33 protein-coding genes (1 of these 33 running past the window's edge) are annotated in these 41,918 nt (G+C 33.5%); 14 read left to right on the top strand and 19 right to left on the bottom strand.

Annotated elements, in window-relative coordinates; all coding sequences use genetic code 11:
• The 13 genes from RB618_RS12865 to RB618_RS12925 all read right to left on the bottom strand — a co-directional run.
• Nucleotides 1–1,520, bottom strand: partial view of an ATP-binding cassette domain-containing protein gene (locus tag RB618_RS12865; RefSeq protein WP_308069090.1) — the 5' portion only. 136 nt of this gene lie to the left of the window's left edge; the window shows 1,520 of its 1,656 coding nt (coding positions 1–1,520); its start codon is at nt 1,518–1,520; its stop codon lies off the left edge, out of view.
• Between the two features lie 101 nt (nt 1,521–1,621).
• Nucleotides 1,622–1,918, bottom strand: a complete 297-nt coding sequence (locus RB618_RS12870; protein WP_308069091.1) for a hypothetical protein — start codon at nt 1,916–1,918, stop codon at nt 1,622–1,624.
• A gap of 639 nt (nt 1,919–2,557) precedes the next feature.
• The gene (locus RB618_RS12875) at nt 2,558–4,603 is read right to left on the bottom strand and encodes a cytochrome c biogenesis protein CcdA (protein WP_308069092.1); all 2,046 of its coding nucleotides are present in this window, start codon (nt 4,601–4,603) and stop codon (nt 2,558–2,560) included.
• Nucleotides 4,604–4,746: 143 nt separating this feature from the next.
• Nucleotides 4,747–7,563 carry an insulinase family protein gene (locus RB618_RS12880; protein WP_308069093.1) on the bottom strand — a complete coding sequence of 939 codons (2,817 nt, stop codon included), beginning with the start codon at nt 7,561–7,563 and terminating at the stop codon, nt 4,747–4,749.
• An 11-nt stretch (nt 7,564–7,574) separates the two neighbouring features.
• Nucleotides 7,575–8,957 (bottom strand): TlpA disulfide reductase family protein, encoded by a 1,383-nt coding sequence (locus RB618_RS12885; protein ID WP_308069094.1) that lies wholly within the window; start codon nt 8,955–8,957, stop codon nt 7,575–7,577.
• Between the two features lie 27 nt (nt 8,958–8,984).
• Entirely contained in the window at nt 8,985–10,457 is a 1,473-nt protein-coding gene (locus RB618_RS12890) for a retropepsin-like aspartic protease (RefSeq protein WP_308069095.1), read from the bottom strand.
• 6 nt (nt 10,458–10,463) lie between these two features.
• Complete coding sequence (locus tag RB618_RS12895) at nt 10,464–11,333, bottom strand: thioredoxin fold domain-containing protein (protein WP_308069096.1); 870 nt, start codon at nt 11,331–11,333, stop codon at nt 10,464–10,466.
• 73 nt (nt 11,334–11,406) lie between these two features.
• Nucleotides 11,407–12,909 (bottom strand): PKD-like family lipoprotein, encoded by a 1,503-nt coding sequence (locus tag RB618_RS12900; protein WP_308069097.1) that lies wholly within the window; start codon nt 12,907–12,909, stop codon nt 11,407–11,409.
• A 34-nt stretch (nt 12,910–12,943) separates the two neighbouring features.
• Nucleotides 12,944–13,726, bottom strand: a complete 783-nt coding sequence (locus tag RB618_RS12905) for a DUF4843 domain-containing protein (RefSeq protein WP_308069098.1) — start codon at nt 13,724–13,726, stop codon at nt 12,944–12,946.
• 12 nt (nt 13,727–13,738) lie between these two features.
• Nucleotides 13,739–15,187 (bottom strand): RagB/SusD family nutrient uptake outer membrane protein, encoded by a 1,449-nt coding sequence (locus RB618_RS12910; protein ID WP_308069100.1) that lies wholly within the window; start codon nt 15,185–15,187, stop codon nt 13,739–13,741.
• A gap of 10 nt (nt 15,188–15,197) precedes the next feature.
• Nucleotides 15,198–18,518, bottom strand: coding sequence for a SusC/RagA family TonB-linked outer membrane protein (locus RB618_RS12915; protein WP_308069101.1), 3,321 nt, complete (start codon nt 18,516–18,518; stop codon nt 15,198–15,200).
• A 173-nt stretch (nt 18,519–18,691) separates the two neighbouring features.
• The gene (locus RB618_RS12920; RefSeq protein ID WP_308069102.1) at nt 18,692–19,840 is read right to left on the bottom strand and encodes a FecR domain-containing protein; all 1,149 of its coding nucleotides are present in this window, start codon (nt 19,838–19,840) and stop codon (nt 18,692–18,694) included.
• Between the two features lie 157 nt (nt 19,841–19,997).
• Nucleotides 19,998–20,591 (bottom strand): RNA polymerase sigma-70 factor, encoded by a 594-nt coding sequence (locus RB618_RS12925; protein ID WP_308069103.1) that lies wholly within the window; start codon nt 20,589–20,591, stop codon nt 19,998–20,000.
• A 449-nt stretch (nt 20,592–21,040) separates the two neighbouring features.
• Here RB618_RS12925 and RB618_RS12930 point away from each other — a divergent pair, with 449 nt between their 5' ends.
• Complete coding sequence (locus RB618_RS12930) at nt 21,041–21,433, top strand: DUF4345 domain-containing protein (RefSeq protein WP_308069104.1); 393 nt, start codon at nt 21,041–21,043, stop codon at nt 21,431–21,433.
• 125 nt (nt 21,434–21,558) lie between these two features.
• Here RB618_RS12930 and RB618_RS12935 read toward each other — a convergent pair whose 3' ends face one another.
• Both RB618_RS12935 and RB618_RS12940 read right to left on the bottom strand, forming a co-directional pair.
• Nucleotides 21,559–22,134 carry a Crp/Fnr family transcriptional regulator gene (locus RB618_RS12935; RefSeq protein ID WP_308069105.1) on the bottom strand — a complete coding sequence of 192 codons (576 nt, stop codon included), beginning with the start codon at nt 22,132–22,134 and terminating at the stop codon, nt 21,559–21,561.
• 72 nt (nt 22,135–22,206) lie between these two features.
• Nucleotides 22,207–22,800, bottom strand: a complete 594-nt coding sequence (locus tag RB618_RS12940; RefSeq protein WP_308069106.1) for a murein L,D-transpeptidase catalytic domain-containing protein — start codon at nt 22,798–22,800, stop codon at nt 22,207–22,209.
• Between the two features lie 202 nt (nt 22,801–23,002).
• On the opposite strand from RB618_RS12940, the gene RB618_RS12945 reads away from it, so the two are divergent.
• Entirely contained in the window at nt 23,003–24,415 is a 1,413-nt protein-coding gene (locus tag RB618_RS12945) for a PLP-dependent aminotransferase family protein (RefSeq protein WP_308069123.1), read from the top strand.
• Nucleotides 24,416–24,571: 156 nt separating this feature from the next.
• On the opposite strand, the gene RB618_RS12950 is transcribed toward RB618_RS12945, so the two are convergent.
• Entirely contained in the window at nt 24,572–24,835 is a 264-nt protein-coding gene (locus RB618_RS12950; RefSeq protein ID WP_308069107.1) for a DUF2024 family protein, read from the bottom strand.
• 161 nt (nt 24,836–24,996) lie between these two features.
• On the opposite strand from RB618_RS12950, the gene RB618_RS12955 reads away from it, so the two are divergent.
• Both RB618_RS12955 and RB618_RS12960 read left to right on the top strand, forming a co-directional pair.
• Nucleotides 24,997–25,728 carry a YggS family pyridoxal phosphate-dependent enzyme gene (locus RB618_RS12955; protein WP_308069108.1) on the top strand — a complete coding sequence of 244 codons (732 nt, stop codon included), beginning with the start codon at nt 24,997–24,999 and terminating at the stop codon, nt 25,726–25,728.
• A gap of 29 nt (nt 25,729–25,757) precedes the next feature.
• On the top strand, nt 25,758–26,471 hold the full coding sequence (locus RB618_RS12960) for an ATP-binding protein (protein WP_308069109.1): 714 nt from the start codon (nt 25,758–25,760) through the stop codon (nt 26,469–26,471).
• Nucleotides 26,472–26,755: 284 nt separating this feature from the next.
• On the opposite strand, the gene RB618_RS12965 is transcribed toward RB618_RS12960, so the two are convergent.
• On the bottom strand, nt 26,756–28,201 hold the full coding sequence (locus RB618_RS12965) for a glycosyltransferase (RefSeq protein ID WP_308069110.1): 1,446 nt from the start codon (nt 28,199–28,201) through the stop codon (nt 26,756–26,758).
• Nucleotides 28,202–28,726: 525 nt separating this feature from the next.
• Here RB618_RS12965 and RB618_RS12970 point away from each other — a divergent pair.
• Nucleotides 28,727–29,173, top strand: a complete 447-nt coding sequence (locus RB618_RS12970) for a response regulator (RefSeq protein WP_308069111.1) — start codon at nt 28,727–28,729, stop codon at nt 29,171–29,173.
• Between the two features lie 12 nt (nt 29,174–29,185).
• Nucleotides 29,186–33,205, top strand: a complete 4,020-nt coding sequence (locus RB618_RS12975) for a PAS domain S-box protein (protein ID WP_308069112.1) — start codon at nt 29,186–29,188, stop codon at nt 33,203–33,205.
• A gap of 105 nt (nt 33,206–33,310) precedes the next feature.
• On the opposite strand, the gene RB618_RS12980 is transcribed toward RB618_RS12975, so the two are convergent.
• On the bottom strand, nt 33,311–33,727 hold the full coding sequence (locus RB618_RS12980; protein WP_308069113.1) for a lipocalin family protein: 417 nt from the start codon (nt 33,725–33,727) through the stop codon (nt 33,311–33,313).
• 113 nt (nt 33,728–33,840) lie between these two features.
• Nucleotides 33,841–34,842, bottom strand: coding sequence for a hypothetical protein (locus tag RB618_RS12985; protein WP_308069114.1), 1,002 nt, complete (start codon nt 34,840–34,842; stop codon nt 33,841–33,843).
• Nucleotides 34,843–35,193: 351 nt separating this feature from the next.
• Between RB618_RS12985 and RB618_RS12990 the strand changes: the two genes are divergently transcribed.
• From RB618_RS12990 to RB618_RS13025, 8 genes are all read left to right on the top strand, one after another.
• On the top strand, nt 35,194–35,382 hold the full coding sequence (locus RB618_RS12990; protein ID WP_308069115.1) for a hypothetical protein: 189 nt from the start codon (nt 35,194–35,196) through the stop codon (nt 35,380–35,382).
• Between the two features lie 65 nt (nt 35,383–35,447).
• Nucleotides 35,448–37,142: an ATP-binding protein gene (locus RB618_RS12995; RefSeq protein WP_308069116.1), complete on the top strand. Its 1,695-nt coding sequence runs from the start codon at nt 35,448–35,450 to the stop codon at nt 37,140–37,142.
• A 6-nt stretch (nt 37,143–37,148) separates the two neighbouring features.
• The gene (locus RB618_RS13000; protein ID WP_308069117.1) at nt 37,149–37,817 is read left to right on the top strand and encodes a response regulator; all 669 of its coding nucleotides are present in this window, start codon (nt 37,149–37,151) and stop codon (nt 37,815–37,817) included.
• A gap of 139 nt (nt 37,818–37,956) precedes the next feature.
• The gene (locus tag RB618_RS13005; protein ID WP_308069118.1) at nt 37,957–39,024 is read left to right on the top strand and encodes a type I restriction endonuclease; all 1,068 of its coding nucleotides are present in this window, start codon (nt 37,957–37,959) and stop codon (nt 39,022–39,024) included.
• A 76-nt stretch (nt 39,025–39,100) separates the two neighbouring features.
• Nucleotides 39,101–39,466, top strand: coding sequence for a DUF4359 domain-containing protein (locus RB618_RS13010; protein WP_308069119.1), 366 nt, complete (start codon nt 39,101–39,103; stop codon nt 39,464–39,466).
• A gap of 37 nt (nt 39,467–39,503) precedes the next feature.
• On the top strand, nt 39,504–39,917 hold the full coding sequence (locus RB618_RS13015; RefSeq protein WP_308069120.1) for a hypothetical protein: 414 nt from the start codon (nt 39,504–39,506) through the stop codon (nt 39,915–39,917).
• 9 nt (nt 39,918–39,926) lie between these two features.
• The gene (locus RB618_RS13020; RefSeq protein ID WP_308069121.1) at nt 39,927–40,136 is read left to right on the top strand and encodes a hypothetical protein; all 210 of its coding nucleotides are present in this window, start codon (nt 39,927–39,929) and stop codon (nt 40,134–40,136) included.
• Nucleotides 40,137–40,345: 209 nt separating this feature from the next.
• A complete protein-coding gene (locus tag RB618_RS13025; protein WP_308069122.1) occupies nt 40,346–41,698 on the top strand; it encodes a GH1 family beta-glucosidase in 1,353 nt (450 codons plus the stop codon).
• The last annotated feature ends 220 nt before the right edge of the window (nt 41,699–41,918 follow it).

Raw genomic sequence — 41,918 nt, forward strand, 5'->3', positions numbered from 1 at the left:
TTACTCGAAGTAATTTCGTCCATTTTATCAACTGGGTCTTCCAAGAATAAGATATTTGGTTTACCTACAATACTTCTTGCCAAAAGAATCTTTTGAACATCAGAAGCAGAAAGTTCACGACCGCCGGGATGGATTTGATTCTCCAGTCCGTTCTCAAAAGTTTTAATGTACGGCGTTAGTCCAACATTATCTAAAGCCCATTTTAAATCATCACTATTTAGTTTTTCATTTCCAAAAACAATATTCTCGCGAATGGTTCCTGCAAAAAGTGTATCCCCTTGCAAAAGTGTTCCCGCCTGCGCTCTATACGTATCTTCGTTAAGGCGGTTCATATAATTATCCGTCACATACATAGCGCCGCTTTCAGGTTCTAAAACACCCGAAAGAAGTCGCAGCAAGGTACTTTTTCCTGCACCATTCGTTCCTGTAAGAATGATTTTCTCTCCCTGAGAGATTTTCAAATTAATATTCTTAAGGGATTTTTTATTGTGTTCTGGATAATTGTAACTGATACTTTCGGTTTCGATATTAATTCCTTTTTCTGTTTTGTCAGAAGTCTGCGGAATGCACGAAATTTCCATATCGGTCACCTGGCCAATTTTTTCGACAGAAGTCAATACATCATAGAAAGACTCCAACCCGAAGATGATTTTTTCTACCGAATTGATCAATAATACAATTACAATTTCAGCTGCTACGAACTGCCCTATGTTCATTTGGTGGTGAATTACCAGAAAACCACCGATCGATAATAAGGCAGCAGTAACAATTACTTTAAAAATAGTAAGCTGAATGTATTGTTTCTTCATTACCTGAAAGTGTTTTTCGCGGTAATTGACATAGCTAGTTACATAGCCGTCATTTCTTTCCAAAGCATATTCAAAAGCTCCTTTCCTGCGGAAACTTTCTCTATTTCTAGCAATTTCCTGAAGCCAAGCTGCAACTTTATATTTAAATTTTGATTCGTTCAAACTGGTTTCTAAACCGTCTTTGTACGAAAATTTAAAAATGACATATAAAATGACAATAAAAAGGAGTCCGATTACCATAAAGAAAGAATGGTAAAGCACCAATAAAATGATTCCGAGACCGACCTGAAGAAAAGCTGTACAGAAATCTAATAGAAGTTTAGCCGTTCCTTTTTGTACCATCAAAGTATCAAAAAAGCGATTTGCTTTTTCGGGAGCGTACTCCGAGTACATTTCTTTAAATTTAATCAAGGGCATTCTGTAGGCAAATTCAAATGAAGAACGAACAAAAATTCGCTGCTGCAAATTCTCTACAATACGCAGCTGCAAAATGTTCAGCACTCCTCCAAAACCAACGCCAACCGTCACTAGAAACACAAGAACGATCCACGAAACGCTCAGCTGTCCGCTTTGAATAAAATTAATAATAGCCTGAATTCCCAAAGGCAGAGAAAGATTTACTATCCCTGCAAACGCAGCATAGAAGATAATTTGATACACATCGCGCTTATCTAGCTGCAATAAGTTGTAAAATCGTTTGAATGGTGTCATGAATTTAAGTATAAATACAAGATTATTACATAGAATAAATATACGGCAAAAACCGCATTAATGGATTAAGATTTTCACCCTAATCCTTAAAAAACAAGTATTTATGAATTCAACCGAGGAGGCGGTATATCTATTTTCCCATGAAAACCAAACGAGAAGATTGTATTATCAATATACTTTTTCCCTTCAGATTCTTTTAAAAAATAAAAATTAGGCATCAGTGATTCTGATGAAACTAAATATTCCATTAAAGGAATTCCTTTAGCCAATTTAGCCGTTTTAGTATCTTTTGTTTTGTAGTCTTCCAATTCTTCTGGAACTCCATCACATTTAAAGATTTTTTTCAAGAAGTTGCAAGTAATGCCTTTTACGGTATAAGTTTCTGCGTTATCACTCAAGATTCTCCCAACACTATTAGAAATGTTTAAACTGCTAATTAGAAAATAGCCGACTAGTAACGCCTGAAGGCATTTACATAAAAAGCTATTTTTAATTTTGTTCAACATACTCTAAAAAAGGCTGAAAGTTTAACTAAATCACATTATTTTGATTCAAAATCCCAGTGATTTAAGGCGTTTATTTAATTTTTTCTGAGCGCGCAAGTTAGAGCCAATTTTTTTCTGGAACATTAAAATAACATTAGAATTTAGAATCATTCAAAACTTTAAAATTATATTAACAAGGCATTCTTACAGGGTTATCGGAATTATGTAAAGACCAATGGCAATTCTATTTTCCACAGATGAAATGTTCCTAGCGGAACATGGAAATATGCAAAAAAGCGGTTATCACATTTCGTGATAACCGCTTTTTTGCCTTACGCCAAGGAATCATTCCGTAGGAATCTTTCGTCGGTAGAAAAAGATAAAGAGCAATTACGTTTACGTTCCGTAGGAACATTTGATATAGCGGATTGCAAAAAATAACGTAAAATTCAAACGTTCCTACGGAATGTTAAATAACGATCATAATATATTTTCTACCGATAAAATGTTCCTACGGAACATAAAAATATAAAATAGAGGTGAAAATTATGATTACGAACTTTTCTCAAAATTAGAAACCCCTTTTTTAAGCCAATTCAAATATTCTTCAATATCTGGATTATAAGCCGATGTTTCGTTGAGTGTTTCTCCGTTATGATCAACTAGAACATAAAATGGCTGTGCATTGGTTTTGTAAGTCAGCGTCTGGAATTCGCTCCATTTCTGTCCTATATATTTTAATTTTTTCCCTGTTATCTGAGAAGTGACCTGCTCGCTCGGATTCAGTTCTCTTTTGTCATCTACATAAAGCGAAATTAAAACTAAATCGCCTTTTAAGATTTTCTGAACCTTTTCGTCAGACCAAACATTGTCTTCCATTTTACGGCAGTTTACACAAGCGTGACCAGTAAAGTCAATCATAACTGGTTTTCCGATCTTTTTAGCATATTGCATTCCCAAATCATAATCGGTAAAAGCCATTATGTTATGTGGGCCAAGCTCTGCTCCATCTGGCAGATTTTGCGTTACTTCTTTTGAAGAAGCATTATTTAATCCGTTTGGAATTTCGCTGTAATGCATTGGCGGCGGAAAACCACTGATCATTTTAAGAGGCGCGCCCCAAATACCTGGAATCAGATAAATGGTAAAAGCCAAAACCAAAACGCCCAGTCCTAATCTTCCAACGCTAATATTCGAAACTGGGCTATCATGCGGCAACTGAATTTTTCCGAACAAATAAAAAGCCAGCGTTCCAAAAATGGCAATCCAAATCGCTAGAAAAGTTTCTCTTTCCAGCCAATGCAATTGCAGAACCAAATCGGCATTAGAAAGGAATTTAAACGCCAAAGCCATTTCTAAAAATCCTAAAAATACTTTAACCGAATTTAGCCATCCGCCCGATTTTGGAAGCGAATTCAGCCAACCTGGAAAAGCGGCAAATAAGGTGAATGGCAAAGCCAAGGCCAAAGAAAAACCAAACATCCCGACAAAAGGCGCAATTCCGCCTCGCGAAGCCGCTTCTACCAGTAAAGTTCCGACAATTGGTCCCGTACAAGAAAAAGAAACAATTGCCAAAGCCAAAGCCATAAACAATATTCCGACAATTCCTCCTCTATCAGCTTGCGAATCAACTTTGTTTGCCCATGCATTTGGAAGCATGATTTCGAAAGCGCCCAAAAATGAAAACGCAAAAATCATTAAAAGCACAAAAAAAATCAGATTAAACCAAACGTTTGTAGAAAGTGCATTGAGCGAATCTGCTCCAAAAGCCCAAGTTACAACGGCTCCCAAAAAGATATAAATGGCAATAATGGCAATTCCGTAAAAAACGGCTTTTCTTATTCCTTGCGATTTAGTTTTACTTTGTTTGGTAAAAAAACTCACCGTCATCGGAATCATCGGAAAAACGCAAGGTGTTAGCAATGCTGCAAATCCAGAGAAAAACGACAATAAAAAAATCGTCCATAAACTTCTAGATTCGGTTTTAGGTTCTCTTTTTTGGATTTCTTTTTGAGGTATTTTTACAGTTTCAGCAGGAACAATTTCTTCTGTTTTTTCTTTTATTTCAGTAACCGAAGAATCTATTGCTTCTGTTTTTGTTTCTTCTTTTACAGCAGCTTCTATTAATGTTTTCGCTTTCGCGGAAGGGCTAATAGCAAACTCCAATTCGTCTGAACTAGGCGGAAGACAATTTTCATCATTACAAACCATAAATTCAACCTCAGCAATGATTTTAAAAGGTTTGGACGAAAGTATCTTAACACGCTGTCTAAAAGTGGTTTCTTTTTCAAAAAACTTAATCTGCATTTTAAAAACAGGATCGTTAACCGTTTTTCCTTTTTCTTCTTTTACAGCATCGGTTATCTGAAAATCTGCGCTTTTTATAAAATTAAAATGAGTTGGAATCGGTCCTCCGTCTGAAACTTCCTGACTGTATAAATGCCAGCCCGATTCTATAATGGCTTTTGCCTGCAATTCGTATTCAGTATCAGAAATTTTCTCGACACTGGTTTTCCATTTTATGGGATTGTATATCTGAGCCTTTACGAATATGGAAAACAGCAGGAAAAAGCCCAGTAAAAAAATATTCTTTTTCATGGGTAAAAATCTTTAAAAAGAGGGTTGAATAGCAAAAAACAACCCTCTAAGTAATCCGCTATACAAACTAAATTGCTTACTAATTCAAAATAACTATTTGATAGGGAAATACAAATTAAACTCTAGTAAATAAAGGGGTCAGATTATTTTAATGGTTTGAAAACGACTTCCATAGAATCAGCTTTATCTAAAAATGAATTAGCAAATTCTTTAATGTCTTTTGCAGTGATGCTTTTTACAATATCAACATAAGTTGCTGGGTCATTCATATCGTAAGCATTCTCAAAATAATTATAAATCAAGTTCATGCTATAACTATTGAAATTTTTGCTGTCTTCTCTCGATTTTAAATAGTTAGTTCTTGTTTTCTCAATGTCTTCAGCAGCGATTTCTCCTTTCTTGATTTTATCAATTTCCTGATACACAATTGGCAGTAAATGTTCTACTTTATCAGCATCGCAATCAAAATTGATCTGAAGGTTTGCTTTAGAAATTGGAAGTTTATCAATGCTCCCTTTTACTTGCGCGCCGTAAGTTCCGCCTTCTTTTTCACGAAGACTTTCAGTATAACGCAAAGTCAGCACATCGCTTAAATAGGAAACCAAGATTCTGTTTCTTTGAGAAAAAGCAACATCTTTTAAAAAGGCAATTCGAACAGAACTTTTTGGCGTTTCCATTTTAATGAAAACATCTCGATCAATTTTATTTGATGTCCATTTCGGAATATCTGTTTTAAATTTTTCTTTACGTTTAATTCCGTTTATACTTGCAATATACTTTTCTAACAAAGGTTTTAAAACTTCTGGCGTAACATCTCCAACAATATAAAATTCGAAGTTTGAAACATCTGCAAAACGATCCTGATAGAAAGCTTTCATTTTATCAAAAGATAAACCGTCGATATATTTTTGATTAAATGGCTGTACTCTCGGGTTGTTTTTTCCATAAACCACAACAGATAAACTATCATCCATTTTTGCATTGATATCATTTGCTCTGTTTTTAAGCGAATTTTCTAGTCTTTGCTTTAACAGTGCATACATCTGATTGTCAAATCTTGGCTGCACAAAACGTAAATGAACCAACTGCATCATCGTTTCGATATCTTTTACATTTGCAGCACCCGAAACGGTTTCTTTAAGCGAGCTGATACTTACAGAAGAATTGGCAATTTTTCCTTTTAAAACTTTATCTAAATCAACATTCGAAAGTTCGCCAACTCCAGACATCATGGCCAAAGTTGTCGTACGTCCAATTGACGGAAGATCTTGCGGTTCGTACAATGAAGTTCCGCCAAAACTTTCGGCTTTAAGCTCGACTTCTTTTTTGTTTTTATCGGCAAATTTATAGTGCACTTTTACGCCGTTGCTCAATACAAAAGTGGTAGCATTGATTGCCGTTTCTTTTTTCTCTGAAACAATTTTTCCTGAATTGATTTTCAGATTTCCTAAAAGTGTTTTTCCTTCAAAAGTATCCACATAAGGCTGTAACGAAGCATCATTTTCAGCTTTCTGAATAATATCAAAAGCTTTTTCCTTCGTTAAGTTATTTTCGCTTTCTACACCTGTAACCGCTACAACGCGATTTTGCGCCGTATATAACTTACTGATTTGTTCTTGAAGAATTTTGGTATCTAGATTTTTCAAAATGCTTTTAACCATTTCAAATTCTGCTTTAGGATCGGCAATAACTTCATGATCTAGATAATCATCTTTTACCATTCCGATAACATCTTTATGCGAAATCTCATTTAGCTTTTCTAAGTAATTTTCGTAACCCGAAATGTTTTCTGCAACAGCCCTTTCGATTTCTCCTTTAGAAAAACCAAATTTATACGCACGAACCCATTCGTTCATTACCATTGCAAAAGCTTCGGCTTGTTTTTCTGGCTTTGGAGAAACATTCAAAATCCAAATATCATTTAAACGAGTATAGTTTTGATATCCAATTGAAGCACTTTTAAATGGGCATTCTTGTTTCTGCGCCAGTTCTGCCAAACGATTATTTAGGATAGAAAAAGCAAGGCTTCTTTGAGTAGATTTTTCTAATTCAGCATAAGTATTTGTTGATTTTTCAGCTGTATGACGAATCATAAAACTAATGTTTGAAGCTGAAATTTCTTTGTCTAAAGCCAATTTAAAAGTTGGTTCTACTCTTTCTGGAATCGCGATTTCAAAACGCTTTTTAGGATTTACTGGTGTCGGAATATCCGCAAAAAGTTTTTTGATTTTTGCTTCAATTTCATCTGCATTGATATCTCCTACAATTGCGATCGCCTGCAAGTCTGGACGATACCAATCTTTATAAAAATCTTTTAAAACTTGATATTTGAAGTTCTTTACAATGTCCATATCACCAATTGGCATGCGGTCTGCATAAAGCGAATTGTTGTAATAATACGGCGCTAACTGATTGTAAATTCTAGCTCTTGCATTTTGTCTCGTACGCCATTCTTCGGTAATTACACCACGTTCAGCATCTATTTCTTCATTTGTAAGTGATAAAAAATTAGACCAATCGTGCAAAACCAATAAACAAGTATCAATAACTCCACCATCTTTTGACGGAATATTGTCTAGGTTGTAAACCGTTTCGTCTGTGCTTGTATATGCATTGATATTTCTCCCGAAAACAGCTCCTTGTTTTTGAAGCGTATTCAAGATTCCTTTCCCTTCAAAATGTTTCGTTCCGTTAAACGCCATGTGTTCCAAGAAATGCGCCAGACCTTTCTGCTGGTCGTTTTCTAAAATTGAACCAACGTTTTGAATGATATAATAACTCGCCGTATTTTTATTGACATCTGTCGGATAAATATAATACGTCATTCCGTTTGGCAGCACTCCTTTTTTTATTTTCTGGTTGACTGCAATTGGATCTGTTGCTTTAAAGTTTTGCGCTTGCGCGAAAGTTAAACTTCCGATAAAAAGCAGTAAAACTGATATTTTTTTGCTGTATTTCATAAAGCTATTAATTAACCTTTCAATAATTTGTCCAGTTGTTCTCTCAACTCTGGATTTGACGGACGAAGTGCATCTGCATTGATAATGTTTCCTTTTGGATCAAACAATAAAAATCTCGGAATTGCATTTACATCATAGTTTTTAGCTACATCAGAACTAAAATCTTTATCAGCCATTAACTGAATTCCTTTTAATTGTTCTTTGGTAACGTAATCTTTCCATTTTTGAGCATCTTTTGGTTTATCTAACGAAAGACTTACAAAAACAATATTTTTTCCGTGATAATCTTCTTCGATTTTTTTCATGTGAGGAATCTCAGCTTTACATGGTCCGCACCAAGTTGCCCATAAATCGATGTACACAAATTTACCTTTAAAATCTGAAAAGGAAACCGGTTTATTGTTAATGTCATTGTATGTAAAATCTAAACCTTTCTGCCCTACACTTTTATGAAGCACTTTTTCATATTCTAATAAAAATGCTTTGCTCGCATCAGAAATCATAAAAGGTTTAATGCTTGGCGCAACTTTTTCGTATTCTTCAATTTTCATTTTAGAAGTTGCAACTTCTTCACGAAGATAGGCATCTTTTAAAGCTGGATCTGTAATATGAGTAATTGCTTCTGTTAAATCTAAACGTTTTGGTTTCTCACCACCATTAATGGTTACATAGAAAAAATAATTGGTCATCAAAGAAACTCCATTTGCTAATTTCAACAAATCTGGATCTGTAAATTTCTTGTCTGTCATCCAGGTTTTGATTACCGCTGGGCGGTCGTCTTTGTCTGGGAATGCGGTTCTTGGCATTCTGAAAAAAGTGTACGTTAGTTCTTCTACATCTGTTGCAACAGCTAATTTTAATAATTTATTGAAACTAGCATCTTTTGTTTTAATCGATTTTGAAAATTCATCTGCTTTAGCAAGACCTTTATCAATAAATGGATAAAATTGCACATACGTGATATTTTCACCCAAACGGGCAAAAGGAGCAAACTCATTGTAGATTTCGTTTGCTTTTTGTACCAAAGCATTTTGTCCAATATTTTTTCCGCTTAAAACATAACTTGTTTGATTTACCGCCAAATTAATGTCCAATTTAGGTTCCAGATACAAACGAATTAATTGTTTTCTGCTTTTAAATTGCCCGTAATCTACATAATAAAAGCCAGCAGCTGAAACTGGTGTCATAAAGCCGAATTCCCCCAGCGAATTAACTTTTGCGGTAGCAGCAACGACTGGCTTTCCATCTTCAACATTGTAAAGTGTAACTTCTTTTGCTTTGAAATCTGGAATTGAAATTGTTCCTCTAATTACTGCATATTCTGAAAGATTTGCAGCAAAACTCATTTGAACCATGATGAAGGTAAAAATGAAATAAAAAATGTGTTTTTTCATTGTTTCTTTGTTTTTTGGTTGATAGTTTTAAATTGAAATTCTCATGGATTGATCTCCTTGTTCTATAATAAAATCTTTGCTTTCTTTAGTTTCTTTCAGCTTTTTAAGAATTTCAGGATTCAATAAATCCTTGGTCTCAAAATCATTGATTTGTGTGACTTTTGCGCCAATTTTTACTTTTTTCAAATCTTCATTCTCCTGATCTATAATTCTTTTTACCAAAAGATTCTGATTTTCGTCAAACTCCAAAATGAGTCCGCTTAAATAAAAAGAAGACGCTTTTTTGAAATTTTTGTTTGGTTCTAGATAAACCGTTTTATCCAATAAATTGATTGTAAAATTGAAACGTCTTATTAAGTCGATTCCGAGAGAACCATCGGCAAAAGCCCAGTTTTTATTTGCTTCGTCATATTCCTGCAAAGCAATTGTTACGTTTGGAAAATTGTTTCCGTTTAAACCGACATTTGGAATAGCGCCACCAACAATTCCCGTTTGTTTCCCTAAACTGAAATTGACCGATTTATATTCGGTTTTTAAACTTGCTTCGAGATTATTTTTATGGTTGAAAGGTCCGTAAGCTATAAGATCGTAACCTGCTCCAGTATCAAAAGTGAAACTGCCATCGACTGTTTTTTTATCTTCAAAGGTCAGATTCATTTTTACTACCGGAAGTCCCGATTTATAATCAAAAACTAATGGCTTCGCTTTTCCCCAATACTTAAAATTTCCGAAATTGTACAAGTCAATTGTCATCGTGTCAAAATTCACCGATGTGATAAAATTCCTCAACAAGTTTGCACCAAACAATCCGTCGTAAACGCCATGTTTTGGAAAAATAACCAAACCTTGATTTTTCAGAACTTGATCGCCAATATAAATGGTATTATCTGCAGAATAATCCACTTGCTGACTTCCGCCAACTACAGATGCCGATTTACTTTTGGTAACGACAACTCCAGCTTTGTAAGCGCTGTCGGGGTTGAGCGCCATTCCGTCGGCACCCGTATCAAAAAGCATTAAAAATTCGCGGTCGCCTTTGTTGAGTTTTATTTTAATGGCGATTCCGTTTTCGATAATTTGAAACGGAATGCTTGCTATTTCTTTTACTTGCGCATGTCGGTCAACTCTGTATAAAGAATCAAAAAAAGTCACGTACAGCATTTTATTTTCTGAGTTGAAAACAATTTGAGACGGCTTTTTTTCTTTTCCATTAAAACAGAAATCTACCAAGACAAAAATTTCATTTTTAATCGCGACAGATTTTCCAATCTGAATTGAGTCTAAAGCTGGAAATGCTTTAAAAATACTATTCAGATAAAATTCGTTCGAAGAAGCATCTCCAACGCCAACGGTAAATTGCGGCGCTAGAAGATCCTTAATTTCATTATAATTTTTATTCTGAAAAGCTTTTTCGAAAGTTTTAATAGATTTCTGAATGCTGTTTTGAGCCTGAATCGTACAGCCAAAAATGAATATTAAAAAGAATAGTATCTTTCTCATATCGAATTACTTTTGTGCTGTATTTGGTTTCACTACAACTTTTTCTACTCCAAAATCTTTCAATAAAATACCCGAATATTTTGCAAATTCTTCAGGCGTATAAAGTTCTTTGGAGTCATTTACCAATTCTGTAAATCCTTTTAAATCGTTCTTTTTTTCAAACTCTTTTTTCTTACGCTGTAAAATACCGAATACATGAGTTGTCACATTCCATGTTCCGTAATCTTTTGCTAATTTTTTACTTGCTAAAAGAAATGGATCATCGTATTGTTTACCAACTCTTAAACCTGTAATAATTACAAAAGAAATTTCATCAGAAGCATCTTTAGATTTTAAATACGTATCGATAACATCAAATTGAACATTTCTTTTTCCGTTTAAATACGCTTCTTTGTAAAAATCAGGATAATCTTTTTCTTGAATTTCTGGGCTATACTTTTTGAAATTTCCTTTTTTGGCAGCTTCTTTTGCATTTTGAAGCAGTACAGTAAATTGCTCTACATTATGAAAACCGCCTGCAATGTCAATTATTTTTCCATCGGCATTCATCAATAAAAAAGTTGGAAATCCTGTAACGCCATATTTCATGCATAGCTTTTTACCGATTTCTTCTTTCAAAATATCCGATTTGAAAGTGACAAAATCAGCATTTAAAACTGCAGCAACTTTTGGATCTGGAAATACTTCTTTGTCCATTTGTGCGCATGGCATACAGCCTGTAAAATACAAATCGACAAAGATCAATTTTTTCTCTGTTTGTGCTTGTTTTTTAGCTTGTTCCCAACTTTCTTGAGTGGATTGCGCTTGTACTTTTAAGGCAATAGACGGACAGGCAAGCAGCAGAACTGCGCTTGCAATTTTAAAAAAACGTTTCATAAAATGTGGTTTTTAGAAACCGAATGAAGAATGAATTTTACACTTCATTCGGTTTTGTTTTTAGGTTTTATAATTATCTAACTCGATACGTAACATCAACAATTTTGCATAAGCCTGAATAACTGTTAGCAAGAATCAAATCTCCATTTACAGGTGGTACTGTATACAATTCTAATTTTCCTGTTGTGCTGTAAGACCCCACAATAAGTTTGTTGACAATTTCTTTTTTCCCTCTCCTGTTGAAACCTATATAAGTAATTTCGTCAGCTCCTTTATCCAACATCAATTTTGCAGATTGCGTTCCGCTATCATATTCATACAATTTGTTTCCTACAGTATAAAATAAATAACCAGTGTCTGGACTTACGGCAAATTTTGTTGCTTTATCAAAATCTGGTGCATTTAGAATTTCTTTATAATACGTTTGTGCTAAAGTTGGTGAAAAACGAAGCAAGTGATATTTTCCTGTTGTAAGATTTTTTAGCACAGCAAAACTTTCCCCTTGATTATAATCGGAACTCGTCATATACACCAAATCACAATTAGTTTTATTCCAATCTAAAACAGTTGAAGAACCTACAAGCGGCGGCATTGCGGAACAAGAACCTTTTGAGTCATTAAAACGTAAAAAACGATGTAAATCTCGATCAAAAAATACTGGATTATACGGTGACGATACGACACTTTCTGCTATAAAAGGTGCTGCGTAAAAGCTTTTGGGTTCTGTTTCCACTTTATTTTGCGGCAGCCCATATCTAACTTGCGTTGCTCTATTATAATAATAAATATTTCCATTGCTGTAAAGAAAGTTTTGACTTCCTAAACCAACGGCTTTCATAAAATCGACACCAAAATTATTTGGAAGCGCACCGCCAATTGTTTCATAAGCTATATTCTGGGTTGGAACCCAGCCGAAAGAATCAGGATCAAGTCTTGCCGTTCCAGATTCTGATGCCGTAACGTAAATACCATATGTAGGAGAAGTAGTTGGCACTGCCGATCCAAAACAATCTACATCTACTGCTTTTCCTTCTAGTTTTAATGCTGATCCAGAATAAGCTAAAACATCGTTTATGATACGAATACTTGCTCCTCCAGGAATTAGAGACACCATATCTAAACGTGCTTTTCCGTCTACATCACCAACAATCATCCAGCCTTCGTAAATAGAAGAAACTACATTTAAGGTAAAAGGTTTTTGCTGCCATCTTACACCTGTTACTTTATCTTTTATAAAATAATAAACGGTATATTTTGCAGGTGGCAACTTTACAACATCATCATAATCTTTTGTTGTTGCTATAATTGTTCTAGATTCTGATGCTATTTTACTTGGGTTAACTGCTACCCATTCATATTCATAGCGATCTGGATTGCTGCCATCATCCATCGTTGGATTTAAATCTGGTTTTATTAGGAACGGGTCGCCATTATAAATTATATATTCTTCTTCAATTCCTTTAACATTTAATTCATTTATAGCATTATAATCATAAGTCCCTTCATCGCTTACGCAGCCCCAGTTTAGAAACAGCAGTAAGAAAAGGGCAAATTCTATCTTTATATTTTTAAACATGATAGTATATTTTTAAATTAAATAATTGATTTAATTAAGGAAAAAGCATTTCGGTGCCATTTTCTTCATAAACTGTATTTCCAGATGCTTTTTGTTCTGCCAAATAACGTTTCATGAAATTTTGATAGTACTGCATCTCTGGAATTGATAAACCTACAGCTGATGATGATGGTGCCTGGTTAAAAATTATCGGATCTAAATTCATCAGATCACACATCAAGAAAAATTTCTTTGCTGAAAATGTCCCTAAAAAACTTACCACCCAACCCTTTGGCTGTGATAATAAATCATCAAACGTTAATTCAAATTGAATAAAGCTCATTGTTTTCTTTGTCAAAACGTTGATAACTTTAGTTTGCATTTCGGTTTTAAAAAATTCATTTCCTTCTAAGTTAAAAACTAGAGAAAATGCATTTTTTTTCATATCGGGAGTTCTCTTAACTAACACTCTAATGGTATCAACTACTTTTCCCGCCGGAATAATTATTTTATCTGGTATTGTAAAATGGGTATCCTTTATTGCTGTACTTGATGGATCTATTGCAATTTTTACTTCTCGGTCAACATTACTCGCTTTTCCTTGAACTGCAATAGGAATTTTAAACAAACGTTCAGTAATAACAGGATTGTCTAAACTAAAACTTAGACCAATACTATCTGTTAATACTTTTGCTCCATTTAGGGAAACATAAGAAACCACTGCTGGAGAAAAATAGATATTATCTTTGCCGCTGTAGGTTTCTATTTCTTCTTTAGTGCAAGATGAAAATCCTGTAATAATAAGAAGCGTAATACTTAAAATCAATATTTTTTTCATGCTATACCTTTTTTAGTTTTGAAAATTAGTTTCAGATTCTGGCAATGGCACAATGTATTGCAAAGCCCCCATAGAAACATTTCCTGATGCCGCCGAACCATTCGGAATTGCTGTAGTATTGTTTCTTTTGTAATAGAAAAAAAGTTGCCCTTCACCGATAAATTCTTTTCGGTATTCTTTGGTAATTTCTGTCGCCAATACAGCATTTGCAGCCAGATTGGTTAAGCCTCGATTGAATCGAAGAGTATTTAAGTAAGCTACTCCGTCGGCAGGAACTGCAGCCGTTTCTGCAGCGATCAGATACATTTCTGAAAGCTTAAACATCGGAATCTGTAAACGAAATGCCCTCGTTTTATCTGATACATCTTCATACTTGAAAAATGTTTTCTGAGTTTTTCCTCCAACAATTGGAATTTTCCAACTTGGCAGGCTTCTGTAATCATTATCATTAGATTCAAAAACTGCATTTATTCTATTTAATAAAGGAGCATAGATTTTGGTATCTTCTAAATTTGAATCGTATAAATCTCGTTGTTTGTTATATAAAGTATAATCGCTTACTGAAAAAAAGTTTTCTGACGAAAAAGTACGATCAGGATTAGATGCATTTGTTGCGTCTAAAAAAGTAGTCCATGGAAAAAAGGTTGTGTTTTTGGTAAAGGTGATTACTTCATTTGCAACCGCAGAAGCACCAGCTTTATCACCCGAATATAAAAGAACGCGCGCTTTTAAACATTTTACAGCCAAATAATTCATTCGTTGTCCGCGATTTTGAGAATAATATGGATTAGCATCAAATGCCGTCGAAGCATTATATTTTCCATTCGTAAGTATTGGATCATTTGCTAATAAAGTCAGGGCTGCATCAAGATCTGCAATTATTTTAGCGATTACGTCTTTAGCAGGCAAAAGCGGATTGGTGCTTGTTACAAATGAATCGTAATACGGAATTGATGGATCTGCAGGAGCAACTTTATAAATTGGTCCATACAATCGAAGCATATCAAAATGAATCATCGCACGAATTGCAGTTGCCTCTCCTTTTAACAAATCAGCTTTTTCAATAGAGATAACTTCTGAATGCTCAGTAATGCTTTCCATAAATTTATTGACAGTTAAAATCGTCGTAAAAGCACTTTGCCAAATAGCACTGAATGTTGCTTTGGGAGAATTTTCAGCGTAAGCATAAATTGACATTTTATTTTTAATATGAGATCCTGACATATTATACTGCTGTCCTAAAATCTCTACAGCATCCATAGTAAGCTGTCTCCCATATAAATTACTTCCAGCCAACTGAAGATAGATTCCATTATGTGCATTTAGAATTCCAGCTTCGGAACTATACGTTTGATCTTCTAAAATTTTGTCTTGTGGCACTACATCCAAAAAGTCACTGCAGCTTGCTATGGTTAGCGATGCAAACAAAAGGAATGTAATTTTATATAAATACTTATTCATAATTTCTTTATTAAAATGATAAATTAAGACTCAAAGAATATATTCTTGAAAAAGGATAATCTATACCTCGTTCTGCTTTAATGGTTGAAACACGGAAGAATTCGTTTGCTAAAGCATTAAAACCTAAAGCTGTAAGTCCAGCTCTTTTTAACCAAACTTTATCCGTTACACGATATCCTAATCGAATAGATTCTCCAGAGATATAATCATCTTTCTGAATGAATCTTGAAGAAATAGGTGTCGAATTTGTCATACTAATTGCCTTAAACTGTGCAATCTGTCCTGGTGTAGTCCAGCGATCTGTAAAAGCTCTAGCGTCTTGGTTATCAAAAATATTCTCTTTCGAAATGTTTTCAACTTTGTCATACAATGCACTATTAAATCGTTCAGCGCCAAAACTGTATCGTACAAATAGTCCAAAACTAAAACCTTTGTAACTTAAATTTGTTGAAACAACTCCTGTTGCCGTTTCTCTAGAATTTCCCATTACTACCTCGTCTTTTTTGTCAAGAATAAAAGTAGTCTGACCATTTTTCTTTAAGAAAACTTCCTTTCCTGTTGCTGGGTCAATTCCTAATGAAGGCACGGCCCAAAGATCATTACTACTGGCGCCATCATAATATCTTGTCAAGCTGGTTGTTTTCTGAGCAGCATCATTTAAAGAAGATAATGCGTTACCAAAACCACCTAGTTCATTATCTCCTGTAGTTCCCATTAAGCCAATTCCCCAGATAAAATTTCTGTTCAAATCATAGATGAAATTGTAGTTCATTTTTAATTCTAATCCTTGTGTTGTCAAATAACCAACATTCAAAGGATAATTATTAACTCCTGAAGAAGCTGCAAGATTAATGGCTACAATCTGTGGAGAAGTTTTACGTTTGTAAGCTCCCAAAGTCATTGTAAATCTATTTCTAAACATTGCCAGATCTAGTCCTAAAGACAAATCTTTGGTTCTTTGCGCTTCTAAATCTGGATTTGAAATTTGAGAAATGGATAATCCTGGTCCAAAAACATTAGTATTTGGGTTATAAGCGTATACATCATAAGAAGCAAAACCTACCAAATTCTGGTTTCCAGTTTGTCCGATATTGGCACGTATTTTAAAAATATTGACAATATTTTCATTCATTTTAAACTCATTATTCAAATTCCATCCAAAACCAACTCCCCAATAAGGTGAATATTTTTTGTTAGTTCCAAAGTTGGTTGCTCCCGAAATTGTCTGCGTAAAATCGAATAAAAATCGGCGGTCGTAAGCGTAATTAATTTGGTTTGTCAAGTCGACATTTCGAATTAATTCAGTAAAAATTTCTGGTTTACCATTTGGTTCATACCCAAAAGCAAATGAAGGATTTCCAGGAACACCAAGAGGGAAACCTCTTAAAAATGATTCATAAGAATTGTTTTTTGTCTCTGAAGCCGACGCTCTAATGGTGTAATTGAAAGAATGAACACTTTTAAAAACATTCGAATAAGTAGCCCCAAGATTAGCGTTCCATTTATCTGTAATGGCTTCATATCGGCTATAAGTTCCTTTTTCTGTTGCAATATTATTGACAAAACGAGTGTCATCTGGAGAAACAAAAACGGTATTGTAATTATTCAATCTTGAAACCGATAAAGCTCCTGTTGCCTTAATATGCGAACTGACGTCATAATTAATAGCAAAATTATTTGTAAAATTAAAATCGCTTCCCTTATCATAACTTGGCAAAAAGACATTGTAAAGCGGATTTGGAGCGTGATTTACAACAACAGACTGGTTTGCTGGAATTGGCAGTGAAGTTCCGTCTAGATAACGGGTTATTACTCCATTCTCATTATATTTTGGATAATATGGACTTGCTTTTGCCCAAATATCAAATGTTCCGTATGGAGATTCCTGATTTGTTCCTCCCGAAATAAAAAATTGATTGTTAAGGCTAAATTTACTTTTTCTATAAGTCAAAGTGGTATTATATCCCCAAGTATCATGCTCAGAACCTTTCATTGTTCCCGTCAACGTTTTGTAGTTTCCGGCAATATTGAATCTAAATTCATCAGAACCTCCTCCAAAATTCAAACTATGCCCAGAAGTAATTCCCATCTGAATTGGTTCATTCAGCCAATACGTATTTACCCCACGTCTTACTGCGGCCAAACGTCTGTTGTATTCTTGATCCCATTTGTATTGTGTTGCTGCCGAAGCACCATCGCCTGCATAATAAGCATTGGATAATCTTTCAAATTCTAATTTTTGCTCTGCATTCATTAAGTTGTACACGCTCAAATCAGCCAATTCATACGATGAATTGTACACATAATTAAACTGCAATTTTCCTGGAATAGGTTTGTTGGTTTCGATAACTACCACACCATTTGCAGAACGAGAACCGTACAATGCAGTCGAGGCAGCATCTTTTAATAAAGTGATACTGGCAATTCTATTAATATCTAAATCGACAACCTGCTGTAAAGTAGTTGGAAATCCGTCCAAAATAAACAAAGGCTGATTTGGATCATCTCTAAACTGACTGTCAACCTGATTGGCTGTTAAACTCGTCTGTCCTCTCACCTCGATTGTTGGCAGAATATTTGGGTTTGAACCTGCTATATTATTATTAACAACAATGAAAGACGGATCTAATGATTTTAAAGCCTGAACTGCATTTTGCGTAGAAATCTGTCTTAATTCTTCTCCCTTAAAAATAGTTACAGCACCAGTTATCAATTCTTTTTTACGAACTGTAACCCCTGTATTTACAACAACTCCTTCAAGCTCTTTTCGTTCTTCCTGAAGTTTTATATTGATTATTTTTCTATTATTAACCTCAATAATTTGTGCACGATGTCCGATATAAGTAAAGAGAATTTGTCCATCATCTGGAGCTGTAATGGTATATTTACCATCAAAATCAGTTTGAGTGGCAGAACCTGTGCCTTTTACTTTGATGTTTACACCTGGAATAGGCTCTCCCTTATCATTGGTAACCGTTCCTTTAATTTCGATTATTTTAGACTGAACGACAACTTTCTCAGCTTTTCGTTCTTTTACAATAATCGTATTTCCAGCAGAAAAGCTAAAATCAAAATCTTTATCAGAAAAACTGGCTTCCAATAAATCATTCACTTTAATTTTTCCCTTTTTTAAATGTACTTTAGGTAATTTTTTAAATAAATCTTCCTGATAAATAAAAGTATAGTTGGTCTGTTTTTTAATAATGTCAAAAACTTCGTCAACAGATACTGTTTTATCAGCTGTAATTACAACTTTCGTGTTTTGTGAAAATAGATTTACGGGAGAAAAACCAAAAATTGTAGTACAAAACAAGAAGATAAAAGTTCTCATAATGTTAATAATTAGCCGCTTTCTAAAATAGAAATAGGCACTGGTTAATTTAAATTTCATAAATTTACATGTTAATTGGTTGGTTGGTTAATAAAACTGACTTACTGGTTGATACACAGAAAGGGATAAAGCGCAGTACGGTGAGAGGTCTAAACTTTAATCCCTTTTCTTTTTTATTTGATTATAATCTTATTGTCTTTTTTCTCATAGGCATTAATAAAATTAATATTCTTGATCGTGGTTAATATGTCTTCTAATTTCTGATTCTTATTTAAAACCCCATTAAACTTAACATTGCCAAGCGCTGGATCTGCAAATACAATATCAACATCGTACCATCTTGATAATACTCTCGCAATATCTTTTAAAGGCATTCCTTTAAACACAAATAATCCTTTTCTCCAAGAAATTTCATTGTAAACGTCTACTTCAGAAACACTAATATTTCCGTTATATTCTGTTATTTTAGACTGTTGGCTCGGAGTCAGAATTTGCTTTTTAGCGGCATTGCTCACAGCAACAACTCCTTCTACCAAAGTGGTATAAATTGCAGGTTCGTCTCTGTAAGCCTTAATATTAAATTCGGTTCCTATAACCTCAACATTCTGCTCTTGGGTTTTCACTTTAAATCTTGAACCTTTATGTTTGGTGCTTGGCGATACTTCAAAATAAGCTTCTCCATAAACCAATTCCACTTGTCTGGTTTGACCGTCAACAAAAGCAACCGGATATTTTAATTGCGATTCAGAATTCAGCCAGACTTTGGTGCTGTCCGCCAGCTGTACAAAAAACTGTCCGCCTCTCGGAATCGTTAAAAGGTTGTTGGCGATTGCCGCAGATTTTCCATTCGAATTGTAAACCAATTTTTCTCCGTTACTCGAAGCATTTCCTTTTGTATATGATTTTCCTTTTTCTAATGCAATTACAGAACCGTCTTCTAGAGTCAGAGTCGCTTTATCACTTCCGATTAAGATTTCTTTATGCGCGACTTGCGGAGTTTCAATTTTAAGCGGATTTGTTTTGCTTATTATTAATGAAATAGAAATCAGTAATAATAACGACGCCGCCATAGCAGTAAGTTTAAAAGCTGTTTTGGTATAGAATGGCTGAATTGATATTATTGGAGTTTCTTCAGATTGAATGGCGTTTTGAAGACGGGTTCTCATTTTGAGTTCAAGTTCATCTTTAGATCCCAAAGTTTCGTCCCAATCCTTATCGGTTTGGAAACTTTCGTAATAATTCAATAATTTATTATTCTCCTCGAGATTGGTATCACCGGAAAGATATCTATTTAGTAACAGTAAGAAATCCTCTTTTTTCATTTTTTATTGTATTATTTCGGGAGTATATGAGATAAGTAACCAAAAAGGAATATACCCCCTAGTCCAAATGGTATTTTTTTTTGTTTTTTTTTGAAAAAGAATTAAAAAAGAAGAAAAACCACACATCATCAACCCAACCACTGCATTTTTAATTTCGCTAAAAGATATTTTTTGAAAGCCATAAAATCATTGCCATGCTCATGCTTTCGCCCATAGAAGAACGAATCGTATGCAATGCTTTTGTAATATGGTTTTCGACTGTTTTTGTAGAAATATTAAGTCGTTCGGCAATTTCTTTATGGCTCAATTGTTCCTCGCGACTCAGTTTATAAACAGCTTGACATTTTTCCGGAAGCGATTCAATTATTAAATTCAGCTGTTGCATCAATTCGTCGTGCATTAACTGCGTCTCTGGAGTTGTAGACAAGAAACGTTTTTCTAAATCATCAAAAAGTTCAACGTGAACTTTGTCTTTATTTTTTCTCAAATGATTAAAAACCTGATATCTCGCACAGGCATACATATACCCTTTTAACGAAATATGAATTTCGATTTTTTCGCGGTTATGCCAAATGTTCATAAAAATATCCTGAATGATATCTTCGCACAATTCTTTGTCTTTAATGACATTGTAAGCAGACATAAAAAGAGCCTGCCAAAATTTATTATACAATTCTGTCAATGCCAATTCATCGCCGTCGCGAAGACGATCGATTAAAATCTGATCCTGATTTAAGATGGAATTTGGCAATGATGGCAGTTTATGGAGATTGAATAATTCGCAACAAACTTAATAAATTCCGTCAATAATCCTAATTTGTTCTCAACAACACCCTTTTATCTTTGCAATAAACCTTAATTCTACAAATGGCATAACTTTGTGTATTTTTCAATTCTAACTATCAAACTACTTTATTTTTTAAGCTTAAGCGAGATTCGTGATTAAAATAAAATGAATTTTTTAAAATATTAGATTTAAATCACTGTTGCGTTAAAATTGTATTTTTATTAAATTTCAAAAAAATGACGTAGCCAATTTCCTTAAATCTAAAATTGAGTTTTTTTCAAGCTTTATTTTTTAACTCAAAATTTCTTAATTAAAAAAAATGCTGTTTCTGATTTCTTATCTTAAGTCAAGGTCATAACTTTTTCATAGCCATTACATTTGAGAATTATTAACCTAAAACTCTAATTGAATTTATGAAATCATCAATCTATCTCAAAGTATTACTTTTTATTGTCGGACTTATTGGTTTTTCAATTGGTATTGCGTTACTATTTTTTCCAATAACTTTTGAAGCTTCCGCTGGCATTTATCTTAATAGAAATGATTTTAGTTTATTAAGCGAAATCCGTTCTTCGGGCGGAACGCTAATTGCTTTTGGAACTGTAATTGTCTGGGGAGCGTTCAAGCCTTCGTCTACAAAAATTTCTCTGCAAACGGCAATTTTACTGTATTTCGCTTACGGATTTTCAAGATTGTATGCCATAGTTATAGACGGAATTCCGAGTCCCACAATTTTAAATGCGGCGATTTCCGAAATTACAATCGGAATTATTTGTACTGGATTTTATTTTAAGTATAAAATTTAGAAACGGATAAAACGGATTCGCTATTGCGAAGACACGGATAAAAAACTTATTTTTAAAATCTGCGTTTTCGCAATAGCGAATCCGTTTTATCAGCGTTCAATTGCAACATCCATTTTAAAAAAAACTTATCTCTGTACTACTCTTTTCCTAATCCTGCTCAATGATTCGGGCGTAATGCTCAAATAACTAGCAATATGAACCAGCGGTATTCGGTTTAAAAAATTAGGATTTGATTTCATAAATTTCAGATAACGTTCTTCGGGATTGTAATTATTTAGCAAAGCAATATACCGTTCTGCTTTTCGATAATCTGAAACCATGATTAGTGAAGTTATATGCTCTAAAATTGGACTTTTTAACTGCATTTCCAATTCTTTCTCCCGAGTACCGCTTACTAAAATGGTATCTTCTAAACATTGAATATTAAATTCAGATGGCTTTCCATCTAAGTAACTCGAATAAATTACCATTGGCATTTCTTCGATAAAAAAGCCAGAAGTTTTTTCGGCATCATCAATCATGCTGAATTGCCTCAAACAGCCTTTTAATACCAAATAACATTTATCACTCACCTGCCCTTCTGTAACTACAAAATCGCCTTTTTTAAAGAATTCGATTGTTGTATTTTCTATAATTAGATCAATATCTGACGGCTTAAACCTGTTGAATTGTTCTAAAAATTTTCGAAGCAGATCGTTCATGATTTCTCTCTTTATAATAGATGTGTTTTACATCTTTTCTTTTATATAAAAATAGAAAAACATTCTTTCTGATTAATAATAAATGTTCAGGATAATATTCTGCTTTGAACTGTCAATTATTTTTTCAAGTCTTTTAAAAAACACTTCGCTTACCATAGGACAACCTTGGCTAAGAGAAATATAATGATCCTGTTCATCTTCTGGGACTGCAGAATAAGAATGCAGCACAATCATTCTTTTAATCGCATTATTATTGGTTTGATCCAATCCTTTTAAAACATATGCTTTTCCAAACATTCCTTTATATGATTTTCCAATAGAATAACGTCCTAGAGATGTACACTTCGAATTGGGTTCATTGCTAAATTTCAACTCTCCTTTTATGCCTGTTTCAGAACCTGCTCCATTCGCGACTAAACCTTCATCAATTACTGTATTGCTTTCTAAATCATAAACAAAGAATCTGTTTTTACCCGATTTAATTTTCATATCGATAAAAAATGCGATTTTAGAATTATAAACGCCTAAAGCGCTCATTTTTTTTACATTTTCAATTTGTTGATTAAAACGTTCTGCATCTGAATCGTTTATCGTATTTTCTTCTTTTGGTTTTGGGTTTCCAAAAACAAATGTGGTTATTAGGAATATTATATTTACTATTTTCATAAAGCCTTCATTTTAAAACATTAAAAATCAATTATTTGACAATGCAAAATTAAAATGAGTGTTCAGAAAAAATGTTTCGTAAAAGCCTAAAAAACAACAAAATAAGATTTTTTTTTCAGTACAAATACTATCGTTTTTTCGTTAAAAAAAATTAATTTTGGACTATTCAATAAACTCAATTTATCCGCAACAAACAGTCCAGATGCTTCGACCATGGCCATTAGAAATTCAACTTGATAAAAAATCAGATAAAACCATTTACCTGCAAATTGCCGATGCTGTAATTGATGCTATAAAGACTGGAAAACTTGTTAGCGGAAATGCGCTTCCTGGAAGCAGACAGCTTGCCGAATTGTTGAAAGTAAATCGAAATACAGTTGTTGAAGCTTTGGACGTTTTAACTGCCGAAGGCTGGCTCATAACGATTGATCGAAAAGGGACGTTTATAGCAGATTTACTACCAACCATCAATCATTCATCAGAAAATAAAATAGATCCGAAAATTGTTATTGAAGAATCTAAAAGCTTTTTAGTTTTTGATGATGGACTTCCCGATAGCCGGCTGGCGCCAATGAATGATTTGGCAAGAGCGTATCGCGAATTGTTCAGCCGAAAATCGCGCTGGCAGATTATGGGTTATAGCAGTGAATTGGGAAATCTGGAGTTTAGAAAATCAATTGCTCAAATGCTGAATTTCAAACGAGGCATGAGTATTTCTCACGATCAAATCTGTATTACCCGCGGAAGCCAAATGGCTATGTATCTTGCTTCGCACTGTATTTTAAAATCGGGAAATTTTGTTTTGGTCGAAAATCCGGGTTACAAACCTGCTTGGGAAACTTTTGAAAATGCGGGTGCAACGTTACTTCCTGTAAATGTTAATTCGGACGGATTGGATATCGATCAAGTCGAGAAATATCTTCAGAAATATTCAAATATAAAAGCGATTTATGTTACGCCTCATCACCAGTTTCCAACCACAGTAACGCTTTCTCTAAAAAAGAGATTAAAACTGATTGAACTTTCTAATCAATATAATTTTACCATTATTGAAGACGATTACGATAATGAGTTTCATTTTGGACAGCGCCCAATACTTCCGATTTCTAGTTACTCGACTTTAAAAAACTATATTTATATTGGCACCTTCAGCAAAATTGTTGCGCCTGCTCTGCGTATTGGATATCTCGCCAGTTCTTATGAAAATATTCAGAAGATTGGAAATCATAGAAAGATAATCGATGTTCAGGGCGATAATATTATGGAAGAAGCGATTTTGAACCTCATCAACGAAGGCAAAATAAAACGCCATCTTAAAAAAGCTAATTTGATTTACAAAAGTAAAAGGGATTATTTTGAAAGCTTGCTAAATCAATATCTTCAAGATAAAATCACTTTTACAAAACCTGAAGGCGGACTTGCTTTTTGGATTGTTCCAAAAAAAGAAATTGATGTTCTTGAGATTTTCGAAAAACTAAAATTGCAAGGAATTCAGATCATGAGTCCAAGCCGATTTAGTTTTGATGAAACCATTAAAGGTTTTCGTCTGGGTTATGCTTCTCTTTCAGAAAAACAAATGGAAGAAGGAATTAGAGTGCTTGCTAAACTTTTATAATTTTTTTTTAAACACATAGAAACATAGTTTTGTTACTGTTGAAAGGCGTTTCACTTATATTAAAACACATAGTCTATGTGTTAAATGATGAGTCATTTTTTTTAAATCTTTTTCAAACAAATATATTAATCTATGTTTCTATGTGTTTAAATTAATCTAATTACAGTTTTCCATTTCAATAATAGAAAACCCATTTGCCCGAATCTGATTTTCAACCTCAATCGGCGCTTTATCAATATGGCAAAAACGACATTCTTTAGAAGACAAAGCCTGCCCTTCTTGCGCTACACTTTTCAGGTATTTTTTACCGTATTCATATACTTGTTCTGCATCATTAACATTTTCATCCACCAAAATATCAAAGTGCATAATTTTTCCGTCTTTGCGGGTTACATAAGTATCCCAAACTGCTATTTTCATTTCTTTATTTTTTTAAGGTTATAAGCTACTAAGCCGCTAAGGGACTAAGTTTTATGATGCAAATTTACATTGGATTTAAAAGTTAGAAATCATCCAGTTTTTTCATTTTTTGAAATATACTGGTCCAGCAGAATTTTGCCGTTTATGTATAGCTTTGCAATATGGAAAACGATATAATTTTTAATTTAATTAAAGTGCGTCAGCGTATTGAAAATGCCTGTAAAATTGCTGGAAGAAATTCTGATGAAGTTCAGCTTTTATTGGCGACCAAAACGGTGTCGGCAGAAAAAATTCGAATCGCAATTGAAGGTGGCGAAACTTTAATGGGAGAAAACAAAATGCAGGAATTACGGGATAAAAATGATGTTTTGAAAAATCTTCCAATTGAACGCCATTTTATTGGACATCTTCAAACCAATAAAGTAAAAGATGTCTTGAAATATGTGACTTGTATTCAATCGTTGGACCGAATAAATCTTGCTGACGAATTGCATAAACAGCTTCAAAATCAAAACAGAAAATTGGATGTTTTTGTGCAAGTCAATACTTCTTACGAAGAAAGCAAATTTGGGTTACCACCAGAAGACGTTTTATCTTTCATTAAAAAAATAAAAACTTATGACACCTTGAATATTAAGGGTTTAATGACTATTGGTTTATTGGATGTGGAAAAAGAAAAAATGATTCCGTCTCTCCGGCTTTTAAGAACGATTCGCGATGAAATTTATTCAGAAGGAATTGAAGGTTTACAAGATTTAAAACTTTCTATGGGAATGTCTCAGGATTTGGAACTTGCCATTGCCGAAGGTTCGAATATGGTACGAGTTGGCACTTCGATATTTGGAAATCGCTTTTTAGGAAAAGAAATCTGGAACGAAAACATTGCAGAATAAAACTTAATTTTGCAGTAAATAATGAGCGAATGAACCTGAATGATCTTACCGTAATTGATACTGAAAAAATTGCTTTAGACGATTTGTTTTTTAGTGATGAAAATAAAGCTGCTTTGCTTCAGATTATCAAAGAACATCAATATATCGAGGAATTAAAAAAATACAATCTTAAAGTTGACAATAAGATTTTACTGCATGGAAGTTCTGGCTGCGGTAAAACGACAACGGCAAAAGCGATTGCTAATACTTTAGATAAAAAAATTATCATTGTAAACCTTAGTACAGTTATCGATTCTAGAATTGGTGAAACTTCTAAGAATTTAAAAGCAATTTTTGATAAAGCAATCAGAGAAAGGGCGGTTTTATTTTTGGATGAATTTGACCAGATTGGAAAAAGCCGAGACAGCGACGATAAAGATGTAGGCGAAATGAGACGTTTGGTAAACACCATTATTCAGCTCTTTGATTATTTCCCTTCTGACAGTTTATTGATTTGTGCCACCAATCATTACGAAATAATTGATAGTGCTTTATTGAGAAGATTTCAGCTTCGTTTGAAATATGAAATGCCTTCAGAAAAACAGTTGAATATTTACTATGATAAAATTTTAAGCAATTTTCCAGAGCATTTTCAAAATATAGAAAGACGTTATGCCATTTCTTATGCTGAAGCTTTAGATTACATCAATACGACCATGAAAAAGCAAATTATTGCTGCTTTGGATTTAAATAAAAATGTATAAAATTCTACGCAATTTCGCGTTTCATTTATTTGTTCTATAGGAACATTTCATTGGTAGAAATTTAGATCGACACCATTGTTTTACGTTCCGTAGGAACGTTTGATTTTATTTTTTCACCAACGAAACGTTCCTACGGAACGTATAATCGCAATATAATTTTTAATTCTACTACCTACCAGACATTCCTACGGAATGAATGGCATTTAATTAAAAAACCCGCTGCAAAATTTTGCAACGGGTAATTCTTGGGTGGAGTTTTATATATAGAGTGAAAGTGTACTTGTTTATAAGCCTCTTGTCAACCAGCCTTTTTTGTTGGCTGTCGCAATAGCATAAGGCGCAATCCAGAATAAACTGAAAGTATAAAAAACACTGTAAGAATAAGCCCAGAAAGATTCTGAAAGCGTATATCTCTTTGCATAAAATGCCATTGAGAAAGTTGAAAAAATTAAGATTGCCATTAATGTTGAACTTAAAAACAATACTGGATGAACAGCAATAAAATAAAACATAAACAATATAAACGGATAGGTCATTGCAATTTTAAAGAACTGGTTTAAGAATAACATTCTCGCTCCAAATTTTGATTCTTTTCTAAAATCTGTAAAAACATATTTCGCCATCATAAGATTCTCACGAACGTTACTTCTCGCCCATCTAATGAACATTTTGTACAATCCTTTGTATTCTTCAGGAACGTTTGTCAATACTACAGCATTTCTTTGAAATTTAACTTCAAAACCTTGTTTCAAGATCATATTAGTCAAAGCTCGGTCTTCTCCAATATCTGATGGTTCGCCCATAAAAGTCTGGTTAATCCACTCTGGAAGACAGTTAAATACAGCATCTCTTTTGTAAGCTGCCAAAGCGCCTGGCGTACATAATACAGAACCCAACTCGCTTTCTACAGAACGCTGAAATTCGAAACTCATTACAAAACTTACGTTCAGCATTTTTGGCAAAATTGCTTTTTTATTGTTCAAAACCTGAACGTTTCCTGCAACAGCACCACATTTTTTGTTTACTACAAACGGACTTACTAAGTTTCTTAAGGTATCTTTTTTTACAATAGAATCGCTGTCTACTGTTACAAAGATTTCTCCCGTTCCTAATTTAAATCCTCTGTATAATGCTTGGCGTTTTCCCTGATTTTTTGGCTGCTGAAAAATCGTAACACGATCTCCCAATTTTGCTTTTGCTTCCTGCATCCAGTACCAAGTATCATCTTTACTTCCATCGTCAATTGCTAAAAGCTGTAATTTTTCTGCTGGATAATCGCTGTCTGCAAGACTCAATAAAGTGTCCCAAACTAATTTTCCTTCATTATAAGCTGGAACGATAATCGTACAAGTTGGCAATAAATCGTCTGAAACAGATGGCACTGCTTTATATCTTAAATACAGATAAGAACTATACAAGAAAACACCTGCCTGATAAAAGAATAAAATGGTAGTTATGATTAAGAACGGTAACCCCCAAGTCGAAGCAATTCTTTCAAAATGAAATTTTTCAAAATCATCTTGCAATAGAAATACTACTCCTACGCCTGCAAGTAGTAATAAAAAAGTTCCGATAAGAACCGCTAATCCAAACGGACTTGTTGGTCTTTCTACATGTATTTTTTGTGATTTTTGTTTCGTTCCAAAAAAAGAACCGTTTATTGTTTTTTCGCTAATCGCTGAACTGCTGTTCGCGTAAAATTGTTCTGAGATAATTGTTTCGCTTTCCATGCTTATACTCCTTTTTTAATTTGCTTAATGTGGCTTTTAGTAAAAATCTTTTCTTTTCTAATTATTTGCGACTCATAATAGAGAAACAATAAAAAACAAACACATCAAAGATTTTGACATTAACACATTTTGCAAGCGGCGTGCCAACACGATTTTAAACTGGTATAGAGCATTTTAGAAAAAAAGCATAAAAATATAGTGTGTAATTATTTTACACTTTTTGGATACGGTATACACTAAAATTGTAGAAATTGGATTTGAAAAAGCGAGATTTTAAACGGCTTCAGAGCGTTTTTACTTTTCCTTTTTTGAAAAAGAAACGAAGTTTCAAAATAATTTTCTGACGAAAAAAAGTAAGAATAAATAAAACGTAATTATTAAAATAAAATTGCTCAAGAAAAAGCAAATAGATCCAAAACCACTTTTTTTTAGACTTTTAAAAAACATTCTTCACAAAAAATCAAGAAATCTTACCGAAAAAAGTTAAATTTATCCAAGCAAACTTAAAATAAGGAGATTAAAAAAATGAGTAAAGAGCATTACTATCTTTTACTTGCTGACGATGATGAAGACGATTGTCTTTTCTTTAAAGAAGCTCTCGACGAAATAGCTGTCAGCGCCGATCTTTTAACGGTTCATGATGGCGTACAATTAATGGATTATTTACAAAGTAATATTTCTGATCTTCCAGAAGTTCTTTTTTTGGATTTAAATATGCCTCTCAAAAATGGCATAGAATGTTTGGATGAAATAAAAGATAACGAAAAACTAAAAAACCTGCCTATAATCATTTTCTCTACTTCGCTCGATAGTGAAATAGTAAATAAACTTTATCAAAAAGGCGCTTCTTATTATATTCGAAAACCAGGTGATTTTTCTAAGCTTAAAAACGTAATCGAAAAAGCACTGACAATTGCATCAGAAAACAACTTTAGACAGCCCGAAAGAGCCAATTTCATACTGCAACCTTAATCTGCTTTGGAAATGAACCGCAAAAAAAAGGAACATTATTTTCTTTCCGAAGGTGGAGAAATGGGAGAATTAATTCGTTCTGCAGATTGGAGCAAAACCTCTTTGGGTAATCCCGAAAAATGGCCGCAAAGTTTGAAAACAATGACCGCAATGATGCTCGGCAATCCGTTTGGAATGTACATTGCGTGGGGAAAAAATTATACTCAACTCTATAATGATGCTTTTCGTCCTATTCTTGGCGCATCTAAACATCCAGAAGCTTTAGGCGGAAGTTCTAGAGATACATTTGCTGAAATTTGGGATACCATCGGACCAATGTTTGCCGATGTTATGAAAGGACATGCTGTAAGTTTTCCTGATTTTAAAGTTCCGCTGCATCGAAACGGTTATACAGAAGATTGTTTTTTTGATTTTTCCTATAGCCCCATAAAAATAGAAGACGGTTCTATTGGCGGAATTTTGGTTACGGTTATCGAAACTACCGAAAAGAAAATTGTTGCAGATGCTTTACAGGAAAGCAATGCACGATTTATCAATAATATTATGCAAGCTCCTGTTGCCATGTGCATTTTTAGAGGTGAAAATCACGTTGTTGAAATTGCCAACGAACAAATGCTTCGACTTTGGAACGCAAAAGCAGAAAACATAATTAACAAACCTATTTTTGAGGTTCTTCCTAAATTAAAAAAACAAGGACTTGACGAAATTCTGCAAAGCGTTTTTATCTCTGGAAAAAAAGTCGTTACAGAAGAACTTTTTGTTCCTTTAAATAGAAATGGTCAAACCGAAAACACTTATATTAATTTTGTTTACGAAGCTTTAAGAGAAACAGACGGCACTATTTCTGGCGTTGCCGCAATTGCCACAGAAGTTACTGCACAAGTCTTGGCTCGTACAAAAGTAGAAGAAAGCGAGCAAAAAATAAGACAGCTGGTTGAAAATGCCCCATTTCCAATTGCGGTTTACGTGGGAAAAGAAATGCGTATTGAACTCGCTAATGAATCGATCATAAAAATCTGGGGAAAAGGTCCAGATGTAATTGGAAAAACCTATAGAGAAATTCTCCCTGAGCTACAAAATCAATCGGTGTTTGAACAGGTTGAATCGGTTTTTAATACAGGGCAATCCTTTCACTCCCGAAATTCCCGTATTGATATTGTAATCGATAATATATTGCAATCGTTTTATTTCAATTATAGTTTTACACCTTTGTACGATCTGAATGGAAAAATTTACGGCGTAATGAATACCGCTGTAGAAATTACAGACTTATATTTGGCCAAACAGAAAATCGAAGAAAGCGACAAGCGATTTCGTGATACGGTAAGACAAGCTCCCGTTGGAATTACGATTCTTCGCGGACCAGAATATGTCGTTGAAATGGCAAACGAGGCTTATCTCAAACTGGTTGCTAGAGAAGAAGACACTTTTGTTGGAAAGCCTTTATATGATTCATTGCCAGAAGTAAAAGAAAGTGTTAGCGCTTTACTAGACGGCGTTTTAAATACAGGAATTCCTTTTCATGGAATTGAAGTTCCCATCCCTTTAAATCGATATGGAAAAATAGAAACTTCTTATTTTGATTTTCTGTATCATCCTTTGAAAGAAGAAAACGGAACTATTTCTGGAATCTTAGTAACCGTTACCGAAGTAAGCGAAAAAGTTGAAGCTCGAAAGAAAATTGAACTGAATGAAGACCGACTTAAAATTGTTGTTGAAGCCAGCGAATTGGGAACTTGGGAACTGAATGTAAAAACACGTATTCCGACCTATTCTAAAAGATATCTTGAAATTATTGGCGGGTACACCGATGATATAATGCTTACTCACGAAGAACTATTAGCGCATCTTCATCCTGATGATTTATATATTAGAAATAAAGGTTTTAAAGAAGCTTTAAATTCAGGTTTTTTAAATTACGAAGTTCGCGTAATCTGGAAAGATCAATCTATACATTGGATTGAAGGAAAAGGAAAAGTTTTTTATGATGAAAACCATGAACCTGAAAAACTTATTGGAACGATTCGAGATATTACCGAAGAGAAAAAATACCAGCAGAAAATTGAAGAAAGCGAAAAGAAACTTCGTAATCTTATTATGCAGTCGCCCGTTCCGAAAGCTATTTTACGAGGAAATGATTTTGTGATTGAAATGGCCAATTTTGTGCTTTTGAATAATATCTGGAAGAAAGAAGAATCTGAAGTCCAAGGAAAAAAAATATTAGAAATATTTCCGGAACTTAAAAAACAGAAATATTCTAGTTTACTAAAGAAAGTTTACGAATCTGGAAATGTACATGCTGAATCTGAATCTCTACTTTTTATTGGCAATGAAAAAGCAGGCAATCAATTCTATGTAGATTTTGAATTTGCACCGCTCCGCGAAAGCGATAATTCGATTTCTGGAATTAGAATGACACTTATTGATGTGACAGAAAAAGTTGAAGCTAGAAAAAAAATAGAAGAGAGCGAAAAAAGATTCCGACTGCTTACCGAAAGTATTCCGCAATTGATATGGGAAACTGATGCCGATGGAAATGCTCTTTTCACTTCTGGAAGATGGCTTGAATATACTGGAATCGAACCAGGAGTTGAAGGTTCATGGCAAAAGATGATTCACCCCGACGATTTTGATGAAAATATAAAAATTTGGCAGCATGCGCTTGCAACAGGAGAAATGTATCGTTGCGATGTAAGAATGCGCAGAAAAGATGGCTCGTACAGATGGCATACGGTAATAGGCGAACCTGTTTTGGGACTCGACAATAAAATTGTAAAATGGGTTGGCGCCTTTACCGATATCCATACCGAAAAAGCCTTTACACACGAACTTGAACAACAGGTTACAGCTAGAACTAGAGAATTAATCCAAATCAACGAATCGCTCAGAAAAAGTGAAGAACGTTATCATTTAATGGTCGAAGAAGTTCAAGAATATTCCATTCTCTACCTAAATCCAAATGGCATTGTAGAAAACTGGAATGTTGGAGCTGAAAAAATTAAAGGCTATAAAGCAGAAGAAATTATCGGAAAATATTTTGCTGTTTTTTATACCGATGAAGATCAGAAGAATAAATTGCCCGAAAAACTTTTGACACTAGCAAGAGAAAAAGGAAAAGTAATTCATGAAGGCTGGCGAGCGCGTAAAGACGGAAGTTTATTCTGGGCAAGTGTGGTTATTACAGCCGTACATAATAAAAAAGGTGAAATTATCGGTTTTTCAAAAGTTACACATGACTTAACCGAAAAGAAAAAAGCCGATGATAAATTGAAAATGAATGCACTCGAGCTAGAACAGAAAAACAATGAGCTGGAAGAAATGAACAAAGAACTCCAGTCATTTGCTTATATCTCAAGTCATGATTTGCAGGAACCGCTTAGAAAAATACAAACTTTTGCTTCTCAGATTATTGAGAAAGAAGCGGAAAATTTATCAGAAAACGGAAAAGATAAATTCAAAAGAATGCAGAATGCCGCACAGCGAATGCAAACTTTAATCAATGATTTGTTGGCTTATTCGAGAACAAATGTTCAGGAACGTATTTTCATAAAAACAGATCTTGCCCAAATTATAAATGAAGTAAAAGAATATTTAACTGAAGAACTAAATCAAAAAAGTGCCCTAATTGAAATTGAACAAAGTGTTGAAGTTGATATTATTCCGTTTCAATTCAAGCAATTACTGTATAATCTCATCAGTAATTCGTTAAAATTCTCAAATCCTGATATTCCAATTGTAATTAAAATTAGAAGTAAAATTGCGCTAGGAAAAGATTTAAAAAATGAAAAACTGATTCCTGCTAAAAAATATTGTCATATAGAAGTTTCAGATAACGGAATTGGTTTTGAAGCACAGTACAACAAAAAAATATTCGAAGTTTTCCAGCGTCTTCACGGCAGAGATCGTTACAACGGAACTGGAATCGGACTGGCGATTGTAAAAAAAATTATCGAAAACCACAACGGAATTATCACCGCTTCGGGTATTCAGAACCAAGGAGCTTCTTTTGATATATATATTCCTGTAGAATAAGTTTTTTGGAAATTCCAATTTCTAAATTTCAAACTCCAAATTCATAAAAAAAACGGAAACTGCAAATAAGCGGTTTCCGTTTTTCCTTTTCAAAGGAAATTGATATTATCTAGTATAAACTGTAATTACACCAGTTGTTTTATCCTTAATTTTTAGTTCTTTGTTAGTAAGATTCATGATATCACTAGTCGAACTTATGTTTCCAACAGTAAGAGTTAAATCGTTATGAGATCTTACATAAGTACCTGTAGTCTCTGTTAAGGCACAATTACTTCCATCATAATCACCAATAACTGCGGCATTACTTAATCTTAAATCTAAATAATCTCTATTACATCCTGGCGCATTTTGTGGCGCATCAACTAATACTTCTTGTCCATTAACAATTGTTCCTGTCTGGCTTAGATTATACTTCCCTTGAATTGGAACTATTGTTTCTCCTTCATTATCGTCGTTACTACAAGAGGTTACGAACATTCCCGCGCTTAAGGCTAATACGAATAAAAAGTTTCTATTTTTCATGATTTCTTTGTTTTTTAATAATTTAATTCAATAATGCTAAATTAAAAGTATATACTTACAAAAAATTTCATGATTCTACGAATATTTTACATAAATCGCATTTTAATAGATTTTTACTTTTTTACATATTTATTCAAAATATACCTCGTTACAGGTTTTAAAGAACTATTATTCTCAGGATGTCTTCCATGTCCGTTGAAGAAGTCTATTCCATTTGCTGTTTTGCCATACCAGACAATAGCTTCTCCATTTTTATCAAAAAAAGCCGTTGTATCACATACATTTATTTTTTTTAAGTCAAAAACGGTTTTGTCAAAAGGTTCTACAACATTAAAACTTGCCAAACCACTTACTTCCAAATCACAGCTCACTTTTTCATAATGATCAACCGACCACTGCATACATTGTTTTTGAAAAAAAGTTAAATAAATGAGCATCATCAATCCAGCTGAAAAAGCTGCAATTAGAGAATATCTTATTATTCCAGATTTTCCTCCCTCCTCCCTTCTTATCTTAACAGGAGTTGATATGCCCAATGGAATTGCCTCCAAGTCCTGATTTTCATCTTGCTCTATTATTTCAGCTTCATCTTGCTTTTCTTCTTCTGTTAAATTTTCTTTTACCTCTTCATTATTTGAACTAGGAAATTTATCGATTTGGGCCTCATCAATAAAACCAACAGAAGAAAATTCCGGTTTATAATGTTTAGTATTTCTTAGCTCTTCTATCAATTTCAAATTCTCTGGATCAATTTCTTTTCTAAACTTATTAAAAGGCCTAGGATTAAAATCTACCAAAATTGCTGCCATATCAACAACATCTATTTTATCTGGATCTGTTTCTCCCTTAAAAAATTTTTCTACTGGTCTAAATAGATCTGTCTCTTGCTTAAACTTATTTTTTGTACTAATATCAAAAGAAAGTCCTAGTAAAGAATTGAACACATTCAAATCATTTGAATGCATATCATTATTCGCAAATTTTTCCCAACATAACTTATTTAATTTTCCTCTTGTTGGAGCATTCAAGAAATAAAAATCATCACCATTTTTTACTTCTTCATATTTTTCTTTAATAGCTTTTTTATATAAATCTTCCAAAGTATTGTTATTCATAGGCTTCATTTTTTTGGGTTTTTAAGGATTTATAAGGAACAATAGGGATTTTATAAAACTTAATCGGATATCCCGGAATTCCGTATCAACACAGGCTCAAAACCGTTGTTACTTTGCCTCAACAAAATTAGTTATCGCTTTGATCTGCAGGTCAAAAGCAAATGTACAAAACTAGTTCATGTACCAAGTGCGGAAAACCGTAAGACGGATTTTATTCCGGGAAGTATAGATGAAAATCTTACTGTTCTACGCACTTCACTTCCCAAACAAAACTTGGCATTGCTGTCATTAAAACAATCTGGAAAAACTCCAGACAGCAATCCTCACGTCTAATTTTTAATCTATAAAAAAATGAAAACTTTATATTTATTGGGAGCGTGCGCGCTATTGTCAACTACATTATTTTCTTGCACTGCTGATGAATTCGAAACAGCTAAAGACAAAACAGAGGTAAAAAAGGATACAGCTCCGGCGAAAGATATGCAAGCCACCGGACCAGACGATGATCCAGTTGTGGTGCCACCACCACCAAAAAAATAATTTAATATTTTAGAAAAAAAACTGTAATTTATAATAAATTACTATTTTCGGGGAAAGTAAGATTTATGTTACGATCCCCGTTTTTTTATCTGCTAATTATTCTCTTTTTCTTTTCTTGTAAAGAAAAAACATCTGTACCTGCAAAGGTAGATCCCAACCGCGAGAAAGCTTTTAAACTTAGAGATCTGGGTATTGCTAATCTCCAAAGCAAAAGTTACAGCAGTGCTTTTTACAATTTTAATAAATCAAAATTAGATTTTGAAATTTTAAAAGACAGTGCCAATATTGTTTACAATTTAATTCAGATGGCTTCTATCCAACAGATAAATGGGGATTATTACGGAAGCAAAGAAACACTTACAGAAGCTCTTCCATATGTTAAAAAGAAAGATATTTATACCGTTTCCATAAATAATTTTTTCGGGATTGCATACAAAGAACTTGCAATTTATGATGATGCAATTTATTATTACAAAGAGGCAATAAAAGATGCCGAAAATGATATTTCTAAATTTTCTCCTCTAAATAATATTGCTGTTATTAACATTGAGCAGAAAAAATATGAAAAAGCAATTCAGATTTTAGAATCGATTTTAAATGAAAACCAAATTTCAAAACAAAGTAAAGCACGTGTTTTAGACAATCTGGGGTTTGCTTATTTTAAAATTGGTAATACTGACAAGGGACTCGCTTTAATGCAGGAAGGTCTTAAAATTAGGAATGAAATTCAAGATTTATATGGCATCATTGGAAGCAATCTTCACCTTGCTCAATATTATTCAAAAACTAATATTCAAAAATCAAATGAATACGCTATAAAAGCATATCAAATTGCCACAAAACTTCGCAGTATTGATGAGCGCTTAAAAGCATTATCTTTTCTCATTTCAAACGATTCTGAAGCTCAAAACGCTTATGCACAAAAATTCATTTTTTTAAATGACAGCATAATAAAAGTTCGAAACAATTTTAAAAATAAGTTTGCCAGAATTAAATACGATTCAAAAAAAGAAAAGGAAGAAAACCAAAAACTGAGATTAGAGCAAGCCGAAACTTCTCTTGCTTTACAAAAAGCACATTATCAAAAGATATTTTTCATAATAGGTATTTCATCTCTTTTTCTGTTACTGCTTTATTTGAGAAAATTTTATCAGAACAGAAGTCGAATCGAAAAAATAAAAACAGCTTATAGTACTGAAACCAGAATTGCCAAAGATATCCATGATGGATTAGCAAATGATGTTTTTCATGCTATAACCTATACACAAACTCAGTCTCTAACAGATGAAAACAATAAAGAAAACTTGCTTCAGAAACTCGATGACATTTACTCACGCGTTCGCGGAATTTCTCGAGAAAATAATGATATCGATACTGGTCCAAATTTTCCGAACAATTTAAAAGAAATGCTTTCAACTTATAATAGCAGTCAGACAAATGTTATTATAAATGGTGTCGAAAAAATAAACTGGGATTCGGTCGAAGATTTAAAAAAGATTGCTATTCAGAGAGTTTTGCATGAATTAATGGTTAATATGAAAAAACATAGTGAAGCTTCTATTGTTGTAATTCAGTTTGAAAGCGGAACAAATATCTTGTTTATTAATTATTCAGATAATGGAAAAGGTTGTGAAAAATCAAAAATTATAAAAAATGGTCTCCAAAATATGGAAAACCGTATTTTGTCTAATAAAGGAACTATTACTTTTGAAACTGAACCAAATAAAGGTTTTAAAGTAAAAATAACAATGCCTAAATAAGAGCCTATGTTTAAAAAAGTAATTATAGCCGAGGATTTTGAAGAATTTAATTTAGCCATCAAACAAACTTTGAATGATTTCAACATTACCAATTTTCAGCATGCCAAATATTGTGATGATGCCTTTCTTAAAATAAGAAAAGCAATTCAGGATAATGAACCATACGATTTATTGATTAGCGATCTTTCGTTTAAAAAAGACCATCGCGAAGTAAAAATCGGCAGTGGCGACGAACTCATTCAGAAAGTACGCGAACTGCAACCTGAAATTAAAATCATCGCCTATTCTATTGAAGATAAAAGCGTTCGAATAAAATCACTTTTTGAAGATTCTGAAATTAATGCCTTTGTGCTAAAAGGCCGAAATAGCATTGAGGATCTTAAAAAAGCACTTAACATAATTTCATCTTCCGATCAAAAATTTATTTCACAAGAAGTTGCTTCTGCACTTCAGGAAAAAGGCAACTACGAAATAGACGATGTAGACATTAAAATCTTAAAATATTTATCTGACGGAACATCTCAGGACGAGATTATAGAAATATTTAAAAACAATGACATAAAACCAAATAGCAAAAGCGCTATGGAAAAAAGATTAGCAAAACTAAAGGACTTTTTTAAAGCTAATAATACCATCCACTTGGTTTCGATTACAAAAGATATGGGGATAATTTAAATTCTTTTTTTACTTATTATTAAAGCTCCTTCGGGAGCTTTTTTTTATTTCCTCAAATTAATTTAGATTATGGATTTCCGTAAAATACTGGTTTTGATTGGTTTTACTTTTGGAGTTATCAATTTAAAACGACAAACCAATGGAAATGAACATTCAACTAAAATCATTAGCAGATAAAATAAATCAGCTCAAAAGTAAAATCGAAACCGAAGAATCTACAAAACATGCTTTTGTATTACCTTTTATACATGTTTTAGGATACGATGCCTTTAATCCGCTGGAAGTAGTTCCTGAATTTACAGCTGATCTGGGCCTAAAAAAAGGTGAAAAGGTAGATTATGCTATTTTCCAAAATGGAGAGCCTATTATAATTGTGGAATGTAAAAGCTGGAAAGAAAAACTTACAATCCATAATTCTCAATTATTCCGTTACTTTCATGTCACAAAAACTCGATTTGCACTTTTAACAAATGGAATTCATTATCAATTTTTTACCGATTTGGATGACCAAAACAAAATGGACGAAAAACCATTTTTAGAATTTGATATCTGCAATCTAAAAGAAAATACGATAAACGAAATTGCAAAATTTCATAAAGCTAATTTTGACGTTGATAATATCGTAAGTAATGCGAGTTCTTTAAAATATATTAAAGAAATAAAAAAACAGATAAGTACAGAACTAGAAAATCCATCAAATGAATTTACTAAGCTTTTTGCCAACAAAGTTTATACTGGTAGGCTTACAGAAAAAGTTGTTGAAGAATTTAAAGATTTAGTTCAAAAATCGGTAAATCAATTCATTAACGATAAAATTAATGATCGTTTAAATGCAGCTTTAAGTAAAGAAACCATTAAGCAGCAAGATGAAGAAATAATCTCAGTTGAAGATGACAATAAAATTATTACAACTGAAGAAGAACTTGATGGTTACCGTATCGTAGTTGCTATTTTACGCCGAAAACTGCCAATTGCAAGAATAGTATACCGCGATACACAATCGTACTTTGGAATACTGCTGGACGATAATAATCGAAAACCTCTTTGCAGACTCCATCTAAATAGCGGTAAAAAATATTTAAGTCTTTTCAACAATAATAAAACCGAAGCTAAAATTGTGATTTCTTCAATTGACGACATTTATCAATACGAAAAAGAATTATTAGAGACCGTCGCTCTTTACGAGACAGAATTAAATCCAGTATAAATACTCATTTTAAAGGATTTAATTCTAATTAGATTTATCGCATCGCAAAAAAACACTAACCTATAATCAAAACATTATGAAACCAAAACATTACATAATCGCTGGACTTTGCTTATTTATCTTGGTCACTGCATTTACTAATCCTGGAACTGAAAAGCATAAAGAAGAGGTAAAACTGAAAATGAATGCATTTTTAGAAAAAGAAATTGATAAAGAGAATACAACTTCTAACAATCAAATGTCAGAAGCCGGTGGAATATTAGGAAATGCTCTAGCACAATCGATGGTAAACATGCTGGTTGACAATATAGTTTCCTCATCAAATTACATTATTTTTTCGACAACAGATGTTACGGTCGAAGGTAAAACCAAAACAATTGGTTTTGGCATATTAGGAAATGTCTTTCTATCTAGTAAAATAGACGAAGCAATAAAACAGTAAAACAAGATTTTTCGTTCAACTAAATACCACAATGCCAATGCGAAAAAACTATCCTATCTTGCTTTTATTATTTGTGTTTCTCTCCTGTAAGAAGACGGCCTCTCCGCCTCCATTGCCACAAGTAAATTCATTTTATAAATCGGCAATTACTGCAGATGACCGGAAGACAATCACACCGGAAGAAGCCAAAACATACCATGTCAATAAAACCTATCAATACGAATATCGAACAGGAAATCCTGGAAATTATGAATATAATTATGATGTAAAAGGAATAAATAGCAGAGGCGATTCTGTTTGTGGAAATATTAACGTTCAAGGAAAATTGGGCGCTGGAATTTTAACTAGCGATACAGTTGCAGAAATCGAAATTAATACGGAATGGATCTCATACGGAAAATTAAAAGCTACTGATAAACAAGGAAACGAATACCAATTAATTGTTAAATAAAAATGCAGAATGAAATATACACTACTCTTTCTTTTTGTTTTTGCAACTTCATTTAGAACATCCGAAACCAGCGTCTTTATTTGCGGTCCTACTGGCGCAAAAAAATACCATTATAATGAAAATTGTCGTGGTTTAAGTTCTTGCAGTCATGGAACAGTAAAAACAACGCTCAAACAAGCTCAAGGTTTAGGCCTGACACTATGTGGATGGGAAGATTAAATATCTTCCCATTTCACATTTAATCATTTGATAATAATCACTTTACAATAATTTCACATTAGTTTTCTTAATTTGATATAAAACTAATCGCTATGAAATTCTTTAATCTAAAATTCCTAGTATCATTCAAAGAATGGCTTTTTTTAAGAGCAATGCAATCTTCTTTCCTACACTAATAAACCATTATAAATAAAGGAAAGCACTATTGAATGAATAAAATTGAAAGCTCATTTTTGAACAGAAACCAATTTGGTGAAGATTTCTTGTGGGGCGTCTCAACCGCCGCTTTCCAAATTGAAGGGGCACACGATGCCGACGGAAAAGGTTCTTCTATATGGGACGTTTTTACTTCTCAAAAAGGAAAAATCAAAAGCGGACATCATGCCATAACTGCTTGTGATTTTTACAACTCTTATCAGGATGATATTAATTTAATCAAAGAATTAAATATTCCGAATTTTAGGTTCTCTATCAGCTGGCCTAGAATTATGCCGACAGGCGTTCATCCTATCAATCAAGCAGGCATCGATTATTACAACAAAATTATAGATTCGCTTCTAGCTTCTGGCATTGAACCTTGGATAACGCTTTATCATTGGGATTTACCGCATGAACTTGAGATGAAAGGAGGCTGGACCAATCGCGAATCGGTTTCTTGGTTTAAAGAATATGTGGAAGTCTGCGTACAGTATTTTGGCGATCGTGTCAAAAACTGGATGGTAATTAACGAGCCTTCGGTATTTACTGGAGCTGGTTATTTTTTAGGCATTCACGCACCCGGAAAAAAAGGAATCAACAATTATCTTAAAGCCATGCATCATGTTACGCTGGCCACTTCAGCTGGAGCTAAAATAATTCGCGAAAGAATTCCCGATGCCAATATTGGCACCACATTTTCCTGTACGCATATCGAACCTGCAACAGAAAACGCAAAAGATATAGAAGCGGCAAAACGTGTAGACACTTTACTAAACAGGACTTTTATAGAACCCATTTTAGGATTAGGCTATCCACAGAAAGATCTTCCTGTACTTAAAAAATTGAGTAATTATATTCTAGACGACGATTTAAACAATCTTAATTTCGATTTTGATTTTATAGGATTACAGTGCTATACTAGAGAGGTTGTAAAACATTCTATTTTAACTCCATACATTGGTGCCGAGCTGATAAGTGCTGAGAAGAGAAATGTAATTTCGACCGATATGGGTTGGGAGGTCTATCCTCCTGCGATGTATCATATTCTTAAAAAGTTTAACAAATATGACGGAATCAAAAAAATAATTATTACCGAAAATGGGGCTGCTTTTCCAGACACTATCCAAAACGGAAAGGTTCATGATATAAAACGAACTCATTTTATTCAGGATAATTTAGAACAAATACTAAAAGCAAAAAATGATGGTCTAAATGTTGACGGTTATTTTGTTTGGACTTTAACTGATAATTTTGAATGGGCCGAAGGTTACAATGCAAGATTCGGGCTAATTCACGTTGATTTTGAAACCCAAAAAAGAACTATTAAAAACTCTGGATTGTGGTTTAAAGATTTTTTATCATAGATCCACTTTATTAATTATCTTATTTCAAGCATATCCCATAATCCATGTTGACAATGTCGTATATTTTATGGCTAAACAACATCCAATTTATAGATCTTTTCAAAATTCCCAAAAACAAAAAACCCCGTTTCGTTAGAAACGGGGTTTTCAAAAGAAAGGCGACGACATACTCTCCCACAATAATGCAGTACCATCTGCGCAGGCGGGCTTAACTTCTCTG

It is taken from the genome of Flavobacterium sp. LHD-85 (assembly GCF_030929595.1).
Lineage (GTDB): Bacteria > Bacteroidota > Bacteroidia > Flavobacteriales > Flavobacteriaceae > Flavobacterium.

What these genes read in the sequence shown, in the direction of transcription:
- RB618_RS12880 (WP_308069093.1), bottom strand. Translation starts at nt 7,563, where the DNA reads ATGAAATACAGCAAAAAAATATCAGTTTTACTGCTTTTTATCGGAAGT.
- RB618_RS12890 (WP_308069095.1), bottom strand. Translation starts at nt 10,457, where the DNA reads ATGAGAAAGATACTATTCTTTTTAATATTCATTTTTGGCTGTACGATT.
- RB618_RS12985 (WP_308069114.1), bottom strand. Translation starts at nt 34,842, where the DNA reads ATGAATAACAATACTTTGGAAGATTTATATAAAAAAGCTATTAAAGAA.
- RB618_RS12995 (WP_308069116.1), top strand. Translation starts at nt 35,448, where the DNA reads ATGTTACGATCCCCGTTTTTTTATCTGCTAATTATTCTCTTTTTCTTT.
- RB618_RS12965 (WP_308069110.1), bottom strand. Translation starts at nt 28,201, where the DNA reads ATGGAAAGCGAAACAATTATCTCAGAACAATTTTACGCGAACAGCAGT.
- RB618_RS12970 (WP_308069111.1), top strand. Translation starts at nt 28,727, where the DNA reads ATGAGTAAAGAGCATTACTATCTTTTACTTGCTGACGATGATGAAGAC.
- RB618_RS12930 (WP_308069104.1), top strand. Translation starts at nt 21,041, where the DNA reads ATGAAATCATCAATCTATCTCAAAGTATTACTTTTTATTGTCGGACTT.
- RB618_RS12960 (WP_308069109.1), top strand. Translation starts at nt 25,758, where the DNA reads ATGAACCTGAATGATCTTACCGTAATTGATACTGAAAAAATTGCTTTA.
- RB618_RS12955 (WP_308069108.1), top strand. Translation starts at nt 24,997, where the DNA reads ATGGAAAACGATATAATTTTTAATTTAATTAAAGTGCGTCAGCGTATT.
- RB618_RS12980 (WP_308069113.1), bottom strand. Translation starts at nt 33,727, where the DNA reads ATGAAAAATAGAAACTTTTTATTCGTATTAGCCTTAAGCGCGGGAATG.
- RB618_RS12945 (WP_308069123.1), top strand. Translation starts at nt 23,003, where the DNA reads ATGCTTCGACCATGGCCATTAGAAATTCAACTTGATAAAAAATCAGAT.
- RB618_RS13020 (WP_308069121.1), top strand. Translation starts at nt 39,927, where the DNA reads ATGAAATATACACTACTCTTTCTTTTTGTTTTTGCAACTTCATTTAGA.
- RB618_RS12940 (WP_308069106.1), bottom strand. Translation starts at nt 22,800, where the DNA reads ATGAAAATAGTAAATATAATATTCCTAATAACCACATTTGTTTTTGGA.
- RB618_RS13005 (WP_308069118.1), top strand. Translation starts at nt 37,957, where the DNA reads ATGGAAATGAACATTCAACTAAAATCATTAGCAGATAAAATAAATCAG.
- RB618_RS12900 (WP_308069097.1), bottom strand. Translation starts at nt 12,909, where the DNA reads ATGTTTAAAAATATAAAGATAGAATTTGCCCTTTTCTTACTGCTGTTT.
- RB618_RS12975 (WP_308069112.1), top strand. Translation starts at nt 29,186, where the DNA reads ATGAACCGCAAAAAAAAGGAACATTATTTTCTTTCCGAAGGTGGAGAA.
- RB618_RS12920 (WP_308069102.1), bottom strand. Translation starts at nt 19,840, where the DNA reads ATGAAAAAAGAGGATTTCTTACTGTTACTAAATAGATATCTTTCCGGT.
- RB618_RS12950 (WP_308069107.1), bottom strand. Translation starts at nt 24,835, where the DNA reads ATGAAAATAGCAGTTTGGGATACTTATGTAACCCGCAAAGACGGAAAA.
- RB618_RS12910 (WP_308069100.1), bottom strand. Translation starts at nt 15,187, where the DNA reads ATGAATAAGTATTTATATAAAATTACATTCCTTTTGTTTGCATCGCTA.
- RB618_RS12990 (WP_308069115.1), top strand. Translation starts at nt 35,194, where the DNA reads ATGAAAACTTTATATTTATTGGGAGCGTGCGCGCTATTGTCAACTACA.
- RB618_RS12905 (WP_308069098.1), bottom strand. Translation starts at nt 13,726, where the DNA reads ATGAAAAAAATATTGATTTTAAGTATTACGCTTCTTATTATTACAGGA.
- RB618_RS13015 (WP_308069120.1), top strand. Translation starts at nt 39,504, where the DNA reads ATGCGAAAAAACTATCCTATCTTGCTTTTATTATTTGTGTTTCTCTCC.
- RB618_RS13010 (WP_308069119.1), top strand. Translation starts at nt 39,101, where the DNA reads ATGAAACCAAAACATTACATAATCGCTGGACTTTGCTTATTTATCTTG.
- RB618_RS13000 (WP_308069117.1), top strand. Translation starts at nt 37,149, where the DNA reads ATGTTTAAAAAAGTAATTATAGCCGAGGATTTTGAAGAATTTAATTTA.
- RB618_RS12895 (WP_308069096.1), bottom strand. Translation starts at nt 11,333, where the DNA reads ATGAAACGTTTTTTTAAAATTGCAAGCGCAGTTCTGCTGCTTGCCTGT.
- RB618_RS13025 (WP_308069122.1), top strand. Translation starts at nt 40,346, where the DNA reads ATGAATAAAATTGAAAGCTCATTTTTGAACAGAAACCAATTTGGTGAA.
- RB618_RS12935 (WP_308069105.1), bottom strand. Translation starts at nt 22,134, where the DNA reads ATGAACGATCTGCTTCGAAAATTTTTAGAACAATTCAACAGGTTTAAG.
- RB618_RS12915 (WP_308069101.1), bottom strand. Translation starts at nt 18,518, where the DNA reads ATGAGAACTTTTATCTTCTTGTTTTGTACTACAATTTTTGGTTTTTCT.
- RB618_RS12885 (WP_308069094.1), bottom strand. Translation starts at nt 8,957, where the DNA reads ATGAAAAAACACATTTTTTATTTCATTTTTACCTTCATCATGGTTCAA.
- RB618_RS12875 (WP_308069092.1), bottom strand. Translation starts at nt 4,603, where the DNA reads ATGAAAAAGAATATTTTTTTACTGGGCTTTTTCCTGCTGTTTTCCATA.